The organism is Anaerostipes hadrus ATCC 29173 = JCM 17467 (assembly GCF_030296915.1).
In the GTDB taxonomy this organism is placed as follows: Bacteria; Bacillota; Clostridia; order Lachnospirales; family Lachnospiraceae; genus Anaerostipes; species Anaerostipes hadrus.
In genome coordinates this window covers 1,506,541-1,564,211 of record NZ_AP028031.1, presented here as the reverse complement: position 1 = coordinate 1,564,211, position 57,671 = coordinate 1,506,541, and the positions used below count along the sequence as shown (strand labels likewise).

The window sequence follows — 57,671 nt, the reverse complement described above, 5'->3', positions numbered from 1 at the left end:
ATCTCCTGCTTTTTTCTGCTTCTATTCATGGAAAAAAAGAATACTATTATAATAGGAAGAAAAAGGATTCCTGACATGAAATTTCTCGAACTTCGGCAAAAAGATGTGATCAATTGTAATACAGGAGAATGTTTAGGCTTTGTCCTAGACCTCGAATTTGAAATCCATACGGGTAAGATCTGTTATCTGATCGTTCCCAAAACAACGAAGATGCTCATATGCGTTGGCAAGAATAAAGTTTACAAAATCCCCTACAAATGCATTGTAAGGATCGGCAGAGATACGATTCTAGTCGATATCAACGAAAAAGAATGCCTGAAATAAAAGAAAAGCTTTCTTTTCTACAGAAAAAATGATATACTTCAAGCAGTAAAAACACGGAGGTACAAGAAGATGAGATGCCCATATTGTGGAAGTGAGAATTCCAGAGTCGTAGATTCCAGACCGGCAGAAGACAACAATGCGATCCGTAGAAGAAGACAATGTGACGAATGCGGAAAACGTTTTACAACTTATGAGAAGATAGAGACAGAACCGTTGAGTGTCATCAAGAAAGACAAGACACGACAACTCTACGATCGAAACAAGATCCGGAATGGAATCGTACAATCCTGTCACAAACTCCCAGTATCCATGGGGCAGATCGAAGCAGCGATCGATGAGATCGAGACAAAGATCTATAACATGGGAACAAGAGAAGTTGAAACATCTGTGATCGGAGAGATGGTCATGGACAAATTAAAGGATTTAAATGAAGTTGCATACGTAAGATTTGCAGCCATTTACCGTGAATTCAAAGATGTGAACACATTTATGAGTGAATTAAAGAAATTATTAAAATAATCACAATTGTTTTGAATAAACAAGATTGTAAAAATATTACTTTTGTGATAAACTAACCATATCATTTTGAAACCAGCTTCCTTTTTGAGAAGAGAAGGAGTTGAGTATTATTTATCAGGAAGTAATCACAGGAATCGTCAGTGGAGTGAGTGGAAAGCTCATCCACGTAGAAGTAGAGATCAGAAACGGCCTGCCATATTTTACAATGGTAGGCTATCTTTCCAAAGAATCCATGGAAGCAAAAGAGCGGGTTGCATCAGCACTGCGCTCCATCGGCCATCCCTTACCGTCGATGAAGATCACCGTTAATTTATCCCCAGCCAATATAAGAAAGAACGGAACCGCGTTCGATTTCCCGATCGCCGTGGCCTTTTTAGGATGCCTGAATTTAATCGATGCAAGCAAGTTAGATGACATCTGTATCATGGGAGAATTAGGACTAAACGGCAAGATCAGAGGTGTAGGAAACTGCCTTCCGATCGTTTTAGAAGCAAGAAAACAAGGAATTCACAAGTTCTTTGCGGCAAGTGAAGATGAGAATTCTCTAAGAGGGATTGAAGATATTGAAGTGGTATTTATGGACAGTTTACAGGATGTCCTGGACTATTTTCATGGAACATATCATCAAAAAAGTTGCAGAAGTGCAACAACTTATCAAAAGGAAGAGTCAGAAGAAGACTTCAGTGACATCATCGGACAACAACATTTAAAAAGAGCGATGGAGATCGCGGTCACTGGAAGACATCATCTATTGATCATTGGTTCCCCAGGTTCAGGAAAAACAATGGCAGCCAGAAGGATCCCGACCATTCTCCCACAACTATCAAAAGAAGAGAAGATGGAAGTTCAGGCAATCTATGATGCCACTGGAATTCCACGGTATTTAGAAGACAATACCAGACCATTTCGCCAGCCACATCCAATGATCCCGAAAGCTGCATTCCTTGGAGGCGGCAAGACGCCGACGGCAGGAGAGATCACATTAGCACATCATGGCATTTTATTTCTGGACGAATTTATGGAATTTAAAACAGAATGTATCGAAGCACTCAGACAGCCATTGGAAGATGGAACGATCGATATCACCAGAAATGGGATCTACCACAAGTTTCCGGCAGACTTTCAACTGATCGCCACCATGAATCCATGTCCTTGTGGTTATGGATTGGAAGATGGGATCTGCCGATGTACTTATCATGAAAAAAAGCGTTATCTAAAGAAATTGTCCGGTCCGATCTTAGACCGTTTTGACATGGTCCTATGTCTAAGTAAAAAAGAGGCTGATACACAGAAGATACAAAAAGAGAGTCAAGAAACATCCGATCAGATCAAAGAACGCATCGAAACAACCATCCAAAGAGAAAAAAAGTTATTAAAAAACTATCAATGCAGTGATACCAGCCATTTAAGCCACATACAGTTAAACAAGCTCCTTCATTTATCCAAAGAATGCAAAGAGATTTTAGATATCGCCTATCGATCTGGCAAGATCACAAGGCGAGGAATGGATAAGATTTTAAAAGTAGCACTGACGATCATGCTTATGGAAAATGAATCAGAGATCAAACCGATCCACCTGATGGAAGCCATGACCTTCAGAAATACAGGATTTATCAAAGAGGTGCTTGAATATGGAAGATAAATTATATTGGTACTGGCTATGCGGCAAAGTCCGATTGCCGATCAAGAAGCAAAAAGAATTGATGGATATCTTCATTCATCCAAAAGAACTCTATAAGATCAACCCAGCAATCTTAAAACAACACATGACACAACTTGAATACGATCGTTTCGTTCATTCCAGAGATGAAACAGCAATTCAGAAAGGCTATGAAGCCTTGTATCGTGAAAATATTCGTTTTATCATTCAAAAAGAAGCTGCTTACCCGAATCGATTGAGGAAGATCTACGATGCTCCGTATGGGATTTTTCAAAAAGGTCAGCCATATGAAGAAAAAGAACTGTCAATAGCGATCGTTGGATCAAGATATCCGACAACTTATGGATTCGAAATCTCAAAAAAGTTCGCAAAAGAGCTGGCTCAGCAAGGTGTACAGATCGTAAGTGGACTCGCAAGGGGCGTAGATGGGACGGTTCACCGTGAAATAATCGACAAAAAAGGACAGGCTGTTGGGGTTTTAGGATGTGGGATCGATCTCATTTACCCAAAAGAAAATTTTCAGTTATTTTATGACATGTATGCGAATCAGACAGTTATTTCTGAGTACCCGCCAGGCAGTGAACCGCTCAAATGGCATTTTCCAGAAAGGAACCGAATCATCAGTGGATTAAGTGATGGAATCCTCGTCACAGAAGCCAGAGCAAGGAGCGGATCGCTGATCACGGCGGATTGCGGGCTTGATCAGAACAAAGAAGTGTTCGCGGTTCCCGGAATGATCACAGACAAACATTGTCAAGGGTGTCATGGATTGATCAAACAAGGAGCAAAATTAGTTGAAAATGTCGACGATATTTTAACAGAATTTTCAGAATTCACGGGATTTTCACGAAAATTTCCAAAGCATAGTGCAAAATCTCTTGCAAAGGCAGAAAAAAGGGTGTATGATATGTTGAGTTTGAAACCGAAATATATTGATGAGATCTTTAGTACATCCCAAGATTCTTATGAAGAAGTGATCCAAGCTTTATTTCAATTAGAAGCGAAAGGATATATCAAACAGATCCATCAGAACTTATATATCAAAAAAATGTAAACAAGGGGTAATACTATATGCCAAAATATCTAGTTATCGTCGAATCACCGGCGAAAGCCAAAACAATCAAAAAGTTCCTGGGCAGGAATTACGAAGTGATCGCGTCCAACGGGCATGTTCGCGATCTGCCAAAGAGTACCTTAGGAATAGATATCGAGAATGACTTTGAACCAAAGTACATTACGATTCGTGGGAAGGGTGAAGTATTAGCAGCTCTTCGTAAAGCGGTAAAAAAAGCAGACAAAGTATACCTCGCGACTGACCCGGACCGTGAAGGAGAAGCCATCTCATGGCATTTATATTACGCATTAAAACTGGAGAACAAAAACTACAGCCGAATCACATTTAATGAGATCACAAAAACAGCTGTCAAAGACTCCATCAAACACGCAAGAGACATCGATATGAATTTAGTCGATGCACAGCAGGCAAGACGTGTTCTGGACCGAATCGTAGGATACCAGATCAGTCCGATTCTCTGGGCAAAGATCAAACGAGGTTTAAGTGCTGGACGAGTTCAGTCCGTAGCTCTACGCCTGATCTGTGACAGGGAAGAAGAGATCAACCTGTTTATTCCACAGGAATACTGGTCCTTAGAAGCCTTATTAAATGTCAAAGGAAGCAAAAAGCCATTAGAAGCCAAACTGATCGGCAATAAAGAACAGAAGATCGAGATCCATAGTGAAGAAGAGATGAATGAGATCTTATCCTATTTAAAAGGAAAAGAATTCACCGTCGAAGGAGTGAAAGTCACAGAACGATTAAAGAAGAGCCCACTTCCATTTACGACAAGTACTCTTCAGCAGGATGCATCCAGTAAGTTAAACTTCGCACCACAGAAAACAATGCGTATCGCACAGCAGTTATATGAAGGTGTCAATATCAAAGGACAGGGGACTGTCGGTCTGATCACATACTTACGTACAGACTCCACACGTATCTCTGTAGAAGCCGATGCAGCAGCGAAAGAATATATCAAGGAAGCTTATGGAGCCGAGTTCGTTGGAGCAGGAACTGTTGCCAAGAAAGACGACAAGAAAGTACAGGATGCACATGAAGCCATCCGACCAACCTACATGACAAACTCACCAGCAAGCATCAAAGATGAACTATCAAGAGATCAGTTCCGTTTATACCAGCTGATCTGGAACCGTTTCATGGCAAGCCGTATGGCACCAGCCAAATACGAGAATACATCCGTAAAGATCGCTGCCGGAGATTATCGTTTTAATGCATCCGCAAGCAAGATCGCCTTCGATGGATTCCTATCCGTATATAACATTAACAACGAGAAATCCGAAGGAAATGTAATGTTAAAATCCATCGATGAAGATACCAAACTTACATTGAATGATTTAGAACCAAAACAGCATTTTACACAGCCACCAGCTCATTATACAGAAGCATCTTTAGTTAAGACACTAGAAGAGTTTGGAATTGGACGTCCAAGTACTTACGCACCAACGATCTCAACGATCACAGCAAGACGTTATGTTGTCAAAGAAAAGAAGAACTTATATGTCACGGAGCTTGGAGAAGCAGTCAACAACATGATGAAGAAAGCATTTGCAAGTATCGTCGATGTGAACTTCACAGCGATGATGGAAGGTCTGCTTGATATGGTAGAAGAAGGTAAAGTCCATTGGAAATCTGTCATTGAAAACTTCTACCCAGACTTTGAGATCGCAGTGAAGAATGCAGAAAAAGAATTAGAGAAGATCAAGATCGAAGACGAAGTCACAGACGTTATCTGCGATGAATGTGGAAGAAATATGGTCGTGAAGTACGGACCATATGGGAAATTCCTTGCATGCCCTGGATTCCCAGAATGCAGAAATACAAAACCACATTTTGAAAAAGTCGGAATCCCATGCCCAATGTGCGGCGGAGAAGTTGTCTTAAAGAAAACGAAAAAAGGAAGAAAATATTACGGATGTGAAAATAATCCGGAATGTGAATTTATGTCATGGCAGAAACCATCCACAGTCAAATGTGAAAAATGCGGAAGCTATATGATCGAAAAAGGTAAGAAGCTTGTATGCTCTAGCAAGGAATGTGGATTCGTATGCAGCATGCCAGAAGATGCAAAAGAGAAAGAGACTTCTGGGGAGTCAGTGTCAAAATAAGGAGAAAAAATATAGATGAGTAGTATACAATTACTAGATAAAACAAGAAAGATCAATAAATTACTTCATAATAACAATTCACAGAAAGTTGTATTTAATGATATCTGTAAAGTTCTGACAGAAGTAATGAATTCAAACGTCCTTGTCATCAGTAAAAAAGGAAAGATCTTAGGTAAAAATAAAGCAGACCACATCGAAGTGCTTCATCAGCTGATCTCAGGAAATGTTAAAGATTATGTTGATTTTTCACTAAATGAAAGACTATTAACGATTCTTTCCACCAATGAAAATGTCAGCCTTTCCACACTGGGATTTGAGTCAGACGTTGATGATTACTATGCGATCATCGCACCGATCGATATCGCAGGAGAGAGATTCGGAACATTATTTATGTACCGCCAGAGAGAAAATTATTCCATTGATGATATTATCTTAGCGGAATATGGAACAACCGTTGTCGGACTTGAAATGTTAAGATCTGTAAGCGAAGAAGTGGAACAGGAACGAAGAAAGAAAGGAATCGTTGATTCCGCGATCAGTACATTATCCTTCACAGAACACAAAGCAGTGATCCATATCTTAGAAGAATTAGAAGGCAATGAAGGAGTCTTAGTTGCAAGTAAGATCGCAGACAGATTCGGGATCACAAGATCTGTTGTTGTAAACGCACTAAGGAAACTAGAAAGTGCCGGAGTTGTTGAGACAAGATCCTCTGGTATGAAAGGAACATATATTAAGGTAGTGAATGACTTTATATTTGACGAGATCACAAAGCTTGATTAATTCTTTTAGAATTAAAGAAAAAGTTCTTGCAAAGAAGGACAAGGTTTGATATACTGTCATAGGTAAAAATAAACACGCTATTGGAATTCTGGTAAGTGCCCAAGAGGTTTGTCAGAACGATGAAAATAGCGGAAGCAAAAACTAAAGGAGATTTAAAATGAGCGTTATTTCAATGAAACAGTTACTTGAAGCAGGTGTACATTTCGGACATCAGACAAGAAGATGGAACCCTAAAATGGCACCATACATCTACACAGAGCGTAATGGTATCCATATCATCGACTTACAGAAATCTGTAGGAATGGTTGACGATGCTTACAACGCAGTAAAAGATTGTGTAGCACAGGGTGGAAAGATTCTGTTCGTAGGAACAAAGAAACAGGCTCAGGATTCTATTCAGGCTGAAGCAGAACGTTGCGGAATGTTCTACGTAAACCAGAGATGGTTAGGTGGAATGATGACTAACTTCAAGACAATCGAATCTAGAATCGCTAGACTGAAAAAGATCAAAGAGATGGAAGAAGACGGAACATTTGACGTACTTCCAAAGAGAGAAGTTTTAGAACTTAACAAAGAAAAAGACAAATTACAGAAGAACTTAGGTGGAATCGAAGAAATGGGTGGACTTCCAGACATGATCTTCGTTGTAGACCCTAAGAAAGAAAGCATCTGTGTACAGGAAGCACATACTTTAGGAATTCCTCTTGTTGGAATCGCAGATACAAACAGCGATCCTGAAGAATTAGATTATATCATCCCAGGAAACGATGATGCGATCCGTGCAGTAAAACTGATCACATCTGCTATGGCTGATGCAGTTATCGAAGCAAACCAGGGAATTGATGCAGACTCTGAAGAAGTTGCAGAAGACGCTGAATAATTTATTCACATTTTCATTTTAGGAGGAAAAGAATCATGGCTATCACAGCAGCAATGGTAAAAGAATTAAGAGAAATGACTGGTGCCGGAATGATGGATTGTAAGAAAGCTCTTACAAACACAGACGGAGACATGGACGCAGCAGTTGAATTTTTAAGAGAAAACGGTCTTGCAAAAGCAGCAAAGAAAGCTGGACGTATCGCAGCTGAAGGACTTGTTGCAGTAGCAGTATCTGAAGATGCAAAAGAAGCAGCAATCGTTGAAGTTAACTCTGAAACAGACTTCGTAGCTAAGAATGATACATTCAGAACATATGTAGCAGAAGTAGCTGATCAGGCTCTTACAACAAAAGCAGCTGATATCGAAGGATTCTTAGCAGAAGAATCTAAAGCAGAAGCTGGAAAAACTGTAAAAGAAGCATTAGATGGTAAGATTGCCGTTATCGGAGAAAACTTAAACATCCGTAGATTCGCTAAAGTATCTGCAGCAGACGGATTTGTTGCATCTTACATCCACGCTGGTGGTAAGATCGGTGTATTAGTAGAAGTTGCTACAGACGTAGTTAACGACGAGATCAAAGAGATGGCTAAAAACGTAGCAATGCAGGTTGCAGCTATTTCTCCAAAATACACAAGCAGAGATGAAGTTTCTAAAGATTACATCGAGCATGAAACAGAAATCTTAAAAGTTCAGGCTATGAACGAAAACCCAGACAAACCAGAAAACATCATCGAAAAGATGATCGTTGGACGTCTGAACAAAGAATTAAAAGAAGTATGTCTGTTAGATCAGGCTTACGTTAAAGCTGAAGACGGAAAACAGGCAGTTGGAAAATACGTAGAACAGGTTGCTAAAGCAAACGGAGCTAATGTTACAATCAAAGGATTCGTTCGTTTTGAAACTGGTGAAGGTATTGAAAAGAAAGAAGAAGACTTTGCGGCTGAGGTTGCTGCTCAGTTGAAATAATTGATTGATTCTTTGTTAGAGTTAATTTGATATTTTTTTAGTGAGTGTTTGAAGGGCATATATCCTTGTATTTTAGGTGTATGTCCTTTTTGATATATAGAATTTTAAAGTATAAATTATAAAATTTAGTAAATAATATTGATATAGAAGGAGAATATTATGAATAAAAAAGATCAATTAGGATATGATATATTGGAAAGATATAATTCTGAAATAAGTGAAATAAAAAGAAGGTTAAATTCAATTAAAGAAGGAAATCTTTATGGAGAAAAATTTGACGGGTCAAATATTGACGGTTCGCTTTCAACAAATGCAATGGAAATAGAGAAACTAATGGAAGATTTATTGAATAAAATACAGTATGGCATAGATAGTAATGAAGAAAAGATGGGAAAGGTAATTAGTAAAGCTTTTAAAAAGTAGTAAAAATTGAATTAAAAATAAATCGTAAAATACTGTTCGCATTTTCATGTGGCAGTATTTTTTATGAAAATAAATTTATAGAATATCGAGGTTAATCATAGTATAATAAGATTAGTTTTTAAAGAAAAGAGGAAAGTACATGGAGAATTCAAAATCTAATGAGTTAATGGAAGGGTTAACAACTGCATTTATAAATCAATCCAATAATTCAAATTTAGCATATCGTCCGGAATTTATATATAATGACCATAAACAGGGAAAGAAAGTTCTTGTTTCTTTGGAACAAGAGCTAAAACGATGTGATGAATTTTTTATCAGTGTAGCATTTATCACTGATAGTGGATTTGAATCTCTATCTATGATTTTAAAAGAACTAGAACAAAAAGGAGTTCCAGGGAAAATTCTTACGACAGACTATTTAACATTTAGTCAGCCAAAAGCATTAGAGCGATTAGCTCAACTGAAAAACATTGAATTAAAAATGTTTCGAACGAATTTTGAGGTTGGAGGATTCCATACAAAAGGATATATATTCCGTGAAGATGAATTATATCGAATTATTATAGGAAGTTCCAATATGACATCCAGTGCAATTACAAAAAATAGAGAATGGAATACAAAGATAGTTTCCACAGAACAAGGCGAAGTTGCACAAGAAATTTTAAATGAATTTAAGAATTTATGGATGTCACCAAATAGTCAATACTATGAAGAATTCATTGATGATTATAAAGGGCAATATTTACAAAATCAAATTATCAAAAAGCAACAAAGACAAGCAGCAAAAGAACAAATTGTTGATTTCGAAAGCTATAAATTAAAACCAAATAAGATGCAGTTAGCTTTTATTAATAATCTTATGAAGATGAGTTCAGAAGGAATAGAAAAGGCTTTACTATTATCTAGTACAGGAACCGGAAAGACTTATGCATCAGCATTTGCTGTCCGAGAGTTAGGATATAAGAAAGTTTTATTCTTAGTACATAGAAATCAAATCGCAGAACAAGCATTAAAGTCATACCAAAAGGTTTTTGGACCGTCTGTTAAAATGGGATTAGTTACTGGCAAATCTCATGATTATGATGCGGATTTTATCTTTGCAACAGTACAGACATTGTCTAAAAAAGAAAATTTAGAAAGATTTGCAAGAGATCATTTTGAATGTTGCATCTATGATGAAGCTCATCATACCTCAGCAGATAGCTATAAAAAAGTTATGGATTACTTTACTCCACAATTTACACTGGGAATGACAGCAACACCTGATAAAAGAGATGATCATATAGAAGGTCGTAATATTTATGAGATCTTTGATCACAACATTGCATACGAGATTCGATTACAAAAAGCAATGGAAGAGGATTTATTGTGCCCATTTCACTATTTTGGAATTACCGATTTAGAAATTATTGATGATACGATAGTCAATGATAAGAAAATGACAAAAGAGCAAAAACTAGAGAATTTTAGACGTTTAACTTCAGATGATCGTGTAAAATATGTCATGGAACAGGCAGAATATTATGGTTACAGTGGTAATCGAGTAAAAGGTCTGATTTTTTGTAGTAGAATTGAAGAAGCAAATGAACTGTCAAAGAAGTTTAATGAACATGGTTGGCGTACATTAGCATTAAGTGGCGCAGATTCAGAAGAAGTTCGAAGAGATGCGATTGAACGTTTAGTTAATGAGGATATCAATGAGTTAGATTACATTTTATCTGTAGATATTTTCAGCGAAGGCGTTGATGTGCCAGAAATTAATCAGGTAATTATGCTAAGACCAACACAGTCACCGATTGTATTTATCCAGCAATTAGGACGAGGACTTCGAAAAGCAGAATACAAAGAATATGTGGTGATACTTGATTTTATTGGAAATTATAAGAATAATTTTATGATACCGATTGCTTTGTCTGGGGATCGTAGTTATAACAAGGATAATGTACGACGTTATATAATGGAGGGAAGCAGAATTATTCCAGGTAGTTCTACAATACATTTTGATGAAATTAGTAAAAAGCAGATTTATAAAGCGATTGATGCTGCTAATTTTAGTGATTTAAAATTAATTAAGGAAAATTATTTTAATTTGAAAAATAAATTGGGACGTATTCCTAAGTTGGCAGAATTTGAACAGTATGGCGAGATGGACGTATGTAGAATCTTTGATAATAGTAATCTTGGCTCATATTATAAGTTTTTGGTTAAATATGAAAAAGAGTATACGGTACGATTGAATGATAAAGAAGAGAAAATAATAGAATTTATTTCAAAGAAAATTGCAAATGGGAAAAGAATACATGAATTAGAATTATTATCTTTGATGATTGAATATAGGCATGGATTGATCGGCAGATTGCAAAATAATTTAAAAGAAAGATATGAAATAATATTAAAAGATGAGAGTATTCAAAATATCATAAATGTAATGACAAATGAATTTCCAACAGGTTCTGGAAAGAAGACATATAAAGAATGTATTCTTATGGAACAGGAAGAAGATCAACAAATATTTGAAAAGCAGCAAACAGATCATATGTACAAAAAAACGGAGACACGAGCGATCGCATATTCACGAAATTGGATATCAAGATATAAGGAATATAGTGTTAGTAAATCTTTTGAAAAAGTATTAGAAAATATGGAATTTACAAATCTTTTAGAAGATTTGATTCAGTTTGGGAAATCAAGATATGAACGTGATTATAGTGATCCATATCAAGATACAGATCTAGTGTTATATCAAAAATATACTTATGAAGATGTATGTCGTCTTTTAAATTGGGAGAATGGTGAAGTTCCATTAAATATTGGTGGATATAAATTCGATAAAAAAACAAAAACATTCCCAGTATTTATCAATTATGATAAAGCAGATAATATTAGCGACACAACAAAATATGAAGATCATTTTGTCAATCAGAATCAATTAATTGCAATTTCTAAGAGTGGAAGGAGTTTAGAATCAGAAGATGTACAAAATTTCCTTCATGCAAAAGAAAGAGGTATAGATGTTCAATTGTTTGTCCGTAAGAATAAGGATGATAAGATCTCAAAAGAATTTTATTATTTAGGAAGAATGACAGCAACAGGACAAGCTCAAGAATTTATAATGCCTAATACAGAGAAAACAGCGGTTGAAATTCTTTGGTTATTAGATGTACCAGTGAGAGAAGATTTATATGAATATATTACGAGTGAATAAAGAGGAAAATAAAATGAAGACAGTTAGAGTAGTGGCAGCAGTTATAAGAGACAATGATAAAATATTTGCAACACAGAGAGGCTATGGAGATCTTAAAGGTGGATGGGAATTTCCTGGGGGAAAGATTGAAGAAGGAGAAACGCCACAAGAAGCCTTGAAGAGGGAGATTGTGGAGGAATTGGATACAGAGATTGAAGTTGGAGAATTGATTGATACAATAGAGTATAATTATCCGGATTTTCATTTGTCTATGGGGTGTTATTGGTGTTCTGTAGTTAGTGGAAACTTAGTTTTGAAAGAACATGAGGCTGCTCGATGGTTGGGGAAGGATGAATTGATGGATGTTGAATGGTTGCCAGCAGATGTTGGGTTGATTGATGGAATTAAGAAATGTCCAAAAGGAATAAAATAATCAGATGAATATGTATATAAATAAGTAGATAGACGATTTTTGTTAAGAAAGGGTGAGTAGTTTGATTCAAATAGATATAGTAGACTATGAGAATTTATCTGATCTTGGATTGAGAATAACGAAGTATGTTAATAGTAATTTGCGAGACATAGTAAGGTCATTATTAGATATTCTTGAATTAGATCAAGAATTTGACCTGGATGGATTTTTTCCAAGGGATTATCTTATGAGGAAACCACAAGAATGTAGAAATTCAGTTTATGAATTATATGAGATTATTTGTTCAACAAATATTAGAGATTTTATAAAGCCTAAATATGAATATTTATTATATTCAATATTAGATTGGTGGGAAAAATGTGCAGATAATGAGGATGACTTAATAATAAACCCTGTAGATGATAGCCTTATAAAAGATTTGGATAATGATGATGGACAAGAAAATTTAAAATGGATACAAGATTTTCAAAAATATTATAATATATGTTTTCAAAATCATGATTTTTTACCAGAACAATTGAATGATATGGTACTATTATATCTTAATAATCCAAAGTTATTAGAAATGGCTTTTCAGATTAACCTTGATGATTATCTTGATTTGATGGAATGTGATTTGAGAGATAGATATTTAGAAAAAAGATATGAGAAAAATAGTGATTTCTGTAGTTCGTTATCAGAGAAAATAGTAATGGAATTAATCTCGGTGATTAAACGTTTTCAAAAAAGAATTGTACATTTTGAAAAAAGAGATGAGGTGGAAATTACAGCGGATATTCAAGATGCTGTTACTGGACCTTTGAATAGTAAATATAATGTATTGATTGCACGTGAATTTACAATTGGACGAGCCAATAAAAAATTAGGAGAGACAGATTTATATATATACGCAGAGAAAGATGGGTATGTTACAGATTATGCTGTGTTGGAGAATAAATATATTGAAAATTTTACAAAACAATATGAACAGTTAATGGGATATTTGAATTAAGATTTTAAATTTGGAATTACATTATCTCTAAATAGAAAGATGTCTTTAAAAGAAGGATTTGATAAAATAGAAAATGATTTGAAGAGGATGAAAGGAACCTATCAGCCAACCAAAATTAAAAGAATTGGAGGGGAGAATACTTTAATGATTATTAGTGAACACATTGTTCCAGAAACAGAAAATACAATGAAAGTATATCATTTAATTTTTCAATTAAATGACAAGGAAAGAAAAGAAATTGCTGCGTTAGCTAGACTATGAGGGCTCATAAATTAAGTTTAAAATCTTAAGCTTGAAATTAAAGGTGTAATTTGGTATAATAAAAAAGAACAAATGTTCACGAGCTGATTTTTATAAATATATAATACGTGCAAGACAGATTACTATTAATTAAAATCAAACAAAAAGTATATTGTATAAAAATAATTTTATGCAATATACTTTTTGTATATAAAGATTGTGAAAATTAATTATAGGAGGATTTTACACATGGCGGTAGAAGATAAGCATTATCCTAATATTACATGGGCACAGTTTGCTGTGTGTAATGATGATGTAACAACAAATTTTGAAAGTTTAACTAGACGTTTGTTTCAAAGAGAATTTGTTGAAAAAGACACGATACTTCATTCAGATAGTAATCATCCAGGAGTTGAAATTATTCCAGTTATAGAGAAAAAACGAGATGATTATGTTAAAAGAAGAAAAATTAGTTTTCAGTCGAAATATTTTGAAAATAGAGTAGGTTATTCTCAAATAAGAGAATCATCAAAAAAAGCTATAGAATATTATGAAGGAAAATTGGATGTAATATATTTATTCTGCAATCAGACAATTAATACGAGTTCAAAAGCTTTTAAATCAATAGAAAAAATACTTCAAGATGCTGGAATAGAAATTTATCCTATATCTAATACAGAATTGTTAGATATGGTGGCGAGACATAAAGATATTGCAAATTATTTTTTCTTAAAAAGAAAGGGACCAGATGATCTAACAATTAGCGAAATATATGCGGGAATAGTAGTGCATGATGGAGGAGAAGTTTCTTTTAATCAAGATAATATTAAAACAAATAAAAAAATAGACTTACGTTTGTTAGAGAGTCTTGTTTTGGAAAAGATAGAAACTTGTAAAGCGTATATTGCTGAAATGAATTTTACCAAGCTTAAAGTGGAACTGCAAAATATTTTTATATATAATTTAGAAGGTGTAAAAGGTTCTGAAACATTATATTTTTATAAAGCACTAGATGATTTACATGACGGTAAATCAGTAGAAGAATACATGGAAAATTTTTCAGACAATATTAAATCAGATGTTGAATGGGTTCAAAATTATTTAAAAAATCCGGAACCTATAAAAGCATATTCATTAGGCAAATATTGTATAGAGATACAGTTGCTTGTTATTGATAAAATGTTTTCTGTTCAATTATGGGCATCTGTATATTCGTTGTGCAAAGAGATTCTTTCAGATGAATCATTAGAAGTAACAGATACTATTAGATTATATTATGGGCTTACGGCATTCAATTTGCAGAAATATGATGAATCATTTTATATATTAAATGATTTATATCAAAAAAAGCACACAGAACAATATTTAATTTATGTTTCATTTGCTGAAATTAAAAAGATTAATGTGCAGTGGCGATTAGAAGGAATCGAAAATGCTGAAAGATTAGTTGAATTAATTAATATACTTGATTCATTAAAAGAGACAGAGCAATATATTGCAAATGAGGTAATGGTTGAGCTTCTTCGCTTGGAAACAGCGTATAATATTGGTTTAAATGATAAAGAATATTTGGAGAATGCAATTGTAGAATATGAAAAACAACAAGACTCTGTAAAAAATGATAATTCAGTTAAGTTTTTCTACGGATTATGTCTAGAATTAAATGGTAATATGGATATGGCAGTTAATATATATGAAACATTGAATTGGGAAATAGAAGAGTCGGTTGCTATTAGATATATGATTTGCAAAATTTTTACAGGTAGTTATGAAGAAGCAATAGCCGTTTTTGAAAATACTATTGAAGATATTAGAAGTGTAAAACTTAATAGTCTTTATTTTACTGCATTGTATCATGTTAATAGGGAGATTTATGAACAAAAAATAGTTGACTATATCAAATTTTGTGAAAATAATATTCAAGATCTTATATCAATTGCTTCAGGCATTGAGGATATAAACTTAATTAAAGATAATATTTTTCCAAAATGGAAAGTTATGATAAATCGTAGATCAATTGATAATTTATCATTACCGGAAAAAACAGAACTTATATATATACTTGTTAAAGGGCATGCATTGAATGAATTACAGCTTGTATTAAATTATATTGATAATATGAGTAAAATTAATCGTTCTGTTTTAATTAATATTTATAAATTTTTGTTTGATGTATGTAATAATTATAAAAAAAACTTAATAAGGATTAATCAATTGGATTCTGTGGAAGAAATAGCAGATAGATTTTTGAAACAAAATATTTTACGGAAAGGATTTTTACAGATTAAATATTTGTGTGCACGAATAAAAGAAAAAAAATTTAGCATGTTGAAATACGCAAAAGAATTGTTTGATGTTTCTCATGAAGAAAGTGTAGCATGTAATATTATTAATATGTTATTTGAACGTAATGAGACAGACCAAAATGTTTATATGCCGTATATAGATATATTACGAAAATCTGAGGAACCGTTGCATTGTATGACACTTGCTTTAGCAATGATTAGATTAGGAAAAACAGCAGAGGCTGATTTATATGCGTATAAGGCTTTATATTGTCTTGACGGTGAAGATGATTTTAATATTTATAAAATGTATTTGGGATTTTATAGTCATAATTTAAGTCATTATCATTTAGATGAAGATATAAAAAGTGTTGCACCAAATACTGTGGTAACTTTAAAGGAGAATTTAATAACAGGGATAGAAAATGCTAAAACGATAGAGATATGTCTTGATTCAGAAAGCGAATTTGGTGACGGGGATAATTGTAGTCTTGATATTCGACATGTAAATAGAAAAATGCCACTATATATCAAACTGATTGGAAGTGGTTTGAATCAAATATTAAAAATTGACGGTGTAAGTTATAAAATTATTCAAATAAAAAATCGTATGAATGAAGCAGCAGCTTTTGTATTTAACAAAATAAATGAATATCCTGAAAAGTTTGAAGGTGTAGTACATATGATTTCTAGTGAAGATCCCGAAGATATGATAAATCAAATAAAAGAGCTGACGGATCGTTCAGAATATATGAACAATCTTCTTGACTTATATCATTTTAAGGAAAACAATATAGGGTTACCAATTGATTCTTTTGTGAATGGAAATTATGATGAATATATAGATGCATTGAATTTCTTGCTTTATGGTAAGGATCAAGCGATGTATACAGGATATCCCATCTATAAAAAAGAAGGAGCTTCATGTTATGTACCATCATTATCGACTTTGGTTCTTTTGAGTTCAATGAATTTACTTAATATTCTTGATAAAATAAAAAGTTTATTGATTATACCTGATAGCTATAATTTATTTTTTCAGGAGAGATATTCCAGTACGAAGAGAAGAGAAAATGTTTCCGAGGGAAAATTAGTAACAATAGGTGGGAAAATTACAATTATACCTTATGATGTTACATATGTGGAAATTTGGGAAAGAATTATAGATTTTTGTGCTGAATGTCGACAATATAATATAAACGACGATGATAGGATAGGTTATACAATAGGTGGGGATCTAAATGGAGAAGAGTTAGTTTCGTCAATAGGATTACATAGGATTCATTTGGATGCACTTATTTTGTGCGAGAAAGAAAAGGCGACGTTTCTATGCGACGATTTATTTTTTAGAAAAATTGCAGATAAGGCAAAGATCTCTAATGTTAATGTTGCAGCTATATTACTACAATATTATGTTGATAAAGAGTTTATAGCCCAAATTGTTATGGAATTTTCAAAAACTAACTATTTATATATTCCTTTAATAGCGAGAACAGATGAAGAAGCTTCGGAACTTATAAAAAATTTGTTAAATGGGAAATTAAAACAAAGATATAATGAAGAATTTCTAAAATTGTATAGAGAAGCTTTTCAAAAAACTTTACAAGAATTATTTGGAGTGGTGTTTGAAGATAATTAATAGTCATGACATTAAAGGCTATAAGATTTTAAGAAATTTTATAAATCATCAGTACTCGTAAAATAAAAGCAGCATCGCATAGGTTATATATTATGTATAAAAATGGATTTCTTTAGATAAAATAGGACAAAGCACGTAAAGAAAAATTTAATGTTTGAGTATATTTTTTTGCTGTATAATTTCATAAGCATAAGGACTATTTCACATTAAACTGAGTAGAATGGAGAAAGAGAAATGGATATTTTGTCAACAAGAGAATAGGCAACAGTAATTTGGGGATTTATTATTTTTGTGTTTATGATAAGTCAAAAAAGTATTAGAGAATCATTTAGGCAGGTTATAAAATCCATGTTTGCTAAAAGATTGTGTATACTTTGGTTAATCAGTATTGGTTATGTATTAGTAATAACTTTGATATTTTATAATATGCCATTCTGGAAGAATATTTATATAAAGGATATTGTAGTTTGGTTTATTTTTTCAGGATTAATGTATTGTGTGAACGCTATTATGACAGAAGCAGATGAGCATTATATAAGTAAGATTTTAAAGGACAATGTAAAAGCATCAATTTTTATTGAATTTCTTATGAGCACATTTACATTTAACATTTGGATTGAGTTAGCTATTATTCCGATAGTTACAGTAATATCAATAATAAATATGTTCTTGGAAAAAAGTAAAGAATATGAAAAAATACGCAAATTATTGGAAACTGTATTAACAATAGGTGGATTTTGGATATTGTATAAAACTATAAAAATTGGAATGGAAGAATATAAACAATTAAATATAGTTGATTCCTTAATTGGTTTTATGATTCCAATTATTTATTTAATATTAATTATACCTTTAGAATATGCTCTTGAGTTATATTCTAAGTATGAGATGTTGTTTTGTAGAATGTCATTAAAAGAGGAAAACGATAAAAAAATTAAAAAGCAACATCGTTGGTTGATAATAAAAAATTGTAGATTTTCCGTACATAAAATAGTAATTTTCCAAAAAAAGTATTGGAAAAGAATGTATAGCATGATGTCGTTAGAAGAATTTCAGAAATTGATAGAAGAATTTAATAAGGGACATTAAGAAATCACAGAGCTAGAATAACAAATATTATTATTGGAGGATATATGGAATTAAAAGATATAAGTTATAATTTTAAATATAAAGACATAGAAAATATTTGGCATATTTTTAATTGCTTATCAAATAATACATTTTCATCAATAGAATTGTCTTATGGAAAGAATGGTGCAAATACAATATCTTGTGAAACAATGATGTCGGTATTAAAAACAATAGAAGTAATAGATTTTTGTTGTGATAGAAATGCATATTCAGATGGGTATACATTAATACGAAAGTTTAGAGATGATTTAATGCAATATTTGTTTATTTTAAACGTAATACAGAATAAACATGGTTTATCAGATAAAGAATTTCAAGAATATCCTTTAGAACCAGAATTTATATTAAAAGTAATAAATAAAAATATTGAAATTCTTATTAACGGAGAAAGAAAATTAAAAGCAGAACTAGCGATGGAAAAATGGATTTATGATGAATTAGATAATTTAGAAAATATAAAGGATAGAAAAAATTCTTTGGTACATCTAAGTATAAATCATACTTAATAATTAATAATAAAAAAGTGGAGCATATATTTAAATATTTTCTTGCGGATAAATGGGAAGTAGAAAATAGAAAATTGAATAATTACGTTCATTCTAATGGAAAGAAATATTTAACGGATAATTATGTACATCCAGGAAAAACAGAAAAGGATAAAGAATTGATAGAAACTATGAATAATATTGTAGATATATTTTTAAGTGTTTTGATAATGATAGATAGTACCAAATGTCATTCTTCAGATTATGTTGATGCCTTAGAAATGGGAATACAACTAGTTGAAGGAAGTCAATACTGGGTATGTCCAGCAATCTTTGAATATATGAATAAAAGATTTGATAAAAAATTGCTTTCATATATTCAAAAAAATGAAGGATACGGGATGCAATTTTTTGAAGCTTAATATTTTTTTAAGGAGAAACTTAATATCAAATATGACTAAGAATTTAAGGTCCCGCAGACATTAAGAAATCCGGTATCATTACGCGAGTAAACTTGCAGGTATTATAGCGGCTCACTCTGCTTGCAATATTATTAAGTTATAAATGATAACATAAGAATGTACAAAAATGATCATTTAAGAATGTACAAAATCACATTATAATAAATCCTCGTGGAGGAATTTATTATGATATACACACCAAAGATTACTAGTGACATTCAGATCGACTCTTTGAAAGATCTGTAAAACTAAAACCTTTTTTGGAGGATGGTACATTGAAAATTAATAAAAGTTAGATTGCCAGTACACATTTAAGGTCTCGTAGACATTAAGAAATCAGTTTATCTGAATTGCCAGAGCATATGATACATTTGAATGGTGACAAATTTATGGGACCGAGATAAGAAGAAAATAGTTGGCAAGGGTTGAAATATGATAAAGGAGAAACTGTATGAAAAAATCAGAATACAATAATATAAAAAAATCATGTAATAGAAATAAATTTATCATGTTTGTCCAAACATTGGAGGAAGTTTTATTTTATTATTCTTTTGAGTCTTATAAATTACCAGCACTAAATTCTCACTATTTATGCTATGATTTATTACGAACAAAGCAGAATATTGAACAAAAAGCAATAACAGAAGGAAATTTTATTCCATTAAGTGAAGAATTTGAAAATGCCATTAAACATGACATGGTTTTAGAAAAATTTTTGCCAGCTAAGGAAATGCTCTTGGGGAAAAGGGATAAATTAAAAAATTATGTAGATTATACAAAATTTGACTATAAGGCCAAAATTAATAAATATACAGAGGCAGCGGAATATATAAGCGAGATTAGTGATAATGTATATCTGCATACAATATATGATGTTTTAATTGAAAATATATTTTCTGATAATGTAAATTTTGAAGTTTTACAAAGAATATATATGGCAACTAGAATATTGGCAACTGAGCTTGTTAATGGTGGATATAGTCCGGAATATATAAGTCATGAACTGAAACATACCTTTTTGGATAAAAGAAAAACAATTGCGGGAAGTGAACAAGAACTTATAGACTTTTTCAATAAATTTTTGTTTGAGAAAAAGTCATATCAGGTGATTTTTGGAATAAATGCGGAAACCTCTAGAATTTTGAAACAAACAAAAAATATTACAGTCAAAAAACCATCAAAAGAATTGAAAAAAGATCTAGGATTAAAACATAATGGAGACATGCTGGCTGAGTTACTTGTAGAAGATATAGATAGTTACATGGCTGTTGAAAAAGCATATAGTTATATTAATACGGTGGTTGGTCTACACAGAATTAGTCAACATCATCGACCAATATATATTAAAGGAACAGCGCAAATTAGTCAGGTTGATGATGAACTAAATATACTTTCGAGTAGTGTTATTAAGAATGAAAAGAATGTATTGTTAAGGGCCAATAATGAGTCACAAATACAATCATATTTTTTTGATGATCAGCTGTTGAATAATGTTAATCCGCCAGAATCTTTTTTTAGAGCAGTAAGTTTACATAATAGTGCATTGGATAGTAAAGAAGCAACCAATCAATTGTTAGATTTGTGGACTGCGGTGGAAACTTTGGTTGGATTCAGAACAGGTGATGAAGATAAAATAAATGTTGTTTGCAATATTTTGACAAGTATTTTGAATAGATCATATATGTATAACCAAATGGAACAATTATGTAAGGATATATTAACTGTATTGGGTAAACAAGGGCAAGAGTTTTTTGATAAAATAGAAGAAAACGAACAAAATCCTATGAAATTAGCATTTATATTGGGATTAAAAGCGCAAGAGGAGAATTATAATGAATTAAAGGATATGTTAGAGGAATATCCAATTTTACAATATCGTATGGAATTATTTTCAAAACATATATTTTGCAATTCAAAAACAGTTTTTGAAGAATTAATGAGACATAAAGAAAAACTAAAATGGCAAATTATGAGAATATATCGAAATAGAAATATGATTGTTCATAATGGAGAGCATATGCCTTATTTGGAAATTGTTTTGGGAAACTTACATTATTATGTAGATGCTATGTTTGATGTTTTGATTGAATATTATCATATGGGAATTGCTAATAACAGGATTATATTTTTCGATATTGAAAAAGAAGAAATATTGTATTGGAAGAATTTGGGCTTGGATGAAAAAGGGAAAAAGGTGAAAGAAAAAGAGATAACACAAGAAAATTATAAAAAGTTATTGTTTAATGAATATGAAGGGAATTCAGTAAAGAATGTTGTAAAAAAGGCAATAAACGAGATAAAAAATAAAAAAAATGAAAAAGAAGAATGATAACACCATAATAACAAAATCCCCATAAACCACACGAACACAGAGGAAAATGTGGATTTTTCCACACGAATCACATGAAAAATCACCATTTGCACACCGCAATACATTGGTCTGATATCGTGAAGGTGGACGTACAGTAGAATCAGGAAGAGCTCTGGTGGAAACAGTTCTGGATGATGCCGGGATTTTTTATAATAAGTCGGAGGTCTGGAACTTGCACTGATTCCGGAGAGTTTCCGGACGGATGTGCTGAGAGAGAAGTTGGATGCCAAGGGTGTTCTGATTGAAAACTCGGATGCAGAACTGGCACTGTTTGCCCTGCTTTTTGAGTTTGACGGGGATGTGCGTCATATCCGCCACACAGGAGGATTTTGACAGGTTCTGATCTGATGAAATGTGATGACAGGATAAGCGAAAAAAGGTATAATGATTTCATGAAATCAGAAGCTGGAGGAAACATACATGAAAATTGTGATTATTAACGGAAGTGCCAGAAGGGGAAACACGCTGACGGCGATTGACGCATTTATAAAAGGGGCATCAGAAAAGAATGAGATTGAAATCATCCAACCAGACAGACTTCATATAGCACCTTGTAAGGGATGTGGGGCCTGTCAATGTTATAAAGGATGTATTGATCAGGATGATACAAATCCCACGATTGATAAAATTACTGCTGCAAATGTGATTCTTTTTGCTACTCCGGTATATTGGTGGGGAATGTCTGCGCAGTTGAAACTTATCATTGATAAGTGCTACTGCCGCGGTTTGCAGCTGAAAAATAAAAAAGTTGGAACAATCGTTGTGGGAGGATCCCCGGTGGATAGTATCCAGTATGAGTTAATTGACAAACAGTTCGACTGCATGGCGAAATATCTTTCATGGGATATGATTTTCCAAAAATCATATTATGCAACAGCCAGTGATGAACTTGCAAAAAACAAGGATTCTATAAAAGAACTTGAAAATATTGGAAAAAACTTATAATAAATATTAAGTCCCGTACACATTAAAAAATCAGAGTAAGGAATAAGTATATTAAATAATAGAAATATAAAAATGGGTAAAAAGTGACAGTAATAAAAATTAGTAAAGACTGTATTCAGTTATTTCTAGAAAAGTGTAGATCAAAGCAATTTGTTAAAAAAATATGTAAATTTATTAAAGAAGTAATTTCTTTAATAATAATTTTTTTGTCCTTAAATCAGGTTTTGGTTCAATGGGAAATAAGTTGTGTAAAAATAATGTTTAAATTATGGAATATAAGAATAAGAAATTTTTTGAATTTAAAGATTACTTTAATTATAAATATTCATATTATATATTGGATATTCATTTCAAGAGGTTTGTGGTTATTAATATATTACATTTATCGAAATAAAGAGCATTATCTGAATTTTATTATTCCAATATTGCTTAGTATTGATGATTTGGAAAATATCATATATACGGTATATTATGCATTATATGGAATTAATAATTTAATCGAACAACAAAATAAAATATATAACAATAATAGTTCTGTTATTTGTATAGCTGCTTTGTATATTAGTATACCATGTATAAAATGGATTTATATAAAAAATAAAAGTGACTGGCAAGATGTTAATAAAGAGTATACAAATTTTTACGATAAAAATAATAATAGAATTCCGTTAAAATCATTTGTTATTTATAATGGAAGAAGATATTATGTTTATAGTACAGAAGATATGTTCGGAGAAAATATGATTAAAAAGGAAATCAGAATAAATCCCTGTGGTTATGACGGAGGTAAAAGTATATTGCTTGAAAAGGCAGTTAGAGATAAAGAAGGGAATCTTATATTAGATGACAAAAATATTAACTAGGAGAAATTTAAGGTTCTTGAGACATTAAGAAATTATATTGAGCAACAGCACATATATGAATAAGAGGTATATAACATGGATAAATTAACAGAAATCGAACGTTTAGTTTCTATTGGCATTATACAAGAAGATGCTGAGTCAATATATTCTTTATTACAGACAGAAGAGGATCCTATTTTTTGTATGGAAATAATACCATACTATGCATTATTTATTCAATCATGCCAAGAATATATGGGAAAAGTCTATGTACTTGAACCAGTAGCTCAAGATTTAAAAGATATTCGTAATCACATTAAAGCTTACTCGGATAGATTTGGGAAATCTAAAAAAAGGGTTTTGTCGGTTGATGATCAACAAAATCAGGATTTTAAAAGTCAACTTAGATTTAAATTTTTGAAAAATAAGAATATTCATTTAAATTTGGGGACTTATTGGATGAATGCTAGACATATTATTGGAAACACACAACAGTTAGCAGATTTTTTGTCTGTTGAGAATATATTTGACAATAAAAATAGAGAAAAATATTCTCAAATAAGTTATCAAATAGGGACATTTACGGAATCAATTAGAGAATGTATAGCATCTTCTTTGAAATATCCTTTAGTTGAAAGACCATGCATTTCTACAAAAATTAATTCTTACTATGATATAAACACAAATAAGAAAAATCGATTATTTTTGGAAAAGCAACCTAAAGAAATTAATCTATTTTTTTTGCATTTATTATGTAATATGAATTTTGTTAAATATGTATTAAGGCCATTATTTATAGATGGGAATATATGGGCTTTTAGAGTAGAATACATTGTGACATATTATACATTGCGAGGACTGGAACGTTTAAAAAATTATTGTGAAAATAATGATGATATAAGTATAGAAACAGAAGAAATTAATAAAATTCTTTCTCAAGGCGAAAAATTATTTAAAACAAAATTGCGTAATTGTATGATGCATTATAATCTTGAAAATGCAGGAGTTATAGCTTTTGAAAATATTGAAAAACCTTTCTATGGAATTATCGAAAATTGTTTTGATAATATGAATTATTATGAGTATTTACATTGTATGCATAGTTTATCAGATAAGATAATTGCTTATCTAGAAAACCAGTTTGATTTTTCTGATATTAAGTTAAAATCTTTTTGAAACTTAGAGCTGCTTATGACATTAAGGTCCTGCAAATATTAAGAAATCAGTTAACAAAGTAAAATGATAAATTAATCAGAATAAAACGAAAAACTCTAAACAAAATATTCATTTAATTTATAGGTGTTAATTTGTCATACAGATATATTGAATATTCTTATGCGGCAGAGCCGCCTGTCCAGTTTAGACTGAGCCATCTGTCCAGGCGGAGTGAGCCACTATAATATCTGCGAGTTTACTCGCGTAATGATTTATCTAATCCGTAAACTTCGCGCATAGAAATATCATGTTCAATATCAATACCTCTGATATTGATCCGATAACTGTCATATGCAATACGATCTAATATAGCATCTGCCAATGGACTGTCTGAACCTCCAAGTTGATCATACCATTCTTCAAATTCATACTGAGAACAAAAGATGGTAGATGATTTTTTACGTCTTCTGTGTAAAAGTTCAAAAATATCTCTTTGTTCTGATTCAGTTGGCTTTAATAAAAGCCATTCATCTAAAATAAGAAGAACTGGATTTGCATATTTAGCCATGATCTTTTTGTAATTGCCATTGTCACGAGCCAGCTCAAGATCAATCAAAAGATCAGGTAACCGAACATACTTGGTATTAAAATATTGTTTACATGCTTCCATACCAAAGGCACATGCCATGTACGTTTTTCCGCAACCAGTTGCACCTGTGATAAAGATATTTCTATGTTCAGATATATATTCACATGTAGCAAGACGAGTGATCAATTCCTTGTTCAGTTTACGTCCGGATGTATAATCGACATCCATGATACTTGCATCTGGCTGATCAAACTCAGCTTTTTTGATCAGTCTCTTTAATCGATTACTTTTTCGGTTATTATATTCGATATCTACAATCATACCGAACCGGTCTTCAAAAGGAACTTCGTTAAATTCAGGATCATTCAACTGATTACGAAATGAATCTGCCATGCAGCTAAGTCGCATTTCAATTAATTTATCAATTGTGCTTTGATTTGTCATAGTTATTTACCTCCGATAATAATCAGCACCTCTTGTGATGCCGTGTGCTTTGTGTGTGGATTCTGTATGATCAGCTTCCGATTTCAGTTTTTTTGAACTGGTCACAAGAATGTTTTTAATGCTCTTATAACTCGGTGACGAAGTATAGGATAAGGCTTTTTTACAAGCAGCTTCCAATAAAGTATCAGAGTACTTTTCAGCAAGCTTCAGTAATCCCATACAACTTCGGTAGGTTTGCTGCTCCACACGTTTGGAGGTTAAGATTGCATTGACTGCATGATATGTATTTATTCCAATCTGTTCAGCCCATTTACGGAAACGATCACCATTCCATTCAAGATATTTCTGATGATCCTTGGCATATGTGCTGTAACAGTACTGTATTGACCCGGACGTCCTTTTAGTCGACGATGAGAAGCAATACGATTGTGATTATAAAAGATCTCAACTGTATTATCTGTTATTTTTACATCAACTTTCTTTTTGATGTATTCATAAGGAACTGAATATAGCATTTTATCCACAGATATGTGATAATTGAACTGAACTGTGGCGGTTTTCCAGTCGCTTAGTTCAAAACGGGTAGCAGGTAATGGGGATAGCAAAGGCTTTTCATTTTCAAGGAATAGCTCCAACCGGCTACCTTCCTTTTTTTGAAAGAGTTTTTGGTTAAAAGTCAAAAGTTTTTTTCTGATAGCCCGATTTAATTCCGCAAGTGAAAAGAACTGTTCATTGCGAAGTGCTGCTGTGATCCACGTAGATATATTTCCAACGGTTCCCTCTGCATTCGGTTTATCTTTAGGACTTCTGACACGAGCAGGTATGATCGCAGTTCCGTAATGTTCAGCTAGTTCCTGATAGATTTGATTGATCTGTTGATCTTTCCGTTTTCCGTTATGGATAACTGCTGTTTTACAATTATCTGGCACGAGGATCTTTGCAACACCGCCAAAATATTCATACATATGAATATGAGCCTTGATCCATGATCGTTGTTTCATATCCAAAAAAGCTTCAACGTAAGTATACTGACTGTATGTCATCACACCAACAAAGATATGTGCCTTGATGATCTCTCCTGTATCTGGATCGATGATCATTGCAGGATCACCAGCCCAGTCAACTTCGATCTGCTCTGCAGGTTTACGTTTGATATGCATGGTAGCACGATGTTTCTGCTCATCCTGTTGAATGTGATAACAGAATTGAGAATACATCAATGGTTCATCTCCATTTGCACGGCAATCTTCAATATATTCTGTCCAGAGAAGTTTTTTACTGACACCATTGCGGAGTAGTTCTTTTCGGATGTAATCATAATCAGGCATCCGACGGTTTGATCTGTTGTGTAGTTTTGGATATAACAACTGCTCTAATACTGCATCTGTCTGATCATCTGATAATGGCCAGGAAAGATTTAACTCCTTAGCACGTTTTAAAACTTTTGAAACAGTATTTCGAGAACATGGAACACTTAAAGCAATGTTCCGATTACTAAATCCCAGACTGGAAAGTCTGAGAATCTCACGATATTTGGTCATCGTTAGGACCTCCTTCATAATAGATTTACACCTAATAAAAGTGTATAAAACTATTATAAAGGAATCGGCTCAATGAATCCGGAACAGTGGCTCAGCCTAAAATGGAATGGTGGCTCAACCATGTCGGACAGATGGCTCAATCAGTCCAAGATTATTCATATATTCCCCAAAATGTAAATGGCAATATAGAATAAGTTCAAGGAATGGTGATATAAAAGCTGTTGGAAAACGGAAAGGTAAAATTAGTATTGCTATTGTGCGGACATTTGCATATAATAAAAATAGATAGAAAAACTACTCACGAAAGGAGATGTTTTATATGGCTACAAAATCAGCAAATTTATATGCAAGGATTGAACCAGAAGTCAAAGAAAAAGCAGAAAGTATTTTGTCTGCACTTGGTATTCCTGCTTCTAGTGCTATCAATATGTTTTATAAGCAGATTATCTTACAGAGAGGACTTCCATTTGAAGTAAAAATACCATCCGCTAGACCTGTTGATATCAGCATATTATCAGAAGTAGAATTCAATGAAGAATTGGAGAAAGGATATGCAGATATGCATGATAGACGGACAAAAAATGCGAAGAAAGCTTTTGCTGATATTCGCAAGGATTATGACTTATGAAATATGAAGTAGAAGTATCTGAACAGGCAGACCGTGATTTGAGAGAAATTTTTGAATATATTGCTTTTGAATTACAATTACCAGAAAATGCAATCGGACAACTTAATCGTCTAGAAGAACAGATATTAAGTCTTGATGCGATGCCGAAGCGTTATCGAAAATATGAAAAAGAACCATGGAAAAGTCGTGAACTTCATATATTACCAGTAGATAATTATGTGATACTATATATTCCAAATAGTGATAAAAAAGTCGTAACAATACTTAGAGTAATGTATGCTGGACGGGACATAGACAATCAGTTGAATTTCCATACAAAGCAATAAAGAATACAATTTAAAGCAGGGGAGTTACGGATAAGTGATAAGTCTTGCGAGATATTTGGAAGTGTTTGAGGCAGCAGAGAGGTTATGCGGGTAACAGATGTGGAACAGTTCTCAAATACAGTTCATGTTGAGACGGTAGTACTGCTTTCCCACAAAAAGCCAGACGGACATATCAACGTAAAAGTTGAGTTTGGCGAGGGTGAGGGAAAAGTTCCACTTGATAATATTGCTAAAAGAGCGGAAAGCTACAAGCCCAAAGAACGAGCGATCTACAAAATGGTAAAGGAATACATAGAAGTTAAATACGGTTTCAAAGTACATACCGCATATATCGCAGAGGTAAAGAGAGATTTAGGCTTGCCGATGTACGATGCTCCTAATGCGGTAGAGGAATTGAAACAGCCGAGGAAGCATCCGACTCCAGAGAAGGTTGAAGCAATAAAGGATGCATTGAAGCATTTTGAAGTGATTTAATAATGATGAGCGTATCATTAAAATAGTGATACGCTTTTCTTTAAAATATTTGGGAAGCAATATATAAGTGCTGAATACGCTTGAAAGGAGGAAAATGGAGTGAACCGTATTACAGAAATAACAAAGCGAGATATTTTAGATTTATTTCAGAATGGATTGGAGATAGATGAATTTTTTCAAACTCGAACCGTTACTTACAATTATTATGGTCGCCTTGAAGAAATAGATTTTCTTAAAAGATTATATGATTTAGAGAGAATGCCAAGTTTTGATTCAAGATTTGCAAATGCAGAACAGGATATTTGGCAACATACAGTGAATAATGATGATTATCCATACTGCTGGGTTTTTGAAGACAAAAGATTCAATTTACAAGATGGTAGCGATGAAGTATATTTAAAATTTCTTTGTGAAGTATTTCACCCTGCTGTTCGATATGATAAGGGATATTGGAAAGAATTTTTAGTGGCAATTAACAAGCTATTACAAAATGACGGTTATGAGATTTACCCTGCTGAGAAAATATCCAATCGTGATGTTTATGGATGGAGAATATATCAGCAAGAAGATAATACGTTGTTTATTCCATATTCTCAACGAAATGCAAAGGACATAAAAGCAAAAAAGATAGTATTGTCCATAAAGCGGAAAGCGAGAAATCAAATTTATCAGTTTCTGGAGCGATATAATATCGTATATCAAGCGACTGACGAAACGGGATGGAATTATAATACAACAGTAGCTGAGGATGTTTTCAATGAAATAAGGCAATTTTATGTGCCAAAGTGTTATAATGATAAAAAAGAATATGTTGAAACTGCTGATTTGCAAGCATTCATACTTTCTAATTCTCCATTTTGCGTGTTGGACGCAATAGAGTTTTTTGCGAAACATAGTATCTCAGATGACTTTGAACCACAGATTAATGCTATATTAAAACTGAATGAGATACCGTTTCAGCTTTCCAAGGGGAAGCTAATGAATACATTTGATACCCAGATAAATAAAAATTCATTAGTGTCTGTTCAAGAAGTAGGACTGAAAGAGTTATTACAAGAGGCTTCAAAATATTATGATGAAAACAATTTGCAAATTGCAGTGGAGAAACTTTGGGATGCATTTGAGAGACTAAAGACATATTACTGTTCATCGACTGTAGATAAGAAGAAATCAGTTAATAAGATTATAATGGATATGGGTAATAATCAACAGCCGTTTTTAGAATTATTTGAAAAGGAATTTCATGAGCTTACCATACTTGGCAATAATTTTAGAATTCGACACCATGAAACAACAAAAACGGATATTCAGGATAAAAGGCATTATGAGTATTTTTATAAGCGATGCTTATCCTTGATTTCAACAGCTATTCAGTATTTGGATGGGCGAGGTTTATAACAGATACAGCTTTGCGTAATAAAGAAGTTAAATGAAAAAGGACAATAGTAGAGGTGGATTTTGATGAGTAATGAGCCAAATGGTTTCGCTAAATATTTAGTCATATTTGTAGATATTCTTGGAAGCCAAAATAGAGTTGATTTTCAAGAGACATATAAAATTAACAAAATTTTTCATGAAGAGCTTGAAAGAAACAAGCAAAATGATATGATACACACGGTGTATTTTAGAAAAATATATACATTTTCTGATTGTGCTTATATTTTCTATGGCTTTAAAGACGGAATATCTGATGAACGTAAAGATGAGGGCGAACTATTTAAAGTGGCATTGTGTAATTGTGAGCCAATATTTTTACGATTCATTAAAGAAAGAATTCTTTTTAGAGGTGGAATATCTTATGGTGATGCTTATGTTGACCCTTCAAAAAGTATGTTTTTTGGAGATGCGGTGAATAAGGCGTATAAGATGGAGTCAGAAATAGCAATTCATCCTCGTATTGTTATAGATGATTATATTGCTGAAGCAGTTTTAGAAAATATATCATCAGTAAAATATAAAATAGTTGCAAAAAACCCTGAATATATATCTATTTTGGGGGCGGGACTGGTTCCTAAAATGCCAGGAACAGGTGAGGGAATCATTGAACAGGATATTGATGAAAAATATATCTATAATTATCTGCACTTTCCAGAGAATAATATAATCTTGCAGGATTATTATCTGTCTGGTGAAAGTTTTATAAAAGAGTTAATAGACTTTTGCTTTGAACAAATTGATAGAAATATGAATTATAAAATTATTGATAAGTATTTTTATCTTCAGAGATTTGCTCAGAATAAATTAGAAAATTTGCTAATGTCATCTGATTGTGATTTGCAATGAAAATGATTAAGTAATTATCCTCTTTGAACGCATCATCACATTTTTATGGATTGTGAATATTCTTATGCGGCAGAGCCGCTTGTCCAGTTTAGACTGAGCCATCTGTCCAGGCGGAATGGGTGGATCTCGCTGGATTTTGTGACAAGAATATAATGGGTGAGTGATGAGGCTTTGCATTGCGAGTTGGTTCGTGGTGTGAAGCCTCTTTTTGGATCTAAAATTTATTATCGAACAATAGGTTATGTTTAGTTAATGGAGAGAATAGCACTATATGAATAATCTTGGACTGATTGAGCCATCTGTCCGACATGGTTGAGCCACCATTCCATTTTAGGCTGAGCCACTGTTCCGGATTCATTGAGCCGATTCCTTTATAATAGTTTTATACACTTTTATTAGGTGTAAATCTATTATGAAGGAGGTCCTAACGATGACCAAATATCGTGAGATTCTCAGACTTTCCAGTCTGGGATTTAGTAATCGGAACATTGCTTTAAGTGTTCCATGTTCTCGAAATACTGTTTCAAAAGTTTTAAAACGTGCTAAGGAGTTAAATCTTTCCTGGCCATTATCAGATGATCAGACAGATGCAGTATTAGAGCAGTTGTTATATCCAAAACTACACAACAGATCAAACCGTCGGATGCCTGATTATGATTACATCCGAAAAGAACTACTCCGCAATGGTGTCAGTAAAAAACTTCTCTGGACAGAATATATTGAAGATTGCCGTGCAAATGGAGATGAACCATTGATGTATTCTCAATTCTGTTATCACATTCAACAGGATGAGCAGAAACATCGTGCTACCATGCATATCAAACGTAAACCTGCAGAGCAGATCGAAGTTGACTGGGCTGGTGATCCTGCAATGATCATCGATCCAGATACAGGAGAGATCATCAAGGCACATATCTTTGTTGGTGTGATGACATACAGTCAGTATACTTACGTTGAAGCTTTTTTGGATATGAAACAACGATCATGGATCAAGGCTCATATTCATATGTATGAATATTTTGGCGGTGTTGCAAAGATCCTCGTGCCAGATAATTGTAAAACAGCAGTTATCCATAACGGAAAACGGAAAGATCAACAGATCAATCAAATCTATCAGGAACTAGCTGAACATTACGGAACTGCGATCATACCTGCTCGTGTCAGAAGTCCTAAAGATAAACCGAATGCAGAGGGAACCGTTGGAAATATATCTACGTGGATCACAGCAGCACTTCGCAATGAACAGTTCTTTTCACTTGCGGAATTAAATCGGGCTATCAGAAAAAAACTTTTGACTTTTAACCAAAAACTCTTTCAAAAAAAGGAAGGTAGCCGGTTGGAGCTATTCCTTGAAAATGAAAAGCCTTTGCTATCCCCATTACCTGCTACCCGTTTTGAACTAAGCGACTGGAAAACCGCCACAGTTCAGTTCAATTATCACATATCTGTGGATAAAATGCTATATTCAGTTCCTTATGAATACATCAAAAAGAAAGTTGATGTAAAAATAACAGATAATACAGTTGAGATCTTTTATAATCACAATCGTATTGCTTCTCATCGTCGACTAAAAGGACGTCCGGGTCAATACAGTACTGTTACAGCACATATGCCAGAGGATCATCAGAAATATCTTGAATGGAATGGTGATCGTTTCCGTAAATGGGCTGAACAGATTGGAATAAATACATATCATGCAGTCAATGCAATCTTAACCTCCAAACGTGTGGAGCAGCAAACCTACCGAAGTTGTATGGGATTACTGAAGCTTGCTGAAAAGTACTCTGATACTTTATTGGAAGCTGCTTGTAAAAAAGCCTTATCCTATACTTCGTCACCGAGTTATAAGAGCATTAAAAACATTCTTGTGACCAGTTCAAAAAAACTGAAATCGGAAGCTGATCATACAGAATCCACACACAAAGCACACGGCATCACAAGAGGTGCTGATTATTATCGGAGGTAAATAACTATGACAAATCAAAGCACAATTGATAAATTAATTGAAATGCGACTTAGCTGCATGGCAGATTCATTTCGTAATCAGTTGAATGATCCTGAATTTAACGAAGTTCCTTTTGAAGACCGGTTCGGTATGATTGTAGATATCGAATATAATAACCGAAAAAGTAATCGATTAAAGAGACTGATCAAAAAAGCTGAGTTTGATCAGCCAGATGCAAGTATCATGGATGTCGATTATACATCCGGACGTAAACTGAACAAGGAATTGATCACTCGTCTTGCTACATGTGAATATATATCTGAACATAGAAATATCTTTATCACAGGTGCAACTGGTTGCGGAAAAACGTACATGGCATGTGCCTTTGGTATGGAAGCATGTAAACAATATTTTAATACCAAGTATGTTCGGTTACCTGATCTTTTGATTGATCTTGAGCTGGCTCGTGACAATGGCAATTACAAAAAGATCATGGCTAAATATGCAAATCCAGTTCTTCTTATTTTAGATGAATGGCTTTTATTAAAGCCAACTGAATCAGAACAAAGAGATATTTTTGAACTTTTACACAGAAGACGTAAAAAATCATCTACCATCTTTTGTTCTCAGTATGAATTTGAAGAATGGTATGATCAACTTGGAGGTTCAGACAGTCCATTGGCAGATGCTATATTAGATCGTATTGCATATGACAGTTATCGGATCAATATCAGAGGTATTGATATTGAACATGATATTTCTATGCGCGAAGTTTACGGATTAGATAAATCATTACGCGAGTAAACTCGCAGATATTATAGTGGCTCACTCCGCCTGGACAGATGGCTCAGTCTAAACTGGACAGGCGGCTCTGCCGCATAAGAATATTCACACTATAAATGATGAATGAGCTTTATATGAAAAAATGTTAGGTTTTTAGGATTCATCGATTTAGATTTTTTATGAAGTAAAATATGTGTAGATTTTTTTAAAAATTATTGACGTGCGGAAAATCGTGTGGTAAGGTCTTTTGAAGAAAGAGATTATTTTAAAAGCAAACCTGTTGAAAGGTAGGGGCGCAAAGCCAGAAGGGACTAAAGTCAGAAAGCTTGACCATGTCAGCCGGTTGCCATTGTTTCCATATCATCATAATATATGGAAAAGATGTTTGAACAGAAGGGATTCCGATACCTTTTATATTATATAAATGTGTGATTTTAGAGAAATATAGTAGGGACACTGGCAGATTTTGGCAAGTGTCCTTTTTGCATGCAAAAATGGGTAACAAAACTAGCAGGGACAGGTTTTCTGTATACAGATAAAAGCAAGATGAAGAAGGCATAAGACGGAGAGAGGATTTTTATAAAATGAAAAATTATGAAGACAAAATATATTCCTTAGGTGAGACTGTAACGAGGCAGACACAGGCCATGTCACAGGCCGTACAGAAAACACTGGAAAATAATGGCGGGGTAGGTATAATGACAGGATCTTATGACCAAAACCTGTCTATTTTGTCTGTGAATAATCTGCTGTTGCATAGTACAGGATATACATTCGACACTTTCATGGAACAGACAAAAGGCTCATTGAGAAACTTCTTTTATGACGAGGAAGATATACTGGAGCGAGACCGTTTTTTGCAGCTTCACGGAACAGGGAAGCACAGATTCTTGCAGCAGACGGTACAGTGAATAATGTACGGCTTTGTAAAGAGGATGCGACAGATGAGGCGGGCAGACAGATCTGGGTTATGTCCGTACAGGTCAACTGGGATCATGTAAATTTGGCACTGCTCAATGAGGCTATCTATTCCGGCTTCTGGTATTTTGACTGTGACAAAAACAGTGAGATTGTGAATGCAAACTGGAGTCATGAATTCCGAAAAATGCTCGGCTATCATGATACTCTGGACTTTCCGAATAAACTGGAATCCTGGTCAGATCTTCTGCATCCACAGGATAAAGAAAGAGTAATGATGCAGCTTCAGGCGGCAATTAAGGATAAGACGAACCAGATAAAATACCAGGTAGAGTATCGTATGAAAATGAAGGATAATCAATACCAGTGGTTTCGGGCATCGGCAGAAGTAATACGCCGTCTGGATGGTTCTGCCAGCAGGATTGCCGGGATTTTTATTAACATTGATGCGGAGAAAAAAGAAATCATGCAGGCACAAAAATCTGCTGCTTTCCACCGGGCTTTTACGAAAGCAGATCTGTGCGAGTATTATGTGAATCTGGAAGCGAATACTTTTGATACCTTTAAGGTTGAACCGTCCCTGATGACAGTTTTTGAACAGAGTCGTACATGGGATGAACTGATCCGACATTTTGTGGATTCCTATGTTGTGGAGACAGATAAGAAGGCGGTATCCTCTTTTTACGACCGTGGTTATATTGCAGAAAGGCTGAAGGGTCTGGAAACCGAATTGGCTTTAGAGTGCCGTATCACTCTGAATGGAGAAGAACGATGGGTCCGCAATGTGGTCATACGTGGCGAAATAGAGGATTCAGAATATGCCATGATCTTTCTGCGTGATATCACAGAGGCAAAGGTGGAGAGTGCGCGGCATCTGCAGATGGCAGCGGATAATGCTTCCATGGAGCAGCTGATTCAGAGTATTGTGCGTCTGGTTGACCGCTTTGTTGTCTGTGATCTGGAAAATGACAGATATGAATTCTACAATCTGAATGGACAGATGATATATAAACCTCTGGGATTTTATCATGATTTTCAGATGCAGGTTCTTGAAAAATATAAGACACTGGAACCATTGGAAGCTATAGATATCCTGATAGCCCCGGATAATATTCGGAAAAAACTGAAAAGTGAAAATGATATTTATAAGTTTGAGTATTGCAGCATGGATGAAAAGACTTATAAAATCGCTTCTTATATTCCTTTGGAATGGAAGAATGGAAAGCTGGAAAAGGTATTGCTGGCATCCATGGATGTGACACAGGAGAAGAAAGCAGAGATTGAATCCCGTCAGGCACTGAAAGAGGCTTATCGGTCTGCAGAAAACGCAAATCGTGCGAAAACAGAATTCCTTTCCAATATGTCCCATGATATCCGGACACCAATGAATGCCATTGTGGGTCTGACGGCAATAGCAGGAGCAAATATTGAGAGTCAGGACAGAGTTATTGAATGTCTCAGCAAGATTACAGAATCAAGCCGTCATCTGCTGGGGCTGATCAATGAAGTATTGGATATGGCACGTATTGAAAGTGGAAAAATGACACTGGCACAGGAAGATTTCAATCTGTCAGATCTGGTAGATAATCTTATTACAATTACGAAACCGGTGCTTGATGAACATAAACATAATTTTGATATACACATCAATCATATTGAACATGAGGCTGTCTGTGGTGACAGCTTGAGGATTCAGCAGGTATTTGTGAATCTGATGAGTAATGCAATCAAGTATACACCGGATGGTGGAAATATTACTTTTTCGATAGAGGAAAAGCCAAATGGATTTTCAGAACTTGGATGCTATGAATTTACGATTGAGGATAATGGAATCGGTATGTCACCGGAATTCCAGAAAATCATGTTTGATCCGTTCAGCCGCGCGGATGACCACCGGACAACCAGAGTCCAGGGAACTGGTCTGGGAATGGCAATCAGCAGAAATATTGTGAACCTGATGAATGGCACTATTAAAGTGGACAGTACCTTGCACAAGGGAACTAAAATCACAGTAACAATTTATCTGGAGCTTCAGGAAAAAGAAAAAGAACAGGACAGAGATCTGATGAATCTGCCGGTTCTGGTTGTGGATGATGATAGGACATGCTGTGAAAGTACAGTTGCAACATTAAATGAAATCGGTATTATGGGTGAATGGGTTCTCTCTGGCAGGGAAGCCATTGAGTGCTGTTATGCACGGCATGAGTTGAAAGATGATTACTTTGCTGTTATTTTAGACTGGAAGATGCCGGATATGGATGGCATAGAAACAGCCAGACAGATCCGGAAGCGGATAGGTAAAGAAATCACCATCATTGTACTGACATCCTATGAATTCAGCGAGATTGAAGAAGAAGCAAAGGCGGCGGGCATAGATGCTTTTATTGCAAAACCGCTGTTCCGTTCCCGGCTGACGGCAACACTACGGCAGTTTACTTCAGGCAGAAAAGAAAAAACAGCAAGAAATTATCTGGAGAAGTTGTCAGAATCAGACTACACAGGAAAAAGGATTCTGCTGGTTGAGGATAATGAGTTGAACAGAGAAATTGCTGGTGAAATTTTGCAGATGACAGGTGCAAAAGTGGAAACGGCAAAAAATGGGAAAATCGCAGTTGAGAAAGTGGAAGCTTCTCCGAAAGATTTGTATGATCTTATTTTTATGGATATCCAAATGCCTGTTATGAATGGTTATGAGGCAACAGCGGCAATCAGGAGTCTTTCGGGTGAAAAGGGAAAACTGCCTATTGTTGCCATGACTGCCAATGCTTTTGCAGAAGATGTACAGCTGGCCAAAAATACAGGCATGAATGGACATATCGCGAAACCGCTGGATATGAATAAGCTGAATGATGTTCTGGAAAACTGGCTGTAATTGATTTCCGAAGCAACCGCAGTCCATGGCAGTTTTGGTTTTTATAACCGTGCTGATCGTGCTGCTTCTTATCCTGACTGTAATGGTACATATGAGGAACAGTACTATTAAATAAAACCGATGACGAATATCTATATTACATGTTATGTTTTTATACAGGAGATTTTGAAACAGTCAGACGTGTATCAATTAATCCACAAGGATCATTAGGATGGAGTACATCTTTTATCCAATATGGACTTCGAGCAATAGGATATTTACGATTAGTTCTTTATACAAAGAAGAATCCTGAGTAGTAAAAATTTACTCAGGATTCTTTTACATAAAACTTAAGCTCTTTTTATTGGAACCCGAAATGAAATGATCCGAGGTGTTTCTATTTGTTCAAATTTGATCATATATGCATTTCGATCAGAAAGGATGGATTTAATCCTACCTTGTCCAAAGACATTATGAATGATCTTATCACCAACCTGAAAAGTTTGTTCAGCGACATAACCATCTAAATAGCGATTACTGTAATGAATGTAATTTTTGGTTTCTGCGATCAGAGTATCTTCTGGTTTTTTAACGTATTCTAAAAATTTTTGATCGATATCTAAAATAAATCTAGATGGGTAACGGGTTGATCCATCAAAATTTTTTCCGTGCGATTCACTTAAAAATAAACTTTTCATGGCACGTGACATTGCAACAAATGCAAGACGACGTTCCTCTTCCATTCCCTCAATTGTAGAGGTTTTCTTGGAAGGAAAAATTCCTTCATTTAATGCACATAGGAATACGTGTGGGAATTCCAATCCTTTTGCAGCATGAACGGTCATCAATTTTACTTTGTCAGAATCATCAGTAACATCACTATTCGTAAATAGGGCAATATGATCAAGATAATCAGGTAGCAGAGCTTCCTCGCCACAAGATATTTCATAATCATAAACAGCTTGTTTTAATTCAGCCAGATTATCAAGACGTTCCTGATTTCCAGTAGTTCGAAGCATTTCTTCATAACCACTTCGATCCAAAATATCAGATAAAACTTCAGAAATTGTTCGTTGCTCATAAGTCACTGAAAAAGCATCGATCAATGAGATAAAATCTTTTGCATCTGTTCCTTTAAAAATTGGATCTTCCACACATTCTTTTAATGCCTCATAAAAAGAACAGTGATGAGCATTTACATATGCTTGAAGAAATTCCATTCGTTTTTTACCGATATTTCGTTTTGGAACATTCACAATCCTTAAAAAAGAGAGATCATCTTTGTATGTGATCATACGCAGATAAGACAGTGCGTCTTTTACTTCCATTCGCTCAAAAAATTGAATTCCACTATAGATGCTATATGGGATTTTCTTTTTTAACAATGTCTCTTCCAAGGTTCGGGTAACGTAATGAGCACGATAAAGAATCGTGATATCCTTATATGAGATATCTTTTTTATGTAATTTTATGATCTGATCTGCGATCCAATCAGATTCCTCTTCTGAAGTATCTCCGTGATAATAAAGCACTGAATTTTTGCTATGACACATTGGCAGAAGGTCCTTTTTCATACGATTTTTATTCTTATCGATCAGTGAATTGCATACCGATAAGATCTGAGGAGTAGAACGATAATTTTCATTCATCATGATCGTTTTAACATCAGGGAAAGCTTTGTCAAAATTAAGGAGATAGTTGATATCTGCACCACGCCAGGAATAGATTGTCTGATCTGGGTCTCCTACAATAAAGAGGTTTTTATGATATCCGCATAAGACTTTCATTAATTGATATTGAATCTTATCAATATCCTGGAACTCATCGATCATGATGTATTCCAGACGTTTCTGCCATTTTAAACGGATCTCTTTATTCTTTTCAAAAATATAAAGAGAAAATTTCAAAAGATCGTTGTAATCGAGACCAAAACATTTCTTCTCCTGATATAAATATCCATAAAAAATGATATCATTCACATCGGTAGCCCTCAAATATTTTTGCCGTAATGTATCAAGGGACATTGTGATCAGATCAAGATAATAATTAGGATATCGTTCTAATTTATACATCTCGATCATATCTCTTGCCTTTGAAAATGTCTTATGACGAAGTGTAAGTCTGCGTTCCTCATAAATGATCTTTAACATAGAATCAATATCCTGATTGTCTAAAACAAGAAAATTCTTTGGATATTGTACGGCATGGGAGTCTTCCTGTAGAATGGATACACAAAATCCATGGAAGGTATTAATATAACCAGTATCGTTATCAGCAATGAGATTATGAATCCGATGTCTCATTTCGTTAGCAGCTTTGTTTGTGAAAGTAACACAAAGGATATTGCCTGGCAAAATTCCAATTTCGTTAACCAAAAAGGCAAATCTGTGAGATAACGCTCTGGTTTTTCCAGAACCGGCCCCTGCGATCACTCGGATAAAACCTTCTGTAGATGTAACAGCTTCTAGTTGTTTCTGGTTTAATTGGCATAATAATTGATCCAAAATAAAATTCCTCCCGTATATATGTTCGATTAATCCTATTATAACGAAATGACAGCAGAAAGACAAGGCTCTATCAAACGTCATAATTTGAATAGACGTTTGATAGAGCTTTTACATAAAAACCTCTCTGTTTAAAATTTAAAAATCTTTTACTTCTCTTAATTCTTTTGCAGCAGCTACAAGATTTTTAAGACTTGCAGTTGTTTCTTCATTTCCACGTGTTTTCAATCCACAGTCTGGATTTACCCATAACTTTTCAATTTCAATCTTATCTAACATTTTATTTAATGCAGTCTTGATTTCTTCAACGGAAGGAACTCGTGGAGAGTGAATGTCATAGACACCAGGACCAACTTCTGTTTTGAAATGATTTTCTTTCAGAGAATCAAGGATCAAAAGATCAGATCTGGAAGCTTCAAAAGTGATCACATCTGCATCCATATCATCAATTGCTGGAATGATATCAGTAAATTCGCTATAGCACATATGTGTATGAATCTGTGTTTCTGGTTTTACTTTGCTATGTACTAGACGGAAGGCAGGAATTGCCCAATCAAGATATTCGCAATACCAATCAGATTTACGAAGAGGAAGTTTTTCACGAAGAGCAGCTTCGTCAATTTGGATGATGTGAATACCATTTGCTTCGAGATCTAAAACTTCATCACGGATTGCTAAAGCAATCTGGTAAGTGCTTTCTTTGACAGAAATATCTTCTCTAGGGAATGACCAGTTAAGGATCGTAACAGGTCCAGTCAACATTCCTTTCATAGGGTGATCTGTAAGGCTTTGTGCATAAACAGACCAAGAAACAGTCATAGGTTCTGGACGGGATACGTCACCCCAGATGATCGGTGGTTTCACACAACGTGTTCCATAAGACTGTACCCAGGCTTTTTCAGTAAACAGATAACCATTTAATTGCTGCCCGAAATATTCAACCATATCATTTCGCTCATATTCTCCATGAACAAGGACATCTAATCCAATTTCTTCTTGTAATTTTACGCACTCTGCAATCTTTTTACGGTTAAAGTCAACATACTCACTTTCGCTGATCTCACCTTTTCTAAATGCACTACGATTTGTTTTAACATCCAAAGTCTGAGGAAAAGATCCAATGGTAGTTGTTGAAAGCAGTGGTAGTTTAAAGACATCTTTTTGAATCTTTTCACGTTCAAAGAAGTCAGGAAGTCGGGTAAAATCTTGATCTGTGATCTCAGATACACGTTTTGAAACTTCAGGATCATAAGAATTCTTACGTTTTGATGAGAATAATTCCAAGTTTTTAATAAAGGCAGGATGTGTCTCGTAAGAATCAAGATCACTTAATATTTTCAATTCATTTAATTCTTCTAATTTTTCTTCTGCGAAAGCAAAGTGTTTTGTATAATCAGCATCTAATTTTGTTTCGTTCTTCAGTGTGTATGGAACATGTAAAAGAGAGCAAGAAGTATTGATCACAGTTGAGATTTCAGAGTTTTTAAGCCATGTGATAGTAGCTAAAGAGTCTCCATAATGATTTTTCCAGATATTTTTTCCATTTACAATTCCAACAAAGAGAAGTTTATTTTTTGGAAATCCTTCTTTTTTGATCAAAGATTTTGTTTCTTTTCCTTCGATAAAATCAAGTCCAATTCCATCAAAATCAAGAGAAGTCAGTTCATGATAAATATCACGGACATCACCAAAGTATGTTTGAACAAGAACTTTTAAATTTCCTTTTTTTGCTAAAAGCAATGTATAGATTTTCTTAAACAATGCAATATCATCGGAAGACAGATCATGTACTAAATAAGGTTCATCAAACTGAATCCATGAAATCTCTGTTCCTTGAGCCTTAGAAATAAGGTCCTCATATGCATGAATCATTGGTTCTACAAAATCAGGAAGTTGTTTTTCCCCAGTATATCGAATTAATTTTAATAAAGTAAATGGTCCTGTGATCACAGGTTTTGTTAAAATTCCTAGATGAAGAGCTTCATGAAATTCATCAAAAAGTTTTGTACCTGTAAGTTTGATTTCTGTGTCATCTTCAATTTCAGGTACCATGTAGTGATAATTCGTGTTAAACCATTTTTTCATAGCAAGTGCACGAACATCTCCGTGATCTCCTTGATATCCGCGGGACATTGCGAAGTAAGTATCAAGATCAGATAAATTTAACTCTTTATAACGAGATGGAATGATATTAAACAAAGCTGCACTGTCAAGCAATGTATCGTAAAATGAGAAATCATTGGATGGGATCAGGTCAATTCCATTTTCTTTTAATAATCTCCATTGTTTTTCACGGATTTCTTTCGCAACTGTTTGCAAACGTTCCTGTGAGATCTGATGTTTAAAATATTTTTCTGTGGCAAATTTTAGTTCTCTTAAGTTTCCAACTCTTGGGAAACCAATGATTGATGTTAACATAGTTGTCTTCTCCTTTTGGTGTGATTGTCGATTTGTTTTATGGGCTTTATTATAGTTGAGGATTTAGAAAGTGTGAAATACATAAAAATGTGAGTTTGATATAATCTGAAGTTATAATGATGTAGAAGAAGACGTCTTATCAGACGAGTTAGAAACATTAAAAAAAGGAATGGTCATGTAAAAAATTGCACTTGCATTAAAGCAGTATTGCAGATAACATAAGGATAGTAATAATACTTGCATTAGAACACGCAGAAATGAAGAAACTGATAATAAAAGCAAAAAGGAGTCTCCTATGGATTATCAATCATACCTATCTCACAATGTAGCTGTCAACCTAAAAAGAATTCGAACTTCCAAGGGCATGAGTCTTGATGTACTATCAGAACAAACAGGTGTTAGTAAAAGTATGTTAGCTCAGATTGAGAAAGGAACAGCAAATCCATCGTTAGGTGTTTTAGGAAAGATCACAAGCGGATTAAGAATCGAATTCCAAGAATTAATTGATACTCCGCCAATGGAATCCTGCCTTGTAACACCAGATCAGATGACACCAACAAAAGAAATGATCGGTGAATACAAAGTATGGACATGTTTTCCATACGAAGATAATCACCAATTAGAGATTTACCGCATTGATATCGAACCAGGGGGTAAATATATCAGTGGCAGCCATGGAGAGAAGACAAGAGAATATCTTTCAGTTACAGATGGAGAACTTACGATTGAGTGTGGTGAAGATGTTCAGAAGATCACAAAAGGGGAAATCTATCGATTTGAAACAGATAAAAAACATAATTATAAAAATGAAACACAACAAAAGACAAGTTTTATCTGTGTGTTTGTAGATTATCGGTAAGTATCATACGGAAGTAGTAAGATGATAAAATGATATGTTCAATATAATGGACAGATGTAATATATAATATTTTACAAAAAAATTAAAAAACAATAAAACACTAAGAAAAAATATACAATATAATAATAAAATATATTATAAAAGATAAAAATAAAGAAATTTCAAAAAATAACAAAGATATATTGACAATTCAATCCTCTAGTGTTATTGTATAGTTGTACAAAATAAAGGATAGAAATTAAGCAAGGGCGCTTACCGACAGGATAAGTTTCCCTTGCTTTTCTTTTTATTATTTAAAGTTTATCAATGAAAAAGATAAACAAAATCTGGCCCAGAGAAGTTAAATAACTAATAACATCATGAGGAGGAAGCAGATATGAGATTAAAAGACACAGGATTAACAAGTCAGGATATTAAAGATAAAGTAAACAAATATATGATCGAGACATACGAACGTTTTGATTTCCTTGCGGAGAGAGCAAAAGATATGTATATGTACGATGAAAATGGTGAGGAATATCTTGATTTCTATGCAGGAATCGCAGTAAATAACGCAGGAAGCTGTAATGAAAAGGTTGTAGCAGCAGTTAAAGATCAGGTTGGCGACATCATGCATACATTCAACTATCCATACACAATTCCTCAGGCACTGCTTGCTGAAAAAGTATGTGAAACGATTGGAATGGATAAGATCTTCTATCAGAACTCTGGTACAGAGGCAAATGAAGCAATGATCAAGATGGCTCGTAAATACGGAATCGAAAAATACGGACCAAACCATTATCATATCGTAACAGCGAAGATGGGATTCCATGGAAGAACATTCGGAGCAATGTCAGCAACAGGACAGCCGGGAAATGGATGTCAGGTCGGATTTGGACCAATGACTTATGGATTCTCATACGCACCATATAATAACCTTCAGGCATTTAAAGATGCATGTACAGAAAATACGATCGCGATCATGATCGAGCCAGTACAGGGTGAAGGTGGTGTTCATCCAGCAACACAGGAATTCATGAAAGGATTAAGAGAATTTTGTGATGAAAATGATATGTTACTCTTGATCGATGAAGTTCAGACAGGATGGTGTCGAACAGGTGCAGTGATGTCTTATATGAACTATGGAATCAAACCAGACATCGTATCCATGGCAAAAGGCTTAGGTGGAGGAATGCCGATCGGAGCAATCTGTGCAACAGCAGAAGTTGCTAAAGCATTTACACCTGGATCTCATGGAACAACATTTGGTGGACATCCAGTCAGCTGTGCAGCAGCATTAGCAGAAGTTAATGAACTGATCGATCGCGACTTGGCTGGAAATGCAAAGAAAGTTGGAGATTACTTTGCTGAGAAATTAAAAGGACTTCCTCATGTAAAAGAGGTCAGACACCAGGGATTATTAACAGGTATCGAATTTGATGACACATTAAACGCAGTTGATATTAAACATGCATGTTTTGATCGAAAACTGTTAGTTACAGCCATCGGAAGCAGTGTGATCCGTACAATCCCACCATTGATCGTAACAGAAGAAGAATGTGATAAAGCATTTGCGATCATGAAGGAGGCTGTAGAATCCTTAGCATAAAATAATATCTTTGAAAAAAGATCAAAATATCAGGGAGGAATGTAAATGAAACATTTTATCATAAATATCGGATGTGAATACGGAAGTGGTGGTCCGGACATTGGAAAGATGGTTGCCGAATCACTTGGAATTCCATTTTACGACAGAGATTTAGTAGATCAGGTCGTAGAGAAACTTGGAGTTGACAGGGATCTGGTAGAAAAAGCCGATTCCGGAGAAGAAAATGTCAAATATGAATTTGACACAACCTTTGGACCAAGATATGCGAATCTTACAAACCGTGTTATTTACACACAGTTTGAGGTTATTCATAAACTGGCGGCAAAATCATCTTGTGTCATTATCGGAAGATGTAGTAACTATATATTAAAAGACAGGGATGACTGCTTAAATATCTTTGTATATGCACCAGAAGAATATAAAGTGAAACATATCATGGAGCAAAAAGGTGTATCACAAAAAGAAGCACAAAAACTTGTAAAATATAATGATGGGATGTTGAAGTCAAGATATGAATATATGACAAGCTCTGATATGAGAGATTGTCGTACCAGACATATGATGATCGATTCTAGTATTCTTGGACTTGAAAAAACAGCAAAATATATCATGCAGTTGATTGATCTGCGATTTGAAAATTAAAATAAAATACATTTACATTCTAACAAAGGCGTTAAGAGATAAGGATCTTTTAGCGCCTTTTTTCTTTCGAAACTTTAAACAGAATGTGAAGCAAGAAAGGAATGATATATAATGGAAAAGAAAAAATCAGAATTTGACAAAGTATTTAGTGCATGGGACATTCTTGTCATTGCATTTGGCGCTATGATCGGTTGGGGATGGGTTGTTTCAACTGGAGACTGGATCGGTCGAGGTGGAGTTTTAGGAGCTGTCATCGGTTTTGCGATCGGTGGTATCATGGTATTCTTTGTAGGACTTACTTATGCAGAACTTACTGCAGCAATGCCACAGTGTGGAGGAGAACATGTATTTAGTTACAAGGCAATGGGACCGGTTGGTTCATTTATCTGTACGTGGGCGATCATTTTAGGATATGTCAGTGTTGTATGTTTTGAAGCATGTGCACTTCCTACAATTATCACTTATATTTATCCTGGATTCTTAAAAGGATATCTGTATACTGTTGCAGGATTTGATATTTATGCATCATGGCTTGCAGTTGCGATGATCGTAGCATTCTTTATCACATTTATCAATATCAAAGGTGCGAAGACAGCTGCAACTTTACAGACAGTTTTAACAGTGATCATCGGTGGAGTTGGAATCCTTCTGATCGTAGCATCTGTAGTCAGTGGAGATGCCAGCAATTTAACACCACAATTATTTGCAGGAGATAGTGCGTCAACTACTATGAAAGCGATCATGAGTGTTGCGGTTATGACACCATTCTTCTTTATTGGATTTGATGTTATCCCACAGGCAGCAGAAGAGATCAATGTGCCGCTAAAAAAAATCGGTATGATCATGATCTTATCTATCGTACTAGCAGTTGCATTTTATGCGCTGATCATCTTAGGTGTTGGTTATGTTATGAGTCCATCTGATATTTCATCTTCACAGGCAGGATCAGGACTTGTTACAGCTGATGCAATGGCAAAAGCATTCCACAGCAGTATCATGTCAAAAGTATTGATCGTCGGTGGTATGTGTGGAATCGTTACAAGTTGGAACTCCTTTTTAATTGGTGGTAGCCGTGCAATGTATTCCATGGCTGAATCTTATATGATTCCAAGAACTTTCCATAAATTACATAAAACACACAAAACACCAGTGAATGCATTATACTTGATCGGTGGATTATCCATATTAGCTCCATTATTTGGACGTAAAATGTTAGTATGGATCGTCGATGCAGGTAACTTTGGATGCTGTCTTGCATACTGTATGGTTTCCTTATCTTTCATCATCTTAAGAAAGAAAGCACCAGAAATGGCACGTCCATACAAAGTAAAACATTATAAGATTGTTGGTGTATTGGCAGTCTTAATGTCAGGATTTATGGTCGCGATGTATATTATCCCAGGATCAGGGTCAAACCTTGTACCACAAGAATGGGCAATGGCTGGTGGATGGGCTGTTCTTGGAATTATCTTCTTCATTGTATGTAAATTAAAATACAAAGAAAAATTTGGATCTCACATCGATGTTGCCGTTGATGAAGAAGAAACAGTGGAAGAAGATCATACTTTCGAAGAAGCACTTGGAGCTGTCAATGCTACCGGAAATGTAGTAGAAGTACAGCCAGCAATTAACTTTAACTACTTCCTTCCAGTTAATATTGCATTTGGAAGCGGTAAAGTCTTAGAAACAGGAGAGCTTACAAAACCATATGGTAAGAAAGCACTGATTGTAACTGGAAGAAGCAGTGCAAAGAAATCCGGTTTATATGATAAAGTAGCAAACAGCCTGTCTAAAGCAGGAATTGATCATGTATTATTTGATAAAGTCGCACAGAATCCATTAACAACAACGGCGATGGAAGGCGCTGATTTTGCCAAGGCAAATGGATGTGACGTTGTCGTAGCGATCGGTGGCGGAAGCATCATGGACTGTGCAAAAGCAATCGCATTCTTAAGTATCAATGACGGAGATATCAACGATTACATTTATAACAGATTACAAAGTGATAAAGCATTACCATTGATCTTAATTCCTACAACATGTGGAACAGGATCAGAAGGAAATGGATTTGCAGTTCTTACAAATCCGGAAAATGGAGACAAGAAATCCTTACGTTGCAATGCGATCGTTGCAAAAGTATCCATTGTTGATCCAGAATGCATGATGACAATGCCAAAACATGTACTTGCATCTGTCGGATTCGATGCATTATGTCACTGCATGGAAGCATACACGTCAAAGATCGCACAGCCATTTACAGATGCTCTAAGTTTATACGCGATGGAACTGATCGCAGGAAACCTTGTCAAAGTATATAAAGGTGAAGGCGGCAAAGAAGCATGGGAGAAGATCACTCTGGCATCAACGATTGGTGGAATGGTTATCAATACAGCAGGTGTCACCCTGGCACATGGAATGGAACATCCAGCCAGCGGACTAAAAGATATCGTCCACGGACAGGGACTTGCAGCATTAACACCAGTGATCGTAGAAGCATCCCATAAAGGAAACCACTTCAAATTTGCTAAGATTGCAAGAATCTTTGGCGGGGTTACCGCAGAAGATCTTGCTGGTAAATTAAGAAGTCTGTTAAAAGATATCGACCTTGCTTGTACACTATCTGACCTTGGATTATCCGAAGAAGATATTCCTTGGATGGCAGAGAACTGTATGAAAGTATCTGCGGCAAGTATTCAGAACAATCCGGTTGTATTTACACAGGAAGAAATTGCTGAGATATACAGGAAAGCAATGTAGGATAGTTTATTATCTATAGGCTATTGAGTATGTAGAAAAATGAAAATATAAGAAATATGAAAGATATGATATGAAAAGACAGTTTCGTGTCATATCTTTTTTTGATAAAATATAAAAGGATTAGGAAGAAGCTTATCATGATAGAAAGGAAAATCCAATGAATGATCAGTTTATACAAGGCGTAATATTTGACTGGAATAAAATAGATGATGACAGTTATCTAAAACAAATAGAAGCATTAAAAAATATTGAAAGGCTAGAATTTAAAAATTCAATCAATTTCTTCGTTGGAGAAAATGGAAGTGGAAAGTCCACCTTATTAGAAGCAATTGCCATAGCTCATGGATTCAATCCAGAAGGCGGAACGAAAAACTATGTATTTTCTACGCATGATACACATTCTGAATTATGTAATGCCATCAGAATTGTAAAAGGATATCGGAAGGAAAAGTGGGGATATTTTCTTAGAGCAGAAAGTTTCTATAATGTTGCAACGAAGGAAGAAGAATATGGTGGAATAGATTCAGCCAGATATCATGAGAGATCACACGGAGAAGGTTTCTTGGCATTAGCACAAAATAATCTACAGCCCAATGGATTGTATCTTTTTGATGAGCCAGAAGCGGCATTATCACCACAAAGACAATTAACATTATTAATGGAGATATATAAATGTGCAAGAAAAGGAGCACAGTTCTTTATTGTTACACATTCACCGATTTTACTAGGAATTCCAGACGCTGACATTTATTGTTTTGATGATGGTAGGATTCATTTATGTGAGTATGAGGAGACGGAAAGTTATCAGATTACGGAGATGTTTATAAATAATCGGGAAGTATTATTGGATAGACTTCTAAAAGAATAGATGTAGAAATTCATAATTCATGCTATACTTAAAAATAACAGATTAAATAAAAGAGGTGAGATAAAATCATGGAAAATGAAACATATATGAAACGATTAAAAGACAGACTGCAAATAGAATTTAAAAAACAGGATCGAAGCGGAGTATACGGTTATACACAGAGGAGTATGGCGTATAATTCCAATCGAATTGAAGGAAGTACCTTAACAGAGAAACAGACAGCAAGTATGTTTGAAACAGGAACTTTATATGTGGATGATCCAGACATGATTTTTCGAACAAAAGATATAGAAGAAATGAATGGTCATTTCAAAATGTTTAATTATGTAATGAAATGTATGGAAAAACCTTTGTCAGAAGATATCATAAAAAATATGCATAAAAATTTAAAGGAAGGTGTTTTTGAAGATCGAGCAATTGGATATGCAATTGGTGGGTGGAAAAAGCGTGCAAACAGAGTCAGTGATATCCAGACAGCATTGCCACAAGAGGTTCCAGAAAAGATTCATCAGTTATTAGAAAAGTATCATAACGCAGAGAAAATTACATTATACGATATTGCTAAATTTCATGCACAGTTTGAGAATATTCACCCATTTCAGGATGGTAATGTACCATTGAGATACCAACAACAAATAGCGGCATAACAGCAGCAAACAACTTCATATCACATAAATACAGTTAAATAACATATAGAATTAGGAATACTTGAAAAACGGTATTCCTTTTTTATTTCCAGACGTTCAGAAATGAGCGTCTATTTTTTTACCCAAATGAAAGGAGAATCAAAAAATGAATAAGATATTGAAACGATTGCTTACAGGTGTTCTTACTCTCGCAACCGTCTTTACTGCTCTACCCACAACTGCTGTCCATGCTGCGGAAACACAATACTGGACAGAATCGGAGGAACGTGTCGGCATTGTTGAGAAAGTAATGAATGATGGTTCTATCGGCTCTACATTTAATGAGGGGCATATGACCGTTGAGGGCGAGGACGCTTATTGTATCGACATCAACACAGGCTTTAAGAATGGATATAAGACCAGAAGTGACGCAAGTACACGCATGACTGCTGACCAGATAGAGGACGTTGCTTTATCTCTTGAATACGTCAAACAGTACACGAAAAGCCATACAGGATTGAGCAGCCAGCACGCCTACCTTTTAAGACAGCTTGTAGTCTGGCAGAGATTGAGCGTCCATCTTGGGTGGAGCTGTGACAATGTACGAGCTTCCTATGATGAAATCTCAAAATCCGTGCAAGATGAAGTATTCGCCGGAGCGAAAGCCTTTGTAAGAGAAAATAAAGGACGCTATGACTGTTACGGTTATATCTACACTGGTGAGGGGCAGGATTTAGGACAGTTCTTCGCAGAGCTGGCTGTCGGCAATGGCAAGATTCAGAAATCTTCCAGTAATACCACAGTCACAAACGGGAATGACTGCTATTCTCTCTCTGGTGCGACTTATGGTGTCTATTCTGATAAAGGCTGCACGAAATCTGTTGCCATACTTACGACAAATGCCAATGGTAATACGGACACTGTGGAATTAAGAGCTGCGACATACTATGTGAAAGAAACGAAAGCTCCAAAGGGATTCCAGTTAGATAAGAACGTCTATACTATGACGGTCAAGGTTAATGAAACTACGACTTTAAAAGTCAGCGACAAACCAAAAGTCACTGACACTTTGGTTGAGCTTTTCAAGATTGATATGGAAATTTCCAAAGCTACGCCACAGGGTAACGCTTCTTTAGAGGGTGCGGAGTTCGTCTGGAAGTATTATGACGGTTACTATACAAAAGACAATCTTCCATCAGAACCAACACGCACATGGACGACAAAGACAATCGCTGAAAAAGACAGCAACAATGAAGTCCATTACATCACAAGATTAGCCGATTCCTACAAGGTATTGGGTGACAGCTTCTATACACAGAATGGTACTATCTGCTTGCCGCTTGGTACTATCACTGTAGAAGAAAAGACAGCTCCAAACGGTTACTTATTGGAGGGTGCTTATATGCAGGCTGCCGGAAGTTCTGAACAGATAAAAGGTGTCTATGTGGCACAGATTACAGAAGATGGTGAGCTTGCAGCGTTAAGCGGCAGCAACCAGTATTCCGTATTAGACAAGGTTATCCGTGGCGGTGTCAAAATCCAGAAACGTGACCTTGAAACCAAAGATACAAAAGCACAAGGCGGTGCGACTTTGAAAGATACTGCCTTTGAAATCATTTCCTTAAATGATAACGCTGTCTTGGTAAATGGCAAGTTATACAACAAGAATGAAGTCGTCAAAACAATCCATACTGGCGTTGACGGTATCGCTACAACTGCCGCCGATACATTACCATACGGAAAATACCATATTGAGGAAAGCAACGCCCCAGAGGGATATTTGACGGACGGTGCAAAACCGATTGAATTTGAAATCACAGAAGATGGAAAAATCGTGGATTTAACAGATGAAGCACATTCCATCTACAACCAGATTAAGCGTGGAGATATTGAGGGTGTAAAAATCGGTGCTGGCACTCACAAGCGACTTGCGAATGTTCCCTTTAGGATCACAGGCAAGACGACTGGTGAGAGCCATATCATTGTGACAGACGCAAATGGTCAGCTTTCCACTTCCTCTGATTGGGTATCTCATAAGCAGAATACCAACGCCGGAAAGACCAGTGAGGACGGTATCTGGTTCGGTACTTCCACACCAGACGACAGCAAAGGTGCATTGCTCTATGATACTTACACAATCGAAGAATTACGCTGCGATTCCAACAAGGGAATGACGCTAATTCCGGCATTTGATGTAGTGGTGTCAAGAAATAAAGTAGTCGTGGATTTAGGTACGCTTACAGATGAATACGAGCCAGAAATCACTATCCATACGACTGCCACAGATAAGGTGACAGGTGAAAAATCAATCGTTGCTGGAAAGAACGTGACTATCGTTGATACTGTGACTTTAGATGGTTTGACAAAAGGCACAAAATATCAGTTGAAAGGCTGGCAAATGGTGAAGTCTGAAAACGCACAGCTTTTGATTGACGGTCAACCTGTGGAAAGTAATTACACATTCACTGCGAAAAAATCAGAAATGGAAGTTGAGGTTTCCTATACGTTCAATGCTTCTGCTCTTGGCGGAAAAGACCTTGTGACATTCGAGGAATTGTACGACTTATCCAATCCAGACGAGCCTATCAAAGTGGCAGAACACAAGGACATTGAGGATGAGGGGCAGACCGTGACTATCGAAGAACGAGTGATTGAAATTCATACCAACGCTGTCGACAAAGCCACAGGTGAAAAGATGATTGTTGCTGGTAAAGAGGTAACTGTCATTGATACGGTCACTTTAGATGGCTTGGAAAAAGGTACAACCTATCAGCTCAAAGGCTGGCAGATGGTGAAGTCTGAAAACGCACAGCTTTTGATTGGCGGTGAACCTGTAGAAAGTGACTATACCTTTACTGCAAAAGATTCTAGCATGGAAGTCCAGATTGCCTTTACATTCAATGCCAGTGAGCTTGCAGGAAAAGACCTAGTAACATTCGAGGAATTATACGATTTATCCAATCCAGACGAGCCTACAAAGGTGGCAGAACACAAGGACATTGAGGACGAAGGGCAAACAGTGACGATTACGGAACGTATCATCACTATGCACACAATCGCTACCGATAAGGCAACAGGTGAAAAGACGATTGAAGTAGACGACAAAGTAACTATCGTTGATACGGTCACTTTAGACGGTTTGGAAAAAGGCGTGAAATACACTCTTAAAGGTTGGGAAATGGTGAAGTCTGAAAATGCTGAACTTCTGGCGAATGGTAAACGTGTGGAAAATGACCTTACTTTTACCGCTACTGACACGAAGATGGAAGTTCAGATTGAATTTACATTCAATGCCAGTGAGCTTGCAGGTAAGGAGCTTGTTACTTTTGAAGAATTATATGACGTAACCAATCCAGACGAGCCTATCAAAGTGGCTGAACATAAGGACATCAAAGATGAGGGGCAGACTGTAACAATCAAAGAGAAACCAGAATCCCCTACCACACCAGATGAACCTAGCACACCAACTAAGGCAAGCACATCACCAAAGACAGGTGACAATACGCCATTTGCCGCATTATTCGCCATGATGGGGATTTCCGCTGCTGGTCTTATCTTTGCATGTTATAAGAGATTCCGCAGAGTAAAAAAGTCTAAATAATACGGGAGGTATCAGCTTATGAAAGCAACGCCCCGTTCACCGCCCATCATAAAAAAGTCAGTCTGTGGCTGACACTATATCTAACTTCTGCTTGATTACGATTTATCTTTCTGAATGGGGATTGTCAAGGGTGCTTTTAGCACAACGCTTGCCCTTGATAATTCACAGGCAGACAGATATTATCTCGACAGCAGAATGACACTAAATAACAAATCAATCAAAATCAGAAAGAAAAGAGGTAAACAATTTATGGAATTAAAACACGTTATCCCAAACATGGAAAAGACATTCGGGAATTTGGAGTTTGCAGGTGAGAATAAGGTGGAACAGCGTAGGATCAACGGACGTATGACGGTCGTTTCCCGTAGCTTCAACCTTTATTCGGATGTACAGAGGGCAGATGATATTATCGTGGTGCTGCCCGCTTCTGCTGGTGAGAAGAACTTTGAATCAGAGGAAAAAGTGAAACTTATCAATCCTAAAATCACCGCAGAGGGTTATAAAATCGGCACAAGAGGATTCACGAACTATATCCTGTCAGCAGACGATATGGTGAAAGCATAAGGAGGTACAGAGATTATGAGATTAGCAAACGGAATCATTATAGACAAGGAAAAGACTTTCGGAGTATTGAAATTCTCTGCATTAAGACGAGAGGTACATATTCAAAATGAGGACGGTACGGTTTCTGAAGAAATTAAAGAACGTACCTACGATTTGAAGTGTAAGGAGCAAGGACGCATGATTCAGGTGAGTATTCCGGCTTCTGTTCCGTTAAAGGAATTTGACTACAACACAGAGGTGGAAATCATCAATCCTGTAGCTGATACGGTGGCAACCGCTACATTTCAAGGTGCAGACGTTGACTGGTATATCAAAGCAGATGATATTGTCTTGAAGAATAAGAACGGTCAGCCAGCCGGAAATAACCACGCTCCCAACAATCCGCAGCAGCCACAGCATAAAAAATAAGGAAAGGATTTAGCCTATGCCACAATTCAATAAACGTGGGAATCGTATCAGAGCCAGTGACAAATCGCTGGTTTTTCGTTTCTCGTCTGGTTCGTTGCTCCTGCTGTTCCTTGCGGTGGTTATGCTGCTGAACCTAAAAACAATCATCACTACGGACTGGAAAGTAATCTCGCTTTTTCAAGATGGCAGTGTCCATCTGACGGTCACACCATATAGGATAATGACTATCGTTTTGGCAGCTTTGGTCTGTGTACTGGCTACCCTTTTCTATCGCAGATTCCAGTATGACAGAGTGAAACAGCTCTTTCACCGTCAAAAGCTGGCTCGTATGCTGTTGGAAAATGGCTGGTATGAATCGGAATCCACACAGGATAGCGGATTCTTCAAGGACTTGCCAGCTACTACTAAAAAAGAGAAAATCACCTATTTTCCAAAACTGTATTACCATATGGAGCATGGACTTTTATATATCCGTACGGAAATTACATTAGGGAAATATCAAGACCAGCTTTTACACTTGGAAAAGAAGCTGGAAACAGGCTTATACTGTGAGCTGGTTTCCAAAGAATTGAAAGACAGCTATGTGGAATATGTGCTGCTCTATGATACGATTGCGAACAGAATCACTATCAATGAGGTACAGGCTGAACATGGCAGCTTGCGTCTGATGAAAAATGTCTGGTGGGAGTATGACAAGCTCCCACATATGCTAATTGCTGGCGGCACTGGTGGTGGTAAAACCTACTTTATCCTTACTATCATTGAAGCTCTGCTCCGCAGCAATGCGGTCATGTATATTTTAGACCCAAAGAACGCCGACCTTGCGGATTTGTCCGTTGTCATGCCGGAAGTCTGGTACAAGAAAGACGATATAACCGCCTGTATTGACAGGTTCTATGACGGTATGATGGCAAGAAGTGAAGCAATGAAGCTCATGGAGAATTACAGGACAGGTGAAAACTATGCCTATTTAGGACTATCGCCCCACTTCCTTATTTTTGATGAATATGTGGCGTTCATGGAAATGCTCACCACAAAGGAAAATGCTGCTGTCCTTAACAAGCTGAAACAGATAGTCATGCTCGGACGACAGGCAGGATATTTTCTCATTCTCGCCTGTCAGCGTCCAGACGCAAAGTATCTCGGTGATGGAATCCGTGACCAGTTCAATTTCCGTGTGGCTCTTGGGCGTATGTCGGAGCTTGGGTACAGTATGATGTTCGGTGAAGTAGACAAGGACTTTTTCTTGAAGCAGATTAAAGGGCGTGGCTATGTTGATACGGGAAACAGTGTCATATCCGAGTTTTACACTCCCCTTGTACCCAAAGGACATGACTTTTTAAAAGAGATAGGAAGATTGTCACAAAACAGGCAGGACGGACAGGCGGCGTGCGAAGCGAAAGACGCAGGTACGGACTAGCCTGTGTTGGGGTGGCGTAAGCCGCCCCAACCATCTGCCCCCATTATCTAACAGGGGGGCACAAATTATCTGGAAACAGTCAATTACATATCAAAAAGTCCTTGAAAACAGAGGACTTTTCAAACATTCAAAGAAGTGTGACAAAATCGGTAACTGTCACATTTCTTTTTCGATTGGAGGGATTGAAACTGAATGATACCGATTGGATAAACGATTTTAAGGAAAAACGGACGCAGTACGGCGTTTCCCAGAATCGTCTTGCGGTCATGGCTGGTATCAGTCGTGAGTATGTCAGCAGGATTGAATCTGGAAAAGTAGCCTTGACAGAAGAAATCAAGGGGAAATTCACGGACGCTCTGGAAAAGCTGAATCCAGAGAATCCGTTGGAAATGGTCTTGGATTACGTCAGAATCCGATTCCCCACACAGGACGTTCGGCACGTTGTTGAAGATATTCTGCAATTAAAGCTGGATGTAATGATACATGAGGACTACGGATTCTACTCCTATGCGGAACATTATGTGCTTGGTGATGTGTTCGTGCTGACATCACCCGATAAAGAGAAAGGCACACTGCTGGAGCTGAAAGGCAAAGGCTGTCGACAGATGGAAAGTTATCTGCTGGCACAGCATAGGAGCTGGTATGACTTTCTCATGGACGCTCTGGTGGAAGGAGGTGTGATGAAACGTCTTGACCTTGCCATCAACGATATGGCAGGAATCTTGGATATTCCAGAGCTGACAGAGAAATGCAACCGTGAAGAATGTATTTCCGTATTCCGCAGCTTCAAGAGCTACCGCAGCGGTGAGCTGGTGAGAAGCAATGAACAGGACAGATACGGAATGGGAAATACGCTTTATATCGGTTCGCTCAAATCAGAGGTTTATTTCTGTATCTATGAAAAGGACTATGAGCAGTATGTGAAATACGATATACCCATTGAAGATACGAAAATCAAGAACCGTTTTGAAATTCGGCTGAAAAATGAGCGAGCCTATTATGCGGTGCGTGACCTGCTGACCTATCATGACGCAGAGCGTACCGCTTTTGACATTATCAACCGTTATATGCGGTTCGCTGACAAGGAGGTGGAGAAAAGACGCAGCGAATGGCAGACCAATGAGAAATGGGCGTACTTTATCGGCTCTGATCGTGGGCGTTTGAAACTGACGACCAAACCAGAGCCTTATACGCTCACTCGGACGCTCAACTGGATAAGCAGACAGGTAGCTCCCACTTGGAAAGTCTTACAGAAGATTGACAGTACCAACGGTACGACTTATCTCAAAGACATTTTAGACCATGCGAAGCTCACGGAGCGTCACAAAAAGCTGATTGAACAGCAGACAACTTCCACAGAGGAAATGATTACAGAAACGGAGGAATGACAACATGAAGCATATCTTATTTGATTTATTCCTGTTCTCACTTGGAGCAGCCGCAGAAAGAGAAATTGAAATGATGGAAAGGAGCAGAAAATAATGAATTTCGGACAGAACTTATACAACTGGTTTTTATCTAACGCACAGAGTTTGGTACTCATGGCGATTGCGGTTATCGGCGTATATCTCGGATTCAAGCGTGAGTTTTCTAAACTGATTGGATTCTTGGTGATTGCCTTAATCGCTGTCGGCTTGGTATTCAATTCTTCTGGCGTAAAAGACGTACTGTTGCAGTTATTCAATAAGATTATCGGGGCGTAAATTGTATTTCTTGTGTAAAAGTAGTATAATTT

At 35.5% G+C, this 57,671-nt stretch carries 45 protein-coding genes, 2 pseudogenes and 1 riboswitch; of the genes and pseudogenes, 43 read left to right on the top strand and 4 right to left on the bottom strand.

What is annotated here, in order from left to right; genetic code table 11:
- Positions 1 to 75: 75 nt before the first annotated feature.
- From QUE18_RS07635 to QUE18_RS07530, 22 genes and pseudogenes are all read left to right on the top strand, one after another.
- On the top strand, positions 76 to 324 hold the full coding sequence (locus tag QUE18_RS07635; RefSeq protein WP_040344464.1) for a PRC-barrel domain-containing protein: 249 nt from the start codon (positions 76 to 78) through the stop codon (positions 322 to 324).
- A 69-nt stretch (positions 325 to 393) separates the two neighbouring features.
- The gene (nrdR, locus tag QUE18_RS07630; RefSeq protein WP_009204284.1) at positions 394 to 843 is read left to right on the top strand and encodes a transcriptional regulator NrdR; all 450 of its coding nucleotides are present in this window, start codon (positions 394 to 396) and stop codon (positions 841 to 843) included.
- Positions 844 to 943: 100 nt separating this feature from the next.
- Complete coding sequence (locus QUE18_RS07625; protein WP_009204283.1) at positions 944 to 2,485, top strand: YifB family Mg chelatase-like AAA ATPase; 1,542 nt, start codon at positions 944 to 946, stop codon at positions 2,483 to 2,485.
- Positions 2,475 to 3,557 carry a DNA-processing protein DprA gene (dprA, locus tag QUE18_RS07620; RefSeq protein WP_009204282.1) on the top strand — a complete coding sequence of 361 codons (1,083 nt, stop codon included), beginning with the start codon at positions 2,475 to 2,477 and terminating at the stop codon, positions 3,555 to 3,557. The genes QUE18_RS07625 and dprA overlap by 11 nt, the downstream gene beginning before the upstream one ends.
- A 17-nt stretch (positions 3,558 to 3,574) precedes the next feature.
- Entirely contained in the window at positions 3,575 to 5,683 is a 2,109-nt protein-coding gene (gene topA / locus QUE18_RS07615; RefSeq protein WP_009204281.1) for a type I DNA topoisomerase, read from the top strand.
- Positions 5,684 to 5,698: 15 nt separating this feature from the next.
- Complete coding sequence (codY, locus tag QUE18_RS07610) at positions 5,699 to 6,466, top strand: GTP-sensing pleiotropic transcriptional regulator CodY (protein ID WP_009204280.1); 768 nt, start codon at positions 5,699 to 5,701, stop codon at positions 6,464 to 6,466.
- Positions 6,467 to 6,623: 157 nt separating this feature from the next.
- On the top strand, positions 6,624 to 7,346 hold the full coding sequence (gene rpsB / locus QUE18_RS07605; protein ID WP_009264260.1) for a 30S ribosomal protein S2: 723 nt from the start codon (positions 6,624 to 6,626) through the stop codon (positions 7,344 to 7,346).
- 35 nt (positions 7,347 to 7,381) lie between these two features.
- Positions 7,382 to 8,311 (top strand): translation elongation factor Ts, encoded by a 930-nt coding sequence (gene tsf, locus QUE18_RS07600; protein ID WP_009204279.1) that lies wholly within the window; start codon positions 7,382 to 7,384, stop codon positions 8,309 to 8,311.
- Positions 8,312 to 8,470: 159 nt separating this feature from the next.
- Complete coding sequence (locus QUE18_RS07595) at positions 8,471 to 8,734, top strand: hypothetical protein (protein ID WP_009204278.1); 264 nt, start codon at positions 8,471 to 8,473, stop codon at positions 8,732 to 8,734.
- Positions 8,735 to 8,873: 139 nt separating this feature from the next.
- On the top strand, positions 8,874 to 11,939 hold the full coding sequence (locus tag QUE18_RS07590) for a DEAD/DEAH box helicase (RefSeq protein ID WP_009204277.1): 3,066 nt from the start codon (positions 8,874 to 8,876) through the stop codon (positions 11,937 to 11,939).
- Between the two features lie 13 nt (positions 11,940 to 11,952).
- A complete protein-coding gene (locus QUE18_RS07585; RefSeq protein WP_040344474.1) occupies positions 11,953 to 12,351 on the top strand; it encodes a (deoxy)nucleoside triphosphate pyrophosphohydrolase in 399 nt (132 codons plus the stop codon).
- Between the two features lie 52 nt (positions 12,352 to 12,403).
- Positions 12,404 to 13,342, top strand: coding sequence for a hypothetical protein (locus tag QUE18_RS07580; RefSeq protein ID WP_009204275.1), 939 nt, complete (start codon positions 12,404 to 12,406; stop codon positions 13,340 to 13,342).
- Positions 13,343 to 13,381: 39 nt separating this feature from the next.
- The gene (locus QUE18_RS07575) at positions 13,382 to 13,603 is read left to right on the top strand and encodes a hypothetical protein (RefSeq protein ID WP_009204274.1); all 222 of its coding nucleotides are present in this window, start codon (positions 13,382 to 13,384) and stop codon (positions 13,601 to 13,603) included.
- Positions 13,604 to 13,831: 228 nt separating this feature from the next.
- Complete coding sequence (locus QUE18_RS07570) at positions 13,832 to 17,506, top strand: hypothetical protein (protein WP_009204273.1); 3,675 nt, start codon at positions 13,832 to 13,834, stop codon at positions 17,504 to 17,506.
- 510 nt (positions 17,507 to 18,016) lie between these two features.
- Positions 18,017 to 18,595: a hypothetical protein gene (locus QUE18_RS07565; RefSeq protein ID WP_242852745.1), complete on the top strand. Its 579-nt coding sequence runs from the start codon at positions 18,017 to 18,019 to the stop codon at positions 18,593 to 18,595.
- Between the two features lie 44 nt (positions 18,596 to 18,639).
- On the top strand, positions 18,640 to 19,143 hold the full coding sequence (locus QUE18_RS07560; protein ID WP_009204271.1) for a hypothetical protein: 504 nt from the start codon (positions 18,640 to 18,642) through the stop codon (positions 19,141 to 19,143).
- A gap of 74 nt (positions 19,144 to 19,217) precedes the next feature.
- Positions 19,218 to 19,544 carry a hypothetical protein gene (locus QUE18_RS07555; protein ID WP_040344461.1) on the top strand — a complete coding sequence of 109 codons (327 nt, stop codon included), beginning with the start codon at positions 19,218 to 19,220 and terminating at the stop codon, positions 19,542 to 19,544.
- A 490-nt stretch (positions 19,545 to 20,034) separates the two neighbouring features.
- Entirely contained in the window at positions 20,035 to 21,912 is a 1,878-nt protein-coding gene (locus QUE18_RS07550) for a hypothetical protein (protein ID WP_009204269.1), read from the top strand.
- Between the two features lie 201 nt (positions 21,913 to 22,113).
- Positions 22,114 to 22,272, top strand: a pseudogene (locus QUE18_RS07545) (major tail protein); the annotation flags it as partial.
- Positions 22,273 to 22,374: 102 nt separating this feature from the next.
- Entirely contained in the window at positions 22,375 to 22,899 is a 525-nt protein-coding gene (locus QUE18_RS07540; RefSeq protein WP_009204267.1) for a flavodoxin family protein, read from the top strand.
- Positions 22,900 to 22,982: 83 nt separating this feature from the next.
- Entirely contained in the window at positions 22,983 to 23,762 is a 780-nt protein-coding gene (locus tag QUE18_RS07535; RefSeq protein ID WP_009204266.1) for a hypothetical protein, read from the top strand.
- A 75-nt stretch (positions 23,763 to 23,837) separates the two neighbouring features.
- Positions 23,838 to 24,917: a hypothetical protein gene (locus tag QUE18_RS07530; RefSeq protein WP_009204265.1), complete on the top strand. Its 1,080-nt coding sequence runs from the start codon at positions 23,838 to 23,840 to the stop codon at positions 24,915 to 24,917.
- Positions 24,918 to 25,152: 235 nt separating this feature from the next.
- Here QUE18_RS07530 and istB (QUE18_RS07525) read toward each other — a convergent pair whose 3' ends face one another.
- Complete coding sequence (gene istB, locus QUE18_RS07525) at positions 25,153 to 25,929, bottom strand: IS21-like element helper ATPase IstB (protein WP_009203658.1); 777 nt, start codon at positions 25,927 to 25,929, stop codon at positions 25,153 to 25,155.
- Between the two features lie 6 nt (positions 25,930 to 25,935).
- A pseudogene (istA, locus tag QUE18_RS07520) lies at positions 25,936 to 27,470 on the bottom strand (IS21 family transposase).
- A 319-nt stretch (positions 27,471 to 27,789) separates the two neighbouring features.
- Here istA (QUE18_RS07520) and QUE18_RS07515 point away from each other — a divergent pair.
- The 9 genes from QUE18_RS07515 (at position 27,790) to QUE18_RS07475 (ending at position 37,699) form a co-directional block, all read left to right on the top strand.
- The gene (locus tag QUE18_RS07515) at positions 27,790 to 28,098 is read left to right on the top strand and encodes a type II toxin-antitoxin system RelB/DinJ family antitoxin (RefSeq protein ID WP_009203487.1); all 309 of its coding nucleotides are present in this window, start codon (positions 27,790 to 27,792) and stop codon (positions 28,096 to 28,098) included.
- Positions 28,095 to 28,424, top strand: a complete 330-nt coding sequence (locus QUE18_RS07510) for a type II toxin-antitoxin system RelE/ParE family toxin (protein WP_009203488.1) — start codon at positions 28,095 to 28,097, stop codon at positions 28,422 to 28,424. The genes QUE18_RS07515 and QUE18_RS07510 overlap by 4 nt, the downstream gene beginning before the upstream one ends.
- Positions 28,425 to 28,508: 84 nt before the next feature.
- Entirely contained in the window at positions 28,509 to 28,898 is a 390-nt protein-coding gene (locus tag QUE18_RS07505) for a hypothetical protein (protein ID WP_009203489.1), read from the top strand.
- A gap of 99 nt (positions 28,899 to 28,997) precedes the next feature.
- Positions 28,998 to 30,296, top strand: coding sequence for an AbiJ-related protein (locus tag QUE18_RS07500; protein WP_009203490.1), 1,299 nt, complete (start codon positions 28,998 to 29,000; stop codon positions 30,294 to 30,296).
- A 63-nt stretch (positions 30,297 to 30,359) separates the two neighbouring features.
- The gene (locus QUE18_RS07495; RefSeq protein WP_009203491.1) at positions 30,360 to 31,181 is read left to right on the top strand and encodes a hypothetical protein; all 822 of its coding nucleotides are present in this window, start codon (positions 30,360 to 30,362) and stop codon (positions 31,179 to 31,181) included.
- 430 nt (positions 31,182 to 31,611) lie between these two features.
- The gene (gene istA / locus QUE18_RS07490) at positions 31,612 to 33,147 is read left to right on the top strand and encodes an IS21 family transposase (RefSeq protein WP_040344287.1); all 1,536 of its coding nucleotides are present in this window, start codon (positions 31,612 to 31,614) and stop codon (positions 33,145 to 33,147) included.
- 6 nt (positions 33,148 to 33,153) lie between these two features.
- A complete protein-coding gene (gene istB, locus QUE18_RS07485) occupies positions 33,154 to 33,930 on the top strand; it encodes an IS21-like element helper ATPase IstB (RefSeq protein WP_009203658.1) in 777 nt (258 codons plus the stop codon).
- A gap of 239 nt (positions 33,931 to 34,169) precedes the next feature.
- Positions 34,170 to 34,260: riboswitch (cyclic di-GMP riboswitch) on the top strand.
- Positions 34,261 to 34,493: 233 nt separating this feature from the next.
- Positions 34,494 to 34,820, top strand: coding sequence for a hypothetical protein (locus QUE18_RS07480; RefSeq protein WP_009203293.1), 327 nt, complete (start codon positions 34,494 to 34,496; stop codon positions 34,818 to 34,820).
- On the top strand, positions 34,817 to 37,699 hold the full coding sequence (locus tag QUE18_RS07475) for a hybrid sensor histidine kinase/response regulator (protein WP_009203294.1): 2,883 nt from the start codon (positions 34,817 to 34,819) through the stop codon (positions 37,697 to 37,699). Before QUE18_RS07480 ends, QUE18_RS07475 begins: the two co-directional genes overlap by 4 nt.
- Before the next feature lie 329 nt (positions 37,700 to 38,028).
- Here QUE18_RS07475 and QUE18_RS07470 read toward each other — a convergent pair whose 3' ends face one another.
- Both QUE18_RS07470 and metE read right to left on the bottom strand, forming a co-directional pair.
- Positions 38,029 to 40,182: an ATP-dependent helicase gene (locus QUE18_RS07470; protein WP_330380010.1), complete on the bottom strand. Its 2,154-nt coding sequence runs from the start codon at positions 40,180 to 40,182 to the stop codon at positions 38,029 to 38,031.
- 138 nt (positions 40,183 to 40,320) lie between these two features.
- Complete coding sequence (metE, locus tag QUE18_RS07465) at positions 40,321 to 42,600, bottom strand: 5-methyltetrahydropteroyltriglutamate--homocysteine S-methyltransferase (RefSeq protein WP_008391190.1); 2,280 nt, start codon at positions 42,598 to 42,600, stop codon at positions 40,321 to 40,323.
- A 295-nt stretch (positions 42,601 to 42,895) separates the two neighbouring features.
- Here metE and QUE18_RS07460 point away from each other — a divergent pair, with 295 nt between their 5' ends.
- From QUE18_RS07460 to QUE18_RS07400, 12 genes are all read left to right on the top strand, one after another.
- Positions 42,896 to 43,459: a helix-turn-helix domain-containing protein gene (locus QUE18_RS07460; RefSeq protein WP_009203297.1), complete on the top strand. Its 564-nt coding sequence runs from the start codon at positions 42,896 to 42,898 to the stop codon at positions 43,457 to 43,459.
- Positions 43,460 to 43,835: 376 nt separating this feature from the next.
- The gene (locus QUE18_RS07455) at positions 43,836 to 45,050 is read left to right on the top strand and encodes an aspartate aminotransferase family protein (protein WP_008391188.1); all 1,215 of its coding nucleotides are present in this window, start codon (positions 43,836 to 43,838) and stop codon (positions 45,048 to 45,050) included.
- A gap of 45 nt (positions 45,051 to 45,095) precedes the next feature.
- Positions 45,096 to 45,692, top strand: a complete 597-nt coding sequence (locus tag QUE18_RS07450) for a cytidylate kinase-like family protein (RefSeq protein WP_009203298.1) — start codon at positions 45,096 to 45,098, stop codon at positions 45,690 to 45,692.
- 111 nt (positions 45,693 to 45,803) lie between these two features.
- The gene (locus QUE18_RS13725) at positions 45,804 to 48,449 is read left to right on the top strand and encodes a bifunctional amino acid transporter/iron-containing alcohol dehydrogenase (RefSeq protein ID WP_009203299.1); all 2,646 of its coding nucleotides are present in this window, start codon (positions 45,804 to 45,806) and stop codon (positions 48,447 to 48,449) included.
- 157 nt (positions 48,450 to 48,606) lie between these two features.
- Complete coding sequence (locus QUE18_RS07435; RefSeq protein ID WP_009203300.1) at positions 48,607 to 49,317, top strand: AAA family ATPase; 711 nt, start codon at positions 48,607 to 48,609, stop codon at positions 49,315 to 49,317.
- A gap of 68 nt (positions 49,318 to 49,385) precedes the next feature.
- Positions 49,386 to 49,964, top strand: coding sequence for a Fic family protein (locus tag QUE18_RS07430; RefSeq protein ID WP_009203301.1), 579 nt, complete (start codon positions 49,386 to 49,388; stop codon positions 49,962 to 49,964).
- 145 nt (positions 49,965 to 50,109) lie between these two features.
- Positions 50,110 to 53,544, top strand: coding sequence for a VaFE repeat-containing surface-anchored protein (locus QUE18_RS07425; RefSeq protein WP_009203302.1), 3,435 nt, complete (start codon positions 50,110 to 50,112; stop codon positions 53,542 to 53,544).
- Between the two features lie 249 nt (positions 53,545 to 53,793).
- Positions 53,794 to 54,108: a YdcP family protein gene (locus QUE18_RS07420; protein ID WP_005363246.1), complete on the top strand. Its 315-nt coding sequence runs from the start codon at positions 53,794 to 53,796 to the stop codon at positions 54,106 to 54,108.
- A gap of 15 nt (positions 54,109 to 54,123) precedes the next feature.
- On the top strand, positions 54,124 to 54,516 hold the full coding sequence (locus QUE18_RS07415; RefSeq protein ID WP_009203304.1) for a YdcP family protein: 393 nt from the start codon (positions 54,124 to 54,126) through the stop codon (positions 54,514 to 54,516).
- Between the two features lie 16 nt (positions 54,517 to 54,532).
- Positions 54,533 to 55,936, top strand: coding sequence for an FtsK/SpoIIIE domain-containing protein (locus QUE18_RS07410; protein ID WP_009203305.1), 1,404 nt, complete (start codon positions 54,533 to 54,535; stop codon positions 55,934 to 55,936).
- Positions 55,937 to 56,073: 137 nt separating this feature from the next.
- On the top strand, positions 56,074 to 57,324 hold the full coding sequence (gene mobT, locus QUE18_RS07405; RefSeq protein ID WP_009203306.1) for a MobT family relaxase: 1,251 nt from the start codon (positions 56,074 to 56,076) through the stop codon (positions 57,322 to 57,324).
- A gap of 93 nt (positions 57,325 to 57,417) precedes the next feature.
- Positions 57,418 to 57,639 (top strand): hypothetical protein, encoded by a 222-nt coding sequence (locus QUE18_RS07400; protein WP_005335619.1) that lies wholly within the window; start codon positions 57,418 to 57,420, stop codon positions 57,637 to 57,639.
- The last annotated feature ends 32 nt before the right edge of the window (positions 57,640 to 57,671 follow it).

Bases quoted from the DNA above. Each gene is read 5' to 3' on its own strand.
- tsf (WP_009204279.1), top strand. From the start codon at position 7,382: ATGGCTATCACAGCAGCAATGGTAAAAGAATTAAGAGAAATGACTGGT.
- dprA (WP_009204282.1), top strand. From the start codon at position 2,475: ATGGAAGATAAATTATATTGGTACTGGCTATGCGGCAAAGTCCGATTG.
- QUE18_RS07460 (WP_009203297.1), top strand. From the start codon at position 42,896: ATGGATTATCAATCATACCTATCTCACAATGTAGCTGTCAACCTAAAA.
- istA (WP_040344287.1), top strand. From the start codon at position 31,612: ATGACCAAATATCGTGAGATTCTCAGACTTTCCAGTCTGGGATTTAGT.
- QUE18_RS07455 (WP_008391188.1), top strand. From the start codon at position 43,836: ATGAGATTAAAAGACACAGGATTAACAAGTCAGGATATTAAAGATAAA.
- QUE18_RS07560 (WP_009204271.1), top strand. From the start codon at position 18,640: ATGGAATTAAAAGATATAAGTTATAATTTTAAATATAAAGACATAGAA.
- QUE18_RS07450 (WP_009203298.1), top strand. From the start codon at position 45,096: ATGAAACATTTTATCATAAATATCGGATGTGAATACGGAAGTGGTGGT.
- QUE18_RS07575 (WP_009204274.1), top strand. From the start codon at position 13,382: ATGTCTTTAAAAGAAGGATTTGATAAAATAGAAAATGATTTGAAGAGG.
- nrdR (WP_009204284.1), top strand. From the start codon at position 394: ATGAGATGCCCATATTGTGGAAGTGAGAATTCCAGAGTCGTAGATTCC.
- QUE18_RS07425 (WP_009203302.1), top strand. From the start codon at position 50,110: ATGAATAAGATATTGAAACGATTGCTTACAGGTGTTCTTACTCTCGCA.
- QUE18_RS07540 (WP_009204267.1), top strand. From the start codon at position 22,375: ATGAAAATTGTGATTATTAACGGAAGTGCCAGAAGGGGAAACACGCTG.
- QUE18_RS07420 (WP_005363246.1), top strand. From the start codon at position 53,794: ATGGAATTAAAACACGTTATCCCAAACATGGAAAAGACATTCGGGAAT.
- codY (WP_009204280.1), top strand. From the start codon at position 5,699: ATGAGTAGTATACAATTACTAGATAAAACAAGAAAGATCAATAAATTA.
- QUE18_RS07400 (WP_005335619.1), top strand. From the start codon at position 57,418: ATGAATTTCGGACAGAACTTATACAACTGGTTTTTATCTAACGCACAG.
- istB (WP_009203658.1), bottom strand. From the start codon at position 25,929: ATGACAAATCAAAGCACAATTGATAAATTAATTGAAATGCGACTTAGC.
- QUE18_RS07495 (WP_009203491.1), top strand. From the start codon at position 30,360: ATGAGTAATGAGCCAAATGGTTTCGCTAAATATTTAGTCATATTTGTA.
- QUE18_RS07595 (WP_009204278.1), top strand. From the start codon at position 8,471: ATGAATAAAAAAGATCAATTAGGATATGATATATTGGAAAGATATAAT.
- QUE18_RS07430 (WP_009203301.1), top strand. From the start codon at position 49,386: ATGGAAAATGAAACATATATGAAACGATTAAAAGACAGACTGCAAATA.
- istB (WP_009203658.1), top strand. From the start codon at position 33,154: ATGACAAATCAAAGCACAATTGATAAATTAATTGAAATGCGACTTAGC.
- QUE18_RS13725 (WP_009203299.1), top strand. From the start codon at position 45,804: ATGGAAAAGAAAAAATCAGAATTTGACAAAGTATTTAGTGCATGGGAC.
- QUE18_RS07435 (WP_009203300.1), top strand. From the start codon at position 48,607: ATGAATGATCAGTTTATACAAGGCGTAATATTTGACTGGAATAAAATA.
- metE (WP_008391190.1), bottom strand. From the start codon at position 42,600: ATGTTAACATCAATCATTGGTTTCCCAAGAGTTGGAAACTTAAGAGAA.
- QUE18_RS07570 (WP_009204273.1), top strand. From the start codon at position 13,832: ATGGCGGTAGAAGATAAGCATTATCCTAATATTACATGGGCACAGTTT.
- QUE18_RS07635 (WP_040344464.1), top strand. From the start codon at position 76: ATGAAATTTCTCGAACTTCGGCAAAAAGATGTGATCAATTGTAATACA.
- topA (WP_009204281.1), top strand. From the start codon at position 3,575: ATGCCAAAATATCTAGTTATCGTCGAATCACCGGCGAAAGCCAAAACA.
- QUE18_RS07415 (WP_009203304.1), top strand. From the start codon at position 54,124: ATGAGATTAGCAAACGGAATCATTATAGACAAGGAAAAGACTTTCGGA.
- QUE18_RS07550 (WP_009204269.1), top strand. From the start codon at position 20,035: ATGAAAAAATCAGAATACAATAATATAAAAAAATCATGTAATAGAAAT.
- QUE18_RS07480 (WP_009203293.1), top strand. From the start codon at position 34,494: ATGAAAAATTATGAAGACAAAATATATTCCTTAGGTGAGACTGTAACG.
- QUE18_RS07565 (WP_242852745.1), top strand. From the start codon at position 18,017: ATGACAGAAGCAGATGAGCATTATATAAGTAAGATTTTAAAGGACAAT.
- QUE18_RS07530 (WP_009204265.1), top strand. From the start codon at position 23,838: ATGGATAAATTAACAGAAATCGAACGTTTAGTTTCTATTGGCATTATA.
- rpsB (WP_009264260.1), top strand. From the start codon at position 6,624: ATGAGCGTTATTTCAATGAAACAGTTACTTGAAGCAGGTGTACATTTC.
- QUE18_RS07505 (WP_009203489.1), top strand. From the start codon at position 28,509: ATGCGGGTAACAGATGTGGAACAGTTCTCAAATACAGTTCATGTTGAG.
- QUE18_RS07510 (WP_009203488.1), top strand. From the start codon at position 28,095: ATGAAATATGAAGTAGAAGTATCTGAACAGGCAGACCGTGATTTGAGA.
- QUE18_RS07590 (WP_009204277.1), top strand. From the start codon at position 8,874: ATGGAGAATTCAAAATCTAATGAGTTAATGGAAGGGTTAACAACTGCA.
- QUE18_RS07410 (WP_009203305.1), top strand. From the start codon at position 54,533: ATGCCACAATTCAATAAACGTGGGAATCGTATCAGAGCCAGTGACAAA.
- QUE18_RS07585 (WP_040344474.1), top strand. From the start codon at position 11,953: ATGAAGACAGTTAGAGTAGTGGCAGCAGTTATAAGAGACAATGATAAA.
- QUE18_RS07515 (WP_009203487.1), top strand. From the start codon at position 27,790: ATGGCTACAAAATCAGCAAATTTATATGCAAGGATTGAACCAGAAGTC.